Annotated in this window: 50 protein-coding genes, 1 tRNA gene, 1 other RNA gene and 2 pseudogenes; 31 read left to right on the top strand and 23 right to left on the bottom strand. The window is 68.4% G+C overall.

Annotated elements, in window-relative coordinates; translation table 11 throughout:
* Positions 1–4 precede the first annotated feature (4 nt).
* Together ACHZD8_RS00610 and ACHZD8_RS00605 are read right to left on the bottom strand one after the other, a co-directional pair.
* Positions 5–1,438: a glycosyl hydrolase gene (locus tag ACHZD8_RS00610; protein ID WP_394768144.1), complete on the bottom strand. Its 1,434-nt coding sequence runs from the start codon at positions 1,436–1,438 to the stop codon at positions 5–7.
* Entirely contained in the window at positions 1,425–2,948 is a 1,524-nt protein-coding gene (locus ACHZD8_RS00605; protein WP_394768143.1) for a glycosyltransferase family 2 protein, read from the bottom strand. Before ACHZD8_RS00605 ends, ACHZD8_RS00610 begins: the two co-directional genes overlap by 14 nt.
* A gap of 682 nt (positions 2,949–3,630) precedes the next feature.
* On the opposite strand from ACHZD8_RS00605, the gene ACHZD8_RS00600 reads away from it, so the two are divergent.
* The gene (locus ACHZD8_RS00600; RefSeq protein WP_394768142.1) at positions 3,631–4,017 is read left to right on the top strand and encodes a PLDc N-terminal domain-containing protein; all 387 of its coding nucleotides are present in this window, start codon (positions 3,631–3,633) and stop codon (positions 4,015–4,017) included.
* Between the two features lie 26 nt (positions 4,018–4,043).
* Here the strand turns inward: ACHZD8_RS00600 and ACHZD8_RS00595 are convergent, their stop codons facing one another.
* Entirely contained in the window at positions 4,044–7,001 is a 2,958-nt protein-coding gene (locus tag ACHZD8_RS00595) for a bifunctional [glutamine synthetase] adenylyltransferase/[glutamine synthetase]-adenylyl-L-tyrosine phosphorylase (protein WP_394768141.1), read from the bottom strand.
* Positions 7,002–7,020: 19 nt separating this feature from the next.
* Positions 7,021–8,376 carry a glutamine synthetase family protein gene (locus tag ACHZD8_RS00590; RefSeq protein ID WP_394768140.1) on the bottom strand — a complete coding sequence of 452 codons (1,356 nt, stop codon included), beginning with the start codon at positions 8,374–8,376 and terminating at the stop codon, positions 7,021–7,023.
* 57 nt (positions 8,377–8,433) lie between these two features.
* On the opposite strand from ACHZD8_RS00590, the gene ACHZD8_RS00585 reads away from it, so the two are divergent.
* Together ACHZD8_RS00585 and panB are read left to right on the top strand one after the other, a co-directional pair.
* A complete protein-coding gene (locus ACHZD8_RS00585) occupies positions 8,434–10,167 on the top strand; it encodes an NAD+ synthase (RefSeq protein WP_394768139.1) in 1,734 nt (577 codons plus the stop codon).
* A 39-nt stretch (positions 10,168–10,206) separates the two neighbouring features.
* Entirely contained in the window at positions 10,207–11,043 is an 837-nt protein-coding gene (gene panB / locus ACHZD8_RS00580; RefSeq protein ID WP_394768138.1) for a 3-methyl-2-oxobutanoate hydroxymethyltransferase, read from the top strand.
* A gap of 274 nt (positions 11,044–11,317) precedes the next feature.
* Here panB and ACHZD8_RS00575 read toward each other — a convergent pair whose 3' ends face one another.
* Complete coding sequence (locus ACHZD8_RS00575; RefSeq protein WP_394768137.1) at positions 11,318–11,491, bottom strand: methionine aminopeptidase; 174 nt, start codon at positions 11,489–11,491, stop codon at positions 11,318–11,320.
* A 32-nt stretch (positions 11,492–11,523) separates the two neighbouring features.
* Between ACHZD8_RS00575 and map the strand changes: the two genes are divergently transcribed.
* From map to ACHZD8_RS00520, 11 genes are all read left to right on the top strand, one after another.
* A complete protein-coding gene (map, locus tag ACHZD8_RS00570) occupies positions 11,524–12,399 on the top strand; it encodes a type I methionyl aminopeptidase (protein ID WP_394768136.1) in 876 nt (291 codons plus the stop codon).
* A 29-nt stretch (positions 12,400–12,428) separates the two neighbouring features.
* Positions 12,429–13,187, top strand: coding sequence for a polyphosphate--glucose phosphotransferase (gene ppgK / locus ACHZD8_RS00565; protein WP_394768135.1), 759 nt, complete (start codon positions 12,429–12,431; stop codon positions 13,185–13,187).
* 92 nt (positions 13,188–13,279) lie between these two features.
* A complete protein-coding gene (locus tag ACHZD8_RS00560; RefSeq protein WP_394768134.1) occupies positions 13,280–13,423 on the top strand; it encodes a hypothetical protein in 144 nt (47 codons plus the stop codon).
* Positions 13,420–13,509, top strand: a complete 90-nt coding sequence (gene kdpF, locus ACHZD8_RS00555) for a K(+)-transporting ATPase subunit F (protein WP_331901198.1) — start codon at positions 13,420–13,422, stop codon at positions 13,507–13,509. The genes ACHZD8_RS00560 and kdpF overlap by 4 nt, the downstream gene beginning before the upstream one ends.
* The gene (gene kdpA, locus ACHZD8_RS00550) at positions 13,509–15,185 is read left to right on the top strand and encodes a potassium-transporting ATPase subunit KdpA (protein ID WP_394768132.1); all 1,677 of its coding nucleotides are present in this window, start codon (positions 13,509–13,511) and stop codon (positions 15,183–15,185) included. Before kdpF ends, kdpA begins: the two co-directional genes overlap by 1 nt.
* A 4-nt stretch (positions 15,186–15,189) precedes the next feature.
* Complete coding sequence (kdpB, locus tag ACHZD8_RS00545) at positions 15,190–17,337, top strand: potassium-transporting ATPase subunit KdpB (protein ID WP_394768131.1); 2,148 nt, start codon at positions 15,190–15,192, stop codon at positions 17,335–17,337.
* 33 nt (positions 17,338–17,370) lie between these two features.
* Entirely contained in the window at positions 17,371–17,982 is a 612-nt protein-coding gene (kdpC, locus tag ACHZD8_RS00540; protein ID WP_394768130.1) for a potassium-transporting ATPase subunit KdpC, read from the top strand.
* 14 nt (positions 17,983–17,996) lie between these two features.
* Positions 17,997–20,483, top strand: a complete 2,487-nt coding sequence (locus tag ACHZD8_RS00535; RefSeq protein ID WP_394768129.1) for an ATP-binding protein — start codon at positions 17,997–17,999, stop codon at positions 20,481–20,483.
* Positions 20,483–21,169 (top strand): response regulator, encoded by a 687-nt coding sequence (locus ACHZD8_RS00530; protein WP_394768159.1) that lies wholly within the window; start codon positions 20,483–20,485, stop codon positions 21,167–21,169. Before ACHZD8_RS00535 ends, ACHZD8_RS00530 begins: the two co-directional genes overlap by 1 nt.
* A 48-nt stretch (positions 21,170–21,217) precedes the next feature.
* Positions 21,218–21,637: an SRPBCC family protein gene (locus ACHZD8_RS00525; RefSeq protein WP_394768128.1), complete on the top strand. Its 420-nt coding sequence runs from the start codon at positions 21,218–21,220 to the stop codon at positions 21,635–21,637.
* 8 nt (positions 21,638–21,645) lie between these two features.
* Positions 21,646–22,380: a VIT family protein gene (locus ACHZD8_RS00520; protein WP_394768127.1), complete on the top strand. Its 735-nt coding sequence runs from the start codon at positions 21,646–21,648 to the stop codon at positions 22,378–22,380.
* Between the two features lie 44 nt (positions 22,381–22,424).
* On the opposite strand, the gene ACHZD8_RS00515 is transcribed toward ACHZD8_RS00520, so the two are convergent.
* Positions 22,425–23,807, bottom strand: coding sequence for a DUF222 domain-containing protein (locus ACHZD8_RS00515; protein WP_394768126.1), 1,383 nt, complete (start codon positions 23,805–23,807; stop codon positions 22,425–22,427).
* 233 nt (positions 23,808–24,040) lie between these two features.
* Positions 24,041–24,436, bottom strand: an RNA gene (gene rnpB / locus ACHZD8_RS00510) — RNase P RNA component class A.
* A 50-nt stretch (positions 24,437–24,486) separates the two neighbouring features.
* Between rnpB and ACHZD8_RS00505 the strand changes: the two genes are divergently transcribed.
* From ACHZD8_RS00505 to ACHZD8_RS00485, 5 genes are all read left to right on the top strand, one after another.
* The gene (locus ACHZD8_RS00505; protein WP_394768125.1) at positions 24,487–25,173 is read left to right on the top strand and encodes a response regulator transcription factor; all 687 of its coding nucleotides are present in this window, start codon (positions 24,487–24,489) and stop codon (positions 25,171–25,173) included.
* Positions 25,170–26,528, top strand: coding sequence for an ATP-binding protein (locus ACHZD8_RS00500; protein WP_394768123.1), 1,359 nt, complete (start codon positions 25,170–25,172; stop codon positions 26,526–26,528). Before ACHZD8_RS00505 ends, ACHZD8_RS00500 begins: the two co-directional genes overlap by 4 nt.
* A 104-nt stretch (positions 26,529–26,632) precedes the next feature.
* Positions 26,633–28,060 (top strand): ferric reductase-like transmembrane domain-containing protein, encoded by a 1,428-nt coding sequence (locus ACHZD8_RS00495; protein WP_394768121.1) that lies wholly within the window; start codon positions 26,633–26,635, stop codon positions 28,058–28,060.
* Positions 28,057–28,539, top strand: a complete 483-nt coding sequence (locus ACHZD8_RS00490; protein WP_394768119.1) for an FMN-binding protein — start codon at positions 28,057–28,059, stop codon at positions 28,537–28,539. The genes ACHZD8_RS00495 and ACHZD8_RS00490 overlap by 4 nt, the downstream gene beginning before the upstream one ends.
* A 7-nt stretch (positions 28,540–28,546) precedes the next feature.
* Positions 28,547–29,317: an FAD:protein FMN transferase gene (locus ACHZD8_RS00485; RefSeq protein WP_394768117.1), complete on the top strand. Its 771-nt coding sequence runs from the start codon at positions 28,547–28,549 to the stop codon at positions 29,315–29,317.
* Here ACHZD8_RS00485 and ACHZD8_RS00480 read toward each other — a convergent pair.
* The 6 genes from ACHZD8_RS00480 to ACHZD8_RS00455 all read right to left on the bottom strand — a co-directional run bounded on the left by ACHZD8_RS00480 (position 29,314) and on the right by ACHZD8_RS00455 (position 35,778).
* Positions 29,314–30,054, bottom strand: a complete 741-nt coding sequence (locus tag ACHZD8_RS00480) for a zinc ribbon domain-containing protein (protein ID WP_394768115.1) — start codon at positions 30,052–30,054, stop codon at positions 29,314–29,316. The two genes, ACHZD8_RS00485 and ACHZD8_RS00480, sit on opposite strands and share 4 nt — an antisense overlap.
* A gap of 18 nt (positions 30,055–30,072) precedes the next feature.
* Positions 30,073–30,891, bottom strand: coding sequence for a Nif3-like dinuclear metal center hexameric protein (locus tag ACHZD8_RS00475; protein WP_394768114.1), 819 nt, complete (start codon positions 30,889–30,891; stop codon positions 30,073–30,075).
* A gap of 51 nt (positions 30,892–30,942) precedes the next feature.
* Complete coding sequence (locus ACHZD8_RS00470) at positions 30,943–33,555, bottom strand: purine-cytosine permease family protein (protein ID WP_394768113.1); 2,613 nt, start codon at positions 33,553–33,555, stop codon at positions 30,943–30,945.
* A gap of 18 nt (positions 33,556–33,573) precedes the next feature.
* A complete protein-coding gene (locus ACHZD8_RS00465; RefSeq protein ID WP_394768112.1) occupies positions 33,574–34,470 on the bottom strand; it encodes a DMT family transporter in 897 nt (298 codons plus the stop codon).
* 169 nt (positions 34,471–34,639) lie between these two features.
* A complete protein-coding gene (locus tag ACHZD8_RS00460; RefSeq protein WP_394768111.1) occupies positions 34,640–34,804 on the bottom strand; it encodes a hypothetical protein in 165 nt (54 codons plus the stop codon).
* Between the two features lie 131 nt (positions 34,805–34,935).
* Complete coding sequence (locus ACHZD8_RS00455; RefSeq protein WP_394768110.1) at positions 34,936–35,778, bottom strand: Ku protein; 843 nt, start codon at positions 35,776–35,778, stop codon at positions 34,936–34,938.
* Between the two features lie 106 nt (positions 35,779–35,884).
* Between ACHZD8_RS00455 and ACHZD8_RS00450 the strand changes: the two genes are divergently transcribed.
* The 3 genes from ACHZD8_RS00450 to ACHZD8_RS00440 all read left to right on the top strand — a co-directional run bounded on the left by ACHZD8_RS00450 (position 35,885) and on the right by ACHZD8_RS00440 (position 38,998).
* A complete protein-coding gene (locus ACHZD8_RS00450) occupies positions 35,885–38,365 on the top strand; it encodes an ATP-dependent DNA ligase (RefSeq protein ID WP_394768109.1) in 2,481 nt (826 codons plus the stop codon).
* A gap of 92 nt (positions 38,366–38,457) precedes the next feature.
* On the top strand, positions 38,458–38,781 hold the full coding sequence (locus ACHZD8_RS00445) for an ATP-dependent DNA ligase (protein WP_394768108.1): 324 nt from the start codon (positions 38,458–38,460) through the stop codon (positions 38,779–38,781).
* 34 nt (positions 38,782–38,815) lie between these two features.
* Entirely contained in the window at positions 38,816–38,998 is a 183-nt protein-coding gene (locus ACHZD8_RS00440; protein WP_394768107.1) for a hypothetical protein, read from the top strand.
* 10 nt (positions 38,999–39,008) lie between these two features.
* On the opposite strand, the gene ACHZD8_RS00435 is transcribed toward ACHZD8_RS00440, so the two are convergent.
* On the bottom strand, positions 39,009–39,968 hold the full coding sequence (locus ACHZD8_RS00435; RefSeq protein WP_394768106.1) for a sigma-70 family RNA polymerase sigma factor: 960 nt from the start codon (positions 39,966–39,968) through the stop codon (positions 39,009–39,011).
* A gap of 122 nt (positions 39,969–40,090) precedes the next feature.
* Entirely contained in the window at positions 40,091–40,333 is a 243-nt protein-coding gene (locus tag ACHZD8_RS00430; RefSeq protein WP_394768105.1) for a hypothetical protein, read from the bottom strand.
* 232 nt (positions 40,334–40,565) lie between these two features.
* Here ACHZD8_RS00430 and ACHZD8_RS00425 point away from each other — a divergent pair, with 232 nt between their 5' ends.
* Positions 40,566–41,414 carry a DUF427 domain-containing protein gene (locus tag ACHZD8_RS00425; protein WP_394768104.1) on the top strand — a complete coding sequence of 283 codons (849 nt, stop codon included), beginning with the start codon at positions 40,566–40,568 and terminating at the stop codon, positions 41,412–41,414.
* A 569-nt stretch (positions 41,415–41,983) separates the two neighbouring features.
* On the opposite strand, the gene ACHZD8_RS00420 is transcribed toward ACHZD8_RS00425, so the two are convergent.
* Together ACHZD8_RS00420 and ACHZD8_RS00415 are read right to left on the bottom strand one after the other, a co-directional pair.
* On the bottom strand, positions 41,984–43,273 hold the full coding sequence (locus ACHZD8_RS00420) for an LCP family protein (protein WP_394768103.1): 1,290 nt from the start codon (positions 43,271–43,273) through the stop codon (positions 41,984–41,986).
* Between the two features lie 34 nt (positions 43,274–43,307).
* A complete protein-coding gene (locus ACHZD8_RS00415; protein WP_394768102.1) occupies positions 43,308–43,742 on the bottom strand; it encodes a YbaK/EbsC family protein in 435 nt (144 codons plus the stop codon).
* Positions 43,743–43,843: 101 nt separating this feature from the next.
* Here ACHZD8_RS00415 and ACHZD8_RS00410 point away from each other — a divergent pair, with 101 nt between their 5' ends.
* Complete coding sequence (locus tag ACHZD8_RS00410) at positions 43,844–44,527, top strand: hypothetical protein (RefSeq protein WP_394768101.1); 684 nt, start codon at positions 43,844–43,846, stop codon at positions 44,525–44,527.
* A gap of 22 nt (positions 44,528–44,549) precedes the next feature.
* Here the strand turns inward: ACHZD8_RS00410 and ACHZD8_RS00405 are convergent, their stop codons facing one another.
* Positions 44,550–45,152: a TetR/AcrR family transcriptional regulator gene (locus tag ACHZD8_RS00405; protein ID WP_394768100.1), complete on the bottom strand. Its 603-nt coding sequence runs from the start codon at positions 45,150–45,152 to the stop codon at positions 44,550–44,552.
* Between the two features lie 206 nt (positions 45,153–45,358).
* On the opposite strand from ACHZD8_RS00405, the gene ACHZD8_RS00400 reads away from it, so the two are divergent.
* The 4 genes and pseudogenes from ACHZD8_RS00400 to ACHZD8_RS00385 all read left to right on the top strand — a co-directional run bounded on the left by ACHZD8_RS00400 (position 45,359) and on the right by ACHZD8_RS00385 (position 48,062).
* A complete protein-coding gene (locus ACHZD8_RS00400) occupies positions 45,359–45,955 on the top strand; it encodes a DUF6230 family protein (protein ID WP_394768099.1) in 597 nt (198 codons plus the stop codon).
* Complete coding sequence (locus tag ACHZD8_RS00395; protein ID WP_394768098.1) at positions 45,955–46,413, top strand: DUF6114 domain-containing protein; 459 nt, start codon at positions 45,955–45,957, stop codon at positions 46,411–46,413. Before ACHZD8_RS00400 ends, ACHZD8_RS00395 begins: the two co-directional genes overlap by 1 nt.
* Positions 46,410–47,069 (top strand): hypothetical protein, encoded by a 660-nt coding sequence (locus ACHZD8_RS00390; protein WP_394768097.1) that lies wholly within the window; start codon positions 46,410–46,412, stop codon positions 47,067–47,069. Before ACHZD8_RS00395 ends, ACHZD8_RS00390 begins: the two co-directional genes overlap by 4 nt.
* A 49-nt stretch (positions 47,070–47,118) precedes the next feature.
* Positions 47,119–48,062 (top strand): annotated as a pseudogene (locus tag ACHZD8_RS00385) (5'-3' exonuclease H3TH domain-containing protein).
* 11 nt (positions 48,063–48,073) lie between these two features.
* On the opposite strand, the gene ACHZD8_RS00380 reads toward ACHZD8_RS00385, so the two are convergent.
* On the bottom strand, positions 48,074–49,849 hold the full coding sequence (locus tag ACHZD8_RS00380; protein WP_394768096.1) for an MOSC domain-containing protein: 1,776 nt from the start codon (positions 49,847–49,849) through the stop codon (positions 48,074–48,076).
* 494 nt (positions 49,850–50,343) lie between these two features.
* Between ACHZD8_RS00380 and ACHZD8_RS00375 the strand changes: the two genes are divergently transcribed.
* Positions 50,344–52,527 (top strand): beta-glucosidase family protein, encoded by a 2,184-nt coding sequence (locus tag ACHZD8_RS00375; RefSeq protein ID WP_394768095.1) that lies wholly within the window; start codon positions 50,344–50,346, stop codon positions 52,525–52,527.
* Between the two features lie 26 nt (positions 52,528–52,553).
* On the opposite strand, the gene ACHZD8_RS00370 is transcribed toward ACHZD8_RS00375, so the two are convergent.
* Positions 52,554–54,017 (bottom strand): glycosyltransferase, encoded by a 1,464-nt coding sequence (locus tag ACHZD8_RS00370; protein WP_394768094.1) that lies wholly within the window; start codon positions 54,015–54,017, stop codon positions 52,554–52,556.
* A gap of 109 nt (positions 54,018–54,126) precedes the next feature.
* Positions 54,127–54,202: transfer RNA gene (locus tag ACHZD8_RS00365), tRNA-Val, on the bottom strand.
* 103 nt (positions 54,203–54,305) lie between these two features.
* Between ACHZD8_RS00365 and ACHZD8_RS00360 the strand changes: the two genes are divergently transcribed.
* The gene (locus tag ACHZD8_RS00360) at positions 54,306–54,800 is read left to right on the top strand and encodes a DUF1003 domain-containing protein (protein WP_394768093.1); all 495 of its coding nucleotides are present in this window, start codon (positions 54,306–54,308) and stop codon (positions 54,798–54,800) included.
* On the opposite strand, the gene ACHZD8_RS00355 is transcribed toward ACHZD8_RS00360, so the two are convergent.
* Together ACHZD8_RS00355 and ACHZD8_RS00350 are read right to left on the bottom strand one after the other, a co-directional pair.
* Entirely contained in the window at positions 54,797–55,270 is a 474-nt protein-coding gene (locus tag ACHZD8_RS00355) for a peroxiredoxin (protein WP_394768092.1), read from the bottom strand. The genes ACHZD8_RS00360 and ACHZD8_RS00355 overlap by 4 nt on opposite strands.
* A gap of 82 nt (positions 55,271–55,352) precedes the next feature.
* Positions 55,353–56,225 (bottom strand): aldose 1-epimerase family protein, encoded by an 873-nt coding sequence (locus ACHZD8_RS00350; protein WP_394768091.1) that lies wholly within the window; start codon positions 56,223–56,225, stop codon positions 55,353–55,355.
* 157 nt (positions 56,226–56,382) lie between these two features.
* Here ACHZD8_RS00350 and ACHZD8_RS00345 point away from each other — a divergent pair.
* Positions 56,383–56,853: pseudogene (locus tag ACHZD8_RS00345) on the top strand (pyruvate dehydrogenase (acetyl-transferring), homodimeric type); the annotation flags it as partial.

The raw sequence follows: 56,853 nt of genomic DNA, 5'->3' as shown, positions 1-56,853 counted from the left end.
TTAGTCACTGGGCTGGCTTGAGTATGAAGTTGTCACCGGCGCCGGCGAGTCCGGTAGAGAATGCCGCGAGGCTCTCCGGCCGTGATTCGATTCGCCAGTCGTTGGTCGCGAGCTCACCTTCCGTGTACGTCGTCACTGCGAGGTTGAACCAGGAGAAGCCGATGATGTCCTTGTTCTCCGGCTTGGCGAGGGCCGCGAATAGGCTGTTGATCCAGGCGACCTTGTGGCCGCCCGTCTCGGAGGCCCCGATCTCCGCGAGGAGGATCGGCTTGCTCGTGACCCGCCTCAGCTCCTTCAGGCTCGCGCCGAAGGTGTAGTCGAAGGTGAAGTTGTTCTCGGGCTTGTAGGCCGGCCGCAGGTAGCCGGAGAGGCCCACGACATCCACGTACTTGTCGCCAGGGTAGAGGCCGTCGAGGTACGCCGACGCCTTGTGGGCTGCCGGCAGGTTGTTCACGATGTTGGGAGCCCAGACCCAGACGACGAGGCTGTTGGCGCCCTCCTGCTCGAAGATGTCATGCACGTGTTGCCACATCTTCACGTAGTCGCCGGGGCGATTGCCGTTGATGGCGGTGCCCTTTCCGTTATCTTCCGCCCAGGGGTACCAGGAGCCATTCATCTCGTGGTCGAGGCGGATGCCGAGCGGGAGACCGGAGGCCACGATGTCCTTCGCGTACTGGTGGAGGTAGGCGTCGAAGTCACCGGGCACACCAGCGGCGGGGTCCCCGATGATCTTGGGCAGGGAGTACGCCGGTGCTTCGATCTGGTTGTTCGCCGCTCCGATCGGACGCGACTCCCACGTGAGCACCGGAAGGGTGTTGCGTTGCCAGGCCGCCTTGACGACATCCCCTCGGAAGTTCTGGTCCCAGCCGCCGAAGTAGCCGACGGCGTTGGGCTGGCTGCCGATCTTGACGCCCACCCCGTTGAACGAGGCCCAGTTGAACGGCGCCTGGTCGGTGAACAGTCCGAAGTAGCGCGAGGTCGGCGCCATGATCTGCGCCTTGGTGGGCACGCTCAGGGCGGCCGTCACCGCCGCGGGCTTCGACGTGGGCTTCGATGTGGGCTTCCTGGCCGGTGCCTTGACGGCCACCGATGCGGTCTGCGCGGCGTCGAGCGCTCCCTGCGCCGACCACAGCTGCTGCTGGATGGTGGCGAGCTGCGCCTTCGAGGCGGAGAGGCCGAGCTTGCTGTTGGTGAGCTGCTTCTGCAGGGCGATGACCTGGCTCAGCAGCGCATTTCGCTCGGCCAGCACCTTGTCTTGCTGGATCTGCTCCTTGGAGACCGCCGCGACGGCCTCGTTGATCGGGTTTGCCGGTGAAGTCCACACGATGACACTCGTCGTGAGGAGGCCGAGCACGAGCACCGACGCGCCGACGGCGGTCCAGCGTGCCCGGGTGCTGGTGACTGACCACCAGGATCCTGTGCGCCTAATTAGTGACAATGAAATACGCCTCCAAAGCGAATATGGCGATGCCGATGACGTAGGGCCAGGCGGCCTTCGGGTTGAGACGTCGACGACTCGGAATGGGCTTGCTGATCACGACGGTCTGCGCGGCACGCCGCGGAGACGCCTCGAGAACTGCAGAAGTGTGGTGGGACGAGGTGCGAGGTTCGAAGTCGAGCGCGGCGAGTTCGTCGTCGAGAGTGAGGCCCTCGCTCTCGGAGCTGGCCGACAACCCGCCAACGAGGCTGTCGTTGGACGCACCCCCGCCGTACGCTCCGGCCCGGGTACCCCAGCCGCTGGCATGCCCCATGCGGAAGAACCCGATGAGCCGAACGGGCATGAGGAACGCCGTCGAGACGATGATGAAGACGGGGAGCCGGAAGAAGTCGCTTGGCTTCTCGGAGAGGTGCCTGATCTGCCGGATGGCCATGCTGAGCACCGACGAGATCACCATGAGACCGATGACGAGGGCGATGCCGCCCTGCCAGCCGTATTCCTTGAGGATCCCCTCGTAGAAGTTGTAGCCCTGTCCGGTGAAGCTGCGGTAGACCCAGCCACCGATGACGCCGGCGAGCAGGAAGGGAAGCACGATGTCCATGACGAAGAAGAGCGCGAGCACCGGCGCGTGGCCGAGCATCCAGGGCAGCATCCGCAGGGTGTTGTACTGGCTCCCGCGCGCCCAACGCAGCTGCTGCTTGAACAGCTTCTTGATCTGGAGCGGGGCATCCGTGTAGACCAGCGACGTGTACTGGTACACCGTGCGGTAGCCCTCTTTGAGCGTGAGGTTCGTGAGGGTCCTGTCGTCGCTGACCTCGAGGAACACGCCCATGTAGCGCTCGGTCATGAAGCGCTCCATGACCTTGACCATGATCGAGCGGCGGAAGGCGATGGTGCGTCCCGGAAGGCAGCCGACCTGGCCGAGCACGCTCTGAGCCGGCATCGAGTACAGGGCTCGGGAGTTCTCCAGCCAGTCGGCCCAGCGGGTGATCCAGCTGCGCTCCGGCTCGAGGATGCGCTGGCGCGTCGTGACGCCACCGACCGACTCCTCGGCGAACGGCTTGAGCAGTTCGGGGAGGGTGTTTTCGGTCCACACGGTGTCGGAGTCGACAAGCACGGTGATGTCGCCGGTGGAGAGCTCGGTGCCGATCATCACGGCGTTGCGCTTGCCGGGGATGGGCGTGTGCACCCACCGCACCAGGGGCGCGAACTCCTCGCAGACGCCCTGAAGGGGCAGGTTCACGGCGCCGTTGATGACGACGATGATCTCGCCGGGCTTCTGCTCGACCATGCGGCCGAGCACGTCGCGGAACAGGTCGAGGGGCTCGTCGAGCACGGGCACAATGACGCTCGTCGTGCCCGTGAACGTGCCGGTGAATGGCTTGTAGCGGCTCGAGATGATGAGTTTGATGAGCCACAACGCCCAGATGAGCGCCGAGTACACGGCGAACATGTACACCTCGAGGTGGCCCTCGAGCATGTGGCGGATTTGAAGGATGAAGATAAACACGGTTCCCCAATCTGCGGCTGGTAATTGACTTCCGCAACACTGAGGAACTGATCGTTTTTCTTCGGGGTACCTGATTATTGGCATGCCCGCAGAGCAGATGCAAGCGGGGTAGACAGCTCTGACGACGCCCCCGTCTGATCCGGGCGCAACCTTCGAAAATTTGAGCAGTCACATGTCGGCAATTAGGCCCACCACGGTCGTGGCCTCCTAAATGCCGACCCGAGTTGCGATACCGCCCGACTAATAAACATCGATTCGTGACATAACTGATTTCGGGAAAACTGCTGTTCAGGGTCGAGTTGGGTGACACCAGTCCTCGGGCGGACGCCCGGGACGTGAGGGTGGGGATCGCCGCCGGTCGGCACCCGACTGTCCCCTGATGCCGAGAGGGCCTCACCCAAACGGGGTACAGATTTGACCCGAACGGGGTACTTGACAAAACTCGTCGAAATTCGTCAAACGTTTACGAGCCAGAAACATCACCACGAGTCAAAGACGCGAACGCCGGTCGCAGGCGAGGAACTCACAATCGGCATCGCGAGCACTCTCGGGGACGGGTCGGCCGTGCAGAAAAAGTGACTAAATCCCCCACAGAGGGGCTTGCCCCGCTGCTAAATTGTGGCCGTCGTGGAGGTCCCTCCGCTGGCACGCAACTGCAGTAACTACCGAAGGAAGGGTCATCATGGAATTTTGGAATAATCTGTGGAACGTCATCTGGATCTTCTTCTGGACGTTCGCCTTCATCGCGTACCTCTTCGCCATCTTCTCCGTCGTTGGCGACCTGTTTCGCGACCACACCCTCAGCGGCGGCTACAAGGCGCTGTGGCTGATCTTCCTGATCTTCGTGCCGTTCCTCACGGTGCTCGCCTACCTCATCTTCCGGGGGGGCGGGATGGCGGAACGCCAGGCCAGGAGCGCAGCGAGGGCCCAGGACGCCACGGAGTCCTACATCAAGTCGGTAGCCGGCCAGAGCCCGGCAGACGAGATCGCCAAGGCCAAGGCGCTGCTCGACGCCGGCACCATCACGCAGGCCGAGTTCGACTCCCTCAAGGCGGGCGCCCTCACGTAGGCGTCGCGTCGTCACCCGGGACCCGGCTAGCCGGTGGTGGGCTCCTGGCGCGTCTCCAGACCGTAGAAGCGCCGTTCGAAGACCGCCCGTGCCAGCCGGGTCACCCGGAGGTAGTCCTCCTCGAGCGCCGACGCCGAACCCGGTGGATACTCGAGCAGGCGTGCGACACCGTCGAGTTGCCTGCGATCGGTGGGGAGGACGTCTGCCGTGCGCGCCGTCCAAAGCGTCATCGCGGAGCGAACCCTGGACGCGAGCACCCAGGCCTCCCGAAGCTTCTCCGCCTCGGCGTCGGTGAGGAAGCCGTTGTGGCGTGCGACGTCGAGGGCGTCGAGGGTGGAGGTGGTGCGGAGCCCGGGGATGCGCGCGCCATGCTGGAGCTGGATCAGCTGCACGAACCATTCGACGTCGCTCAATGATCCCCGGCCGAGCTTGAGGTGGCGAGCGGGGTCTGCCGCCTGCGGCAGTCGCTCGGACTCGACTCTCGCCTTGATGCGCTTGACCTCGCGCACGTCCTTGTCCGCAATGCTCGTCGGAAATCGCACCTCGTCGGCGAGGGCCTCGAAGTCGTCCATCAGGGCGACATCGCCCACGGCGGCCCTCGCCCTCAACAGGGCCTGCGCCTCCCAAGTGAGGGACCACCGCTCGTAGTATGCGCGGTAGCTCGCGAGCGAACGCACGACCGCACCGTTTTTTCCCTCCGGCCGAAGATCGAGGTCGAGGTCGAGGGGAAGCCGCAGGTCTTCGGTCTGCCTCGCCAGATCCGCCACGATCGCCTCGGCGGTCGCCTGTGCCTCGGCGTCGGTCGCCGTCGTCGCTCGGTAAACGTACATCACGTCCGCATCAGAGCCGAAACCGAGCTCCTGTCCGCCATAGCGGCCCATCGCGATGATGGCGAACTCGATGCCGTCGTGCGGGGCGCGAATCGCGGAGAGGACGCCGGTGAGCAGGGCGGTGGTGACGTCAGCGAGGGCGCGCCCGAGCTGCTCGACGCGCACGTGGCCGAGGATGGCTCCGATAGCGAGGCGCAGCACCTCGCGTCGTCGTGCGGTGCGCAAGGCGAGGGCCGCGGAGGCGAGATCATCGTGACGCGCGAGGGTCGCCACGGTCTCCTCGATCAGGGCGGCCGCGGTGCGCGGCCGCAGCTCCTCCTCGTGGTCGAACCACGCGGCGGCCTCGGGGATGCGCTCGAGCAGCACCCCGACGAAGCGCGAACTCGACAGCACGTTCGTCAGGCGCTTTGCGGCGCCGGACGAATCCCGCAGCATCCGCAGGAACCAGTACGACTCCCCCAGGTCGTCGCTCAGACGGCGGAAGGCGAGAAGGCCGTAGTCGGGGTCCGCGCCGTCCGCGAACCACTGGAGCATGACCGGGAGCAGGTGTCGCTGGATCGAGGCGCGCCGCGAGACCCCCCCGGTGAGGGCGGCGATGTGGGCGAGCGCCCCCTTCGGGTCGGTGAATCCGATCGCCGCGAGTCGGTCGGTTGCCTGCTGGCTGGTGAGGGCGAAGTCGCCCTCCCGGAGCCCCGCGACGGCCGAGAGGAGCGGCCGGTAGAACAGCCGCTCGTGCAGGCTGCGAACCGCGTGCTTGACCCGCGTCCACTGCTCGGTGAGTTCGGCGGCGCTCGTCGCCCGCCCGGTGGCCCTGGCGAGGATGCGCAGCGACTCCCGGTCGCTCGGCATGAGATGGGTGCGCCTCAGCTGCGCGAGTTGAAGGCGGTGCTCGAGCAGTCGGAGGAATCGGTAGTCCCTGGCGAACTCGGCAGACTCCACCCGGCCGATGTAGCCCTGTTCGGCGAGGGCGGCCAGCGCGGGAAGGGTGGCCCGCTGGCGCACCCGATCGTCCGTCTGGCCGTGCACCAGCTGGAGGAGCTGGATGGTGAACTCCACATCGCGGAGCCCGCCCGGTCCGAGCTTGAGCTGGAAGTCGAGCTCGTCACTCGGGATGTTCTCGGTGACGCGCTCGCGCATCCGCTGCACGCCCTCCACGAAGTTCTCGCGGGACGCGCTGGTCCACACCTTCGGGGCGACCCGCTCCACGTAGCGCTCTCCGAGCTCGAGGTCGCCGGCCAGGGGCCTCGCCTTGAGCAGGGCCTGGAACTCCCAGCTCTTCGCCCACCGGTCGTAGTACGCGACGTGCGACTCGAGGCTGCGCACGAGGGCGCCGTCCTTGCCCTCCGGCCGCAGGTTGGCGTCCACCTCCCAGAGTCTCGGCTCCCTGGCGAAGTCGTGGATGCCGCGCATGGTCCCCATGGCGATCCGGGTGCCGATCTCCACGGCGCGGTCATCCGAGACTCCGTCGCCCTCGACGACGAAGATCACGTCGACGTCGCTCACGTAGTTGAGTTCGCGCGCTCCCGCCTTGCCCATGCCGATGATGGCCAGGCGAGTGGCCGCCACCTGGTCGGCGGGGAAGGTCGAGTGGCCCCTCGCGACCACGAGGGACGCGTCGAGCGCGGCAGCGGCCAGGTCCGCGAGGGCGGCCGCCACCGTGTCGAGGGCTCCGAGCGGGTCGGCCTGGGCGAGGTCGTAGGCGGTGAGCGTGCTCAGATGGCGGCGATAGCGGGCCCGGAGCGCGTTCCAGGCGGCCTCCTCGGGCTCCGCGTCCAGACCCGCCACGGCCTCGAGGAGCTCCGCGCGGTACTCGTCCACCGTCGGCGGCCGCTCGAGCGGCTCCGCGAGGGCAGTGAGCTCGTTCGGATGCCGGCGGAAGAATTCCGCGAGCCCCGATGACGCCCCGAGAACACGCACCAGGCGGTGCGCGCTGTCCTCCCTGGCGAGCAGGGCGCCGACCTCGGTCGGCGACTGCCGCATCAGCTCCATGAGCGCGCTCAGGGCCTGGTCAGGGTTCGCGGCGTCGGCGAAGAAAGCCACGAGACCGGCGGTCTGGTGAGTCTGCCCCAGCTCGGCCAACTGCGAGGCCGCCTCGTCCAGCTCGGCGAATCCGAGCCTCGCGAGATCGGTCAGGGTGGTGAGTTCGCGCGCCATCGAACTGTCCTTCGCCGGGTTACAGCATCTCCAGGTTGCTCTTCAGCTCGTACGGCGTCACCTGGGCGCGGTACTCGCGCCACTCCTGGCGCTTGTTGAGCAGCACGAAGTTGAAGACCTGCTCGCCGAGTGTCTCGGCGACGAGCTCGGAATCCTCCATCAGCGACACCGCGTGGTCGAGGCTCGCCGGCAGCTGGTTGTAGCCGAGCGCCCTGCGCTCCGCATCCGACAGTTCCCAGACGTTGTCCTCGGCCTCCGGGGGGAGCTCGTAGCCCTCCTCGATTCCCTTGAGTCCGGCCGCCAGGAGCAGCGAGAACGCGAGGTACGGGTTGGCGGCCGAGTCGATCGCCCGGTACTCGACCCGAGCGCTCTGCCCCTTGTTCGGCTTGTAGAGCGGCACCCGCACGAGGGCGGAGCGGTTGTTGTGGCCCCAGGTGACGAAACTCGGCGCCTCGCCGAGCTTGTTCTGCGATGCCCCACCCCAAAGCCGCTTGTACGAGTTGACGAACTGGTTGGTGACTGCGGTGATCTCCGGGGCGTGCTTGAGAAGACCGGCGATGAACTGGCGGCCGATCTTGGAGAGCTGGTACTGCCCGCCGGCGTCGAAGAAGGCGTTGGAGTCACCCTCGAACAGCGACATGTGGGTGTGCATCCCCGACCCGGGCTCGCCGGACAGCGGCTTCGGCATGAAGGTCGCGTAGACCCCCTGCTCGATCGCCACCTCCTTGATCACCGTGCGGAAGGTCATGATGTTGTCCGCCGTGGTGAGCGCATCCGCGTAGCGCAGGTCGATCTCGTTCTGGCCGGGGCCGGCCTCGTGGTGGCTAAACTCCACCGAGATGCCCAGGTCCTCGAGCATGCGCACGGAGCGCCGGCGGAAGTCGTGGGCGGTGCCGCCTGGCACGTTGTCGAAGTAGCCGGCCTGGTCGACCGGCTCGGGCCCGTCCGTGCCGAATTTGGAGCTCTTGAGCAGGTAGAACTCCACCTCGGGGTGCGTGTAGAAGGTGAAGCCGCGATCGGCCGCCGTCGCGAGGGTGCGCTTGAGCACGTTGCGCGGGTCGGCCACCGCCGGCTGGCCGTCGGGGGTCGTGATGTCGCAGAACATCCTGGCCGTCGGGTCGATCTCTCCGCGCCAGGGCAGGATCTGGAAGGTCGCGGGGTCTGGATGGGCCAGCACGTCTGCCTCATAGGAGCGCGTGAGGCCCTCGATGGCCGAGCCGTCGAATCCGAGGCCCTCGGCGAACGCGCCCTCCACCTCGGCGGGGGCGATCGCGACGGACTTGAGGGTGCCGACGACATCCGTGAACCAGAGGCGGATGAACTTGACTCCGCGTTCCTCGATCGTGCGAAGAACGAAGTCACGCTGCTTGTCCATTTGCTCCTCTACCCTGCCGACTCTGGGGCGTCATCCCCGGCTATTAGGCTAGTGGCTATGCCCCGACTCCGCTTGGCGCTCGGCCAAACCAACCCCATGGTCGGCGACCTGGCGGCAAACTCGCAGCAGATTTTCGAGGCGGCCCGGCGCGCCTCCCGGCAGGGCGCGGACCTGCTCGCCGTCGGTGAGATGGCGCTCAGCGGCTATCCGATCGAAGACCTCGCCTCGCGGCCCAGCTTCCTGCTGGCGGCGCACGAGGCTGTCGACCACCTGGCCAAGCGACTGCAGGATGCGGGGCTCGGCGACCTCATCGTTGTCGTCGGGCATCCGGACGGCCCGTTCGAGCCGCGCCCGATCGGCACGAGCAATGCGCCGACCGCCATCGCCCAAAACCGGGCGAGCGTGCTGCAGCACGGGCATGTCAAGGCCCGCTACGCCAAGCACCACCTGCCCAACTATTCGGTGTTCGACGAGTACCGCAACTTCATCCCGGGCGACGAGCTTCTCGTGCTGCGGATCAAGGGGGCGGATGTCGCAGTCATCATCTGCGAGGACCTCTGGCGGGACGGCGGGCCGCTCGCCAGGGTGCTCGAGGCGGACGCCGGGCTACTGCTCGTGATCAACGCGTCACCGTTCGAGCGCGACAAGGACGACGAGCGGCTGCCGCTCGTCACCCGGCGCGCGCTCGAGACCGACACCACCGTCGCGTACGTCAACATCGTCGGGGGCCAGGACGACCTCGTGTTCGACGGCGACAGCGTCGTCGTCGACGGCACGGGCGGCATCCTCGCCCGGGCGCCCCAGTTCGCCGAGCACCTGCTCGTGGTCGACGTCGAGATCGCGGAGGCGACCGCGGTCGCCCTGCCAGACAACGTGCGCCGGGTAGAGCTCGAGGCGGCGCCCGTCGCCGGCCCGGCTCCGGCCGCGGACATCGCCGTGCCGCCCGACGACCGCGCACAGCTCTGGAACGCCCTCGTGCTCGGGCTGCGCGACTATGTCCTGAAGAACCGGTTCCCCTCGGTGATCCTCGGCCTGTCCGGCGGAATCGACTCGGCGGTCTGCGCCGCCATCGCCGCCGACGCGATCGGGGCCCACCGCGTCTGGGGCGTGAGCATGCCGAGCCGCTACAGCTCGGATCACTCGCGCTCCGACGCCGACGACCTCGCAGACAACATCGGCCTGAACTATTCCGTCGAGCCGATCGCCGACCTTGTGCTGCCGATCGAAACCCAGCTGAGGCTCACCGGCACCGCGGCGGAGAACGTGCAGGCCCGCATCCGGGCAATCATCCTCATGGGCCTCTCCAACCTCGACGGCCACCTCGTGCTCACCACCGGAAACAAGACCGAACTCTCGGTGGGCTATTCCACGATCTACGGTGACTCGGCGGGCGGCTTCGCGCCGATCAAGGACGTGCCGAAGCTCCTCGTCTGGGAGCTCGCCCGCTGGCGCAACGCCGTGGCCGTCGCGAGAGGCGAGGTTCCGCCCATCCCGCAGAGTTCGATCAGCAAGCCACCGAGTGCCGAACTGCGCCCCGACCAGACCGACCAGGACTCCCTGCCGCCGTACGAGATGCTGGACGGCATCCTCGACGCGTGCATCACCCGTGCCCTCGGCCGGGAAGATGTGATCGCCCTCGGCTTCGATGAGGACACCGTCGACATCGTGACGACGCTCGTCGACCGCTCGGAGTGGAAGAGGCGACAGGGCGCGATCGGCCCGAAGATCAGCGGCATGGCCTTCGGCCGCGACCGCCGACTGCCCATCACCTACCGGCCGAGCACACCCTGATGCCCCGACCGCACGATCCCCACGACTAAGGTGGCTCCCATGACCGACCCCAGCGCAGCAGCGACGCAAGCGAACCTCAAGCGCGTGCGCACCAGGCACTTCCAGAACGCCAAGGAGACCGGGGTGAAGATCACCGGCCTCACGAGTTACGACCAGCTGACCGCGGCGATCTTCGATGCGGCAGGCATCGACTTCCTGCTCGTGGGCGACTCGGCCGGCAACAACGTCTTCGGCCACGACACGACACTTCCGGTGACCGTCGACGAGCTCATCCCGCTCACCCGGGCCGTCGCGGGCGCGGTCTCCCGCGCCTTCGTCGTCGCGGACATGCCGTTCGGATCGTACGAGACCAGCCCGGACGAGGCACTGCACACGGCCTTCCGGTTCATGAAGGAGACGCACGCCCACGCGGTGAAGCTCGAGGGCGGCCAGCGCAGCGCCGAACAGATCCGCCGCATCGTCTCGGCGGGCATCCCCGTGATGGCGCACATCGGTTTCACGCCGCAGAGCGAGCACGGACTGGGCGGCCACCTCATCCAGGGCCGCGGCGAGGGGGCGGAACAGCTTCTCGCCGACGCGCACGCCGTGGAGGATGCCGGCGCATTCGCGGTCGTTCTCGAAATGGTGCCGTCAGGGGTCGCCGCGCAGGTCACCAAGGAGCTGCGCATCCCCACCATCGGGGTCGGCGCCGGCCCCCACGTCGACGGACAACTCCTCGTCTGGACCGACTGGGCCGGGCTCACCACGGGTCGCATCCCCAAGTTCGTGCGGCAGTACGCCAACCTCAAGGGCGTGCTGACGGATGCCGTGAAGGAGTACCGCGGCGACGTCGAGTCCGGCGCCTACCCGGCCCCGGAGCACGAATACGAGGACTGAGCACCGGCCCGCCGGGCAGGCGACCCTGCCTCCCCGCGCCGCCGCCGCATCCGCTCCCGCTTCCCCCGCTTCCGCTCCTGCCCGCTTCCGAAATCCATGCAATCGGCGGCGACACGCCGCTCACCCTCTCTCCGACGCGGCGTGTCGGCAAGAAATGCATGGATTTCGGAAGCCAAAGCCAAAGCCAAAGCCAAAGCCAAAGCGGAACGGGAGCGGGAGCGGAAGGGAGCAGGAAGGGAGCAGCACTGGCGCCGGTAGTCCCTGGGCAGTACAGCTAGCGGTCGTTGGCGGCGTCTTCCTCTGCCCACTTGCGCGCGCGCTCGGCGATGATCTCCGGCGCTCGAGCGGCATCCTCACGCGTCTTGAACGGCCCATCGAGCTCCGACGCGAGCGACTGCCTGCCCTCTTCAACCTCGCCGGTTTTGATGTTGTAGTACCACTCGGTCATGAGCGCTCCTTATCCCAACTAAAATCGATCCTATGCCCAAGGATTCGAGCGGTCACCTCGTGCCGGGGCGCATCTCCCCCGCGCGTTCGGTACCCACGACCATCGCCCGCCCGGAGTATGTGGGCAAGGCGGCCCCCGCCCCCTTCACTGGCTCGGACGTGTATCCGCCGGAGGCCTTGGCCCGCATCCGCGAATCCGGCCGGATCGCCGCCGACGCTATCGCCCTCGTCGGGGCGAGCGTGCGGCCGGGCATCACGACCGACGAACTCGACGCGATCGGCCACGACTTCATGGTGGCGAACGGTGCGTATCCCTCGACGCTCGGCTACCGCGGCTTTCCCAAGTCGATCTGCAGTTCCGTGAACGAGGTGATCTGCCACGGGATACCGGATGACACGGTGCTCGAGGATGGAGACATCGTGAACATCGACATCACGGCCTTCAAGAACGGCATGCACGGCATGCACGGCGACAGCAACCAGACGTTCATCGTGGGGAGCGCCTCCCCGGCGGTCACCGACCTCGTCGACCGCACCCGCGAGGCCCTGGCGCGCGGGATCAAGGCCGTCGCCCCCGGCCGCGAGGTCAACGTGATCGGCCGCGCGATCGAGTCATACGCCAAGCGCTTCGGCTACGGCGTCGTGCGCGACTTCACGGGTCACGGCGTCGGCGAGGCGTTCCACTCCGGCCTGATCATCCCGCACTACGACTCGGCTCCCGCCTACTCCACGGTGATGGAGGCCGGCATGGTCTTCACCATCGAGCCGATGCTCACCCTCGGCGGCATCGAGTGGGAACAGTGGGACGATGGCTGGACCGTCGTCACGAAAGACCGCAGCATCACCGCACAGTTCGAGCACACCCTCGTGGTCACCGAGCGTGGCGCGGAAGTGCTCACTCTCCCCTGATCCGACCAGATCCGATCCCCACAGGAAGATTGTCAAACATGGCCAACAAAGCGGTAGGCATCGACATCGGCGGCACCGGCATCAAGGGGGCGATCGTCGACGTCTCGACCGGCAAGCTGCTCACCGATCGCATCAAGCTCCCAACCCCGCAGGGCGGCGAGCCGGAGGACATCCTGGCCACGGTGCTGGAGATCGTCAAGAGGCTGGATGTCGCAAACAAGAAGGATCCGATCGGCGTCTGCTTCCCCGCGGTGGTCGTGAAGGGCAAGACCCTCTCGGCCGCCAACGTGTCGAAGAGCTGGATCGGCCTCGAGGCGGAGAAGCTGTTCGAGAAGGGGCTCGGACGCAACATCCACTTCGTCAATGACGCGGATGCCGCCGGCTACGCCGAGACGCTCTATGGTGCCGCGGCGAAGTCGGACGGCCTCATCATCATGACCACCCTCGGCACCGGAATCGGCACCGCCCTCATTTACAAGGGAGTGCTCATCCCGAACGCCGAACTCGGCCACATCCAGCTCGACGGCGTCGACTATGAGACGCGGGCGTCGTACTCGGCGAAGGAACGGGAGAACCTCAGCTGGGTCGACTGGGCGGCGCGGCTGCAGCAGTACTACACGGCGCTGGAGGCCTACTTCCACCCCGACCTGTTCATCCTCGGCGGCGGGGTGTCCAAGGAGTACAAGAACTTCCTCTCCCTGCTGCACCTGAACACGCCGATCGTGCCGGCGACCCTGCGCAACAACGCGGGCATTCTCGGCGCGGCCGCCCTGGCCGCCGGCAAGTAGTCCCCGCGGACTCGTTAGGGTCCGGTGTTTCCGTGTTAGGGAGTCGTTAGGCCCCGCAGACCGCGTTCCACCATGGTGTGGACTCGTCCCTCGTGACAGAAATGTCGCTGCGCGCCGTTCGGCCGCAGCTCGTCTCTCCCGCGGAGGATCCGATGCTCGATCTCGTGTACGTCGTTGGCGCAGTGGGGCTCTTCGCCCTCGTCGCCCTTGTCGCCTGGGGGGTCGAGAAGCTATGATCTTCTTCACGATCCTCAGCGTGGTGCTTGCCGTCGCCGCCCTGGTCTACCTCGTGTTCGCTCTCGTGAAACCGGAGCGCTTCTGATGAACACGACCCTGCTCTTCGTGCTGCAACTCGGCACGCTCATCCTGCTGCTCGGGCTCGTCTATCGTCCGCTCGGCGACTACATGGCCGTCGTCTACACGACCCAGAAGAACCTGCGGGTCGAGCGCGGCTTCTACCGCCTGATCGGGGTGAATCCCGGATCTGCCCAGACCTGGCCGGTGTACCTCCGCAGTGTGCTGGCGTTCTCCGCGATCGGAGTGCTCGCCCTCTACCTCGTGCAGCGGATCCAGCAGATCCTGCCGTACTCCCTCGGCCTCCCCCCGGTCGAACAGTCCACCGCCTGGAACACCGCCATCTCCTTCGTCACCAACACGAACTGGCAGTCGTACTCCCCGGAGCTGACGATGGGATACACCGTGCAGCTCGTCGGGCTCGCCGTGCAGAACTTCGTCTCGGCCGCCGTGGGAATCGCCGTGGCCATCGCCCTGATCAGGGGCCTCGCCGCCCGCCGCTCGAGCACGATCGGCAACTTCTGGGTGGACCTCACGCGCGGCGTCGTGCGGATCCTGCTTCCGCTCGCCGTCGTCGCGGCCGTCGTGCTGCTGCTCTCCGGCGTGATCCAGAACGTCAACGGCTTCCAACACGTCACCGGCCTCACCGGGGCGACCCAGACGATCCCGGGCGGACCGGTCGCCTCGCAGGAGGCGATCAAGGAGCTCGGCACGAACGGCGGCGGGTTCTTCAATGCCAACTCCGCCCACCCGTTCGAGAACCCGAACGGCTGGACCAACCTGTTCGAGATCTTCCTGCTGCTGGCGATCCCGTTCTCGCTCGCGAGAACATTTGGGCGCATGGTCGACGATCACCGCCAGGGCTACGCGATCCTCTCCGCCATGGGCCTCATCTGGATCGTCTCGGCCGGGCTGCTCACGCTGCTCGAGAGCGTGGGGAACGGAACCGCGAGCCAGCTCGCGGGCGGGGCGATGGAGGGCAAGGAGACCCGCTTCGGCATCGTCGGTTCGGCGATCTTCGGCGCCTCGACGACGCTCACCTCCACTGGAGCGGTCAACTCGATGCACGACAGCTTCACCTCCCTCGGCGGCGGTCTGGTCATGGTCAACATGATGCTGGGCGAGGTAGCCCCCGGCGGTGTCGGATCGGGCCTCTACGGCATCCTGATCATGGCGATCGTCGCGGTCTTCGTCGCCGGACTGATGGTGGGCCGCACCCCGGAGTACCTCGGCAAGAAGATCGGCGCGCGGGAGGTGAAGCTCGCGAGCATCTACATCCTGATCACGCCCACGCTCGTGCTGGCCGGCACCGCGCTCAGCCTCGCCATCCCGGCAGTGCGCGACTCCGTCGTGAAGACTTCGATGGCCAACACGGGCCTGCACGGCTACTCGGAGGTGCTCTACGCGTTCACCTCGGCCGCCAACAACAACGGGTCTGCCTTCGCCGGGCTCACCGCGAGCACGCCCTGGCTGAACACCGCGCTCGGCGTGGCGATGCTGCTCGGCCGGTTCCTGCCGATCGTCTTCGTGCTCGCCCTCGCCGGCTCGTTCGCCGCCCAGGAGAAGGTGCCGACCACCGCCGGCACCCTGCCCACCCACCGGCCGCAGTTCATCGGCCTGCTGATCGGCACGATCGTGATCGTGTCCGCCCTCACCTACCTCCCCGTTCTGGCGCTAGGCCCCATCGCAGAAGGACTCAAGTAACACCATGTCGACCACTCTGATCACCCCACCGGCGAGCGCACCCCGCACCCGCAAGCCGTCGTCGGCGTTCGGCGTCCGGCAGCTCATCGCGAGCCTGCCCGATGCGTTCCGCAAGCTGGACCCGCGAGTCATGTGGCGCAACCCCGTGATGTTCGTCGTGGAGGTGGGAGCCGCGCTTACCACCGCCCTCGCCATCGCCCAGCCGTTCCTCGGCTCGGCGGCCCGGACGGCGGCCTCGCCCACCTCTCTCGCGTTCATCTGGTCCATCGCCGTCTGGCTGTGGCTCACCGTGCTCTTCGCCAACATGGCCGAGGCCGTGGCCGAGGGTCGCGGCAAGGCGCAGGCGAAGAGCCTGCGCGAGAGCCGCACGAGCACCCTCGCCAACCGGGTCGCGTCGTACGATGCGGCGGCGGATGCGGGCGCCGAGCACTCGGAGCTGCAGCAGATCGCCTCGGCGGACCTCACCCTCGGCGACACCGTCGTCGTGACGGCGGGCGAGCTGATCCCGGGCGACGGCGACATCATCTGGGGCATCGCGTCGGTCGACGAGTCGGCGATCACCGGGGAATCCGCCCCGGTGGTTCGCGAGTCGGGTGGCGACCGCAGCGCCGTCACCGGCGGCACGCGAGTGCTCTCCGACCGCATCGTCGTGCGGATCACCAGCAAGCCCGGCGAGACCTTCGTCGACCGCATGATCAAGCTCGTCGAGGGGGCGTCCCGCCAGAAGACGCCCAACGAGATCGCGCTCAACATCCTGCTCGCCAGCCTCACGATCATCTTCGTGGTGGTCGTGCTGATCATCAACCCGATCGCCGCCTACTCGAACGCCGAGCAGAGCGTTCCCGTGCTCGTCGCCCTGCTCGTGTGCCTCATCCCGACCACGATCGGCGCTCTGCTGTCCGCCATCGGCATCGCCGGCATGGACCGCCTCGTGCAGCACAACGTGCTCGCGATGTCCGGTCGCGCCGTGGAGGCCGCCGGGGACGTCACGACCCTCCTGCTCGACAAGACCGGCACGATCACCTATGGCAACCGCCAGGCCGCCGAGTTCGCGGCGCTCAGCGGGGTGGATGCCGAGACACTCGCGACCGTCGCCGCCGCATCCTCGCTGAGCGACCCGACCCCGGAGGGCAAGTCGATCCTCACCCTCGCCACCGAGCAGGGCTTCGGTTTCCCGACCACCGTCGATGGCACCGTCGTGCCCTTCACCGCCCAGACCCGCATGAGCGGCGTCGACTACGTCGACGGCAGCTCGGTGCGCAAGGGCGCCGGCTCCATGGTGAGCGCCTGGGTCGCGGAAACCTCGACCCTCACCGACGCCCAGCGCGCCGAGCTGGACGGCATCGTCACCCGCATCTCGCAGGTCGGCGGCACCCCGTTGGTCGTCGCCCGCCGCGACGCGAGTGGGGTCGCGTCGGTGCTCGGCGTGGTCTACCTCAAGGACGTCGTGAAGACCGGCCTCGCCGAACGCTTCGCCGATCTGCGCCGGATGGGCATCCGCACCGTGATGATCACCGGCGACAACCCGCTCACCGCGAAGGCGATCGCCGAGGAGGCCGGTGTCGACGACTACCTCGCCGAGGCGACCCCGGAAGACAAGATGGACCTCATCCGCAAGGAACAGCAGGGCGGCAACCTGGTGGCCATGACCGGGGACGGCACGAACGACGCCCCCGCGCTCGCCCAGGCGGATGTCGGCGTGGCGATGAACACGGGGACCTCGGCGGCGAAGGAGGCCGGCAACATGGTCGACCTCGACTCGGACCCCACCAAGCTCATCGACATCGTCGGCATCGGCAAGCAACTGCTCATCACCCGCGGTTCGCTCACGACCTTCTCGATCGCGAACGATGTGGCGAAGTACTTCGCCATCATCCCGGCCATGTTCGTGGCCAGCTACCCGGGACTCGCCGCGCTCAACTTCATGGGCCTGCACTCGCCGGCCTCGGCGATCCTGTCGGCGGTGGTGTTCAACGCGCTCATCATCATCGCCCTCATCCCGTTGTCGCTCCGCGGTGTCACCTACCGCCCGGGCAGCGTGTCGAGCATCCTCGGCCGCAACCTCTGGATCTACGGCGTCGGCGGCCTCATCGCGCCGTTCATCGGCATCAAGGCGATCGACCTCGTCATCGCCCTCATCCCCGGCTTCTAAGACCCCTCGACCCAAGAAACGGATCTCCCCCTCATGAGTTCAGCACGCGGCACCACCCGGCAATACTGGGTCGCCCTCAAGGCCATGGTCGTCTTCACGATCGTGCTCGGCATCGGCTATCCGGCGCTGATCGGCGCCGTCGGCCTTCTCGCCCCGGCGCAGGCCAACGGATCCCAGATCACCGTCGGCGGCAAGACCGTCGGCTCGAGCCTGATCGGCCAGAGCTTCACCGACAAGAAGGGGAAGGCGCTCCCCCAGTGGTTCCAGTCCCGGGCGTCGGCCGCGGGCACCGGCTACGACGCCGGCGCGTCCGGCGGCAGCAATCAGGGCACCGAGAGTGAGACACTGATCTCGGCGATCAAGGATCGGAAGGCGGCCATTGCGAAGAGCGACGGAGTTGACCCGGCTTCCATCCCGGCAGACGCCCTCACCGCCTCGGCCTCGGGCCTCGACCCGCAGATCAGCCCGGACTACGCCCGCGAGCAGGTGGCACGCGTCGCCGCGGCCCGAAGCCTGCCGACCGCGACGGTCGCCCAGCTGGTCGAACGATTCGTCACCGCTCGCTCGCTCGGCTTCATCGGCGAACCGACCGTCAACGTGCTCGAACTCAACATCGCGCTCGCGGCCCTCGACACGACCCACTGACTGATGGCGCCGCGATGACACGAGGAATCCTGCAGGTCTACCTCGGTGCCGCCCCGGGTGTCGGCAAGACCTTCAGCATGCTCGAGGAGGGGCGCCGCCTGCGGGAGAAGGGCCTGGACGTGGTCGTGGGACTGGTCGAGACCCACGGCCGGGCGGAGACCGCCCGCATGGCGGAGGGGCTCGAGCTGATTCCCCGGCTTCGCGTCGCGCATCGCGGGGTCGAACTCGGCGAACTCGACCTCGCAACCCTCATCGCCCGCCAGCCGGACTGGGCCCTCGTCGACGAACTCGCCCACACGAACGCACCGGGGTCGAAGAACGACAAGCGCTGGCAAGACGTGCAGGAGCTTCTCGAGGCCGGCATCAATGTGATCTCGACCGTCAACATCCAGCACATCGAGAGCCTCAACGACGTCGTGCAGTCGATCACCGGCGTGACCCAGCGGGAGACGATTCCGGACTCCGTGCTGCGCTCCGCCGATCAGATCGAGGTGGTGGACCTCGCGCCGGAGGCCCTGCGCACGCGGCTCTCCGGCGGCCAGATCTACCCGGCGGGCACCATCGACGCCGCGCTGTCCAACTACTTCCGGCTCGGCAACCTCACCGCCCTGCGCGAGCTCGCGCTGCTCTGGCTCGCCGACGAGGTGGATGTCGCGCTTCAGGAATACCGCAACGAGCACGGGATCCGCGGCAAGTGGGAGGCCCGTGAGCGGGTCGTCGTGGCGCTGCCCGGCGGCGCGGAGGGCGAGACCCTGATCCGCCGCGGGGCGCGGATCGCTGCACGGTCGAGCGGCGGGCAGCTGCTGGCCGTTCACGTGGCCAGCTCTGACGGCCTTGCCGAGTCGAACCCGGCCGCGCTGCTCTCCCAGCGCACCCTCGTGGAGAGCCTCGGCGGCAGCTACCACCAGGTTGTCGGAGACAGCACGCCGACCGCTCTCGTGGAGTTCGCCCGCGGCGTGAATGCGACCCAGCTGGTGATCGGGGTGAGCCGCCGGTCCCGGCTCACGGCGTTCCTCACCGGCCAGGGCATCGGGGCCACGGTGATCCGGGCCTCCGGCGATATCGACGTGCACATCGTCTCGCACGCGTCGGCCGGCACCCTGCAGCTGCCGCGGTCCCGCGGGGCGCTCACCGTGCGGAGGCGACTCGGCGGGTTCGTGCTCGCGGTGCTCGGCCTGCCCTTGCTCACCCTGCTGCTCAGCTCCTTCCGCAGCAACGAGTCGCTTGTGAGCGAGGTGCTCGCCTTCCAGCTGCTCATCGTGGTCGTCGCCCTCGTCGGCGGAATCTGGCCGGCGGTGACCGCCGCCGTGTTCGCCGGCCTCGCCCTGGACTACTTCTTCGTCGAACCGCTCTATCGGGTCACCATCGCCAACCCGCTCCACCTGCTCGCGCTGCTGATCTTCCTCATCATCGCCGTGCTCGTCAGCCTCGTCGTGGACCAGGCGGCGAGCCGCAGCCGTGCCGCCAAGCGATCGGCCGCCGAGGCCGAGACCCTGGCGACCGTGGCCGGCAGCATCATCCGGGGCGAGAATGCGGTGGAGGCCCTGGCCAACCGGCTTCGCGAGGTGTTCGGCATGAACAGCGTCACGGTGTATTACAACGACGCCGAGATCTACGAGGCCGGGGCGGTGGCGGGTGGCGACGACGACACGCAGACAGTGGTGCCCCTCAGCGACCAGGGCAGCGTCGTGCTGCGCGGGCGGGACCTTCAGGCCTCCGACCGGCGCATCCTCGACGCCTTCGTGTCCCAGATCGAGGCGGCGCTGGTGCAGAACGAGCTGCGGACCGCCGCTCGGGGCATCCGTCCCCTGGAGGAGGCCGATCGGCTGCGCACGGCCCTCCTCGCGGCCGTCGGCCACGACCTGCGCACGCCGCTCTCGTCCGCGACGGCCGCCGTGTCGAGCCTGCGCAGCACGGATGTGGACTGGAGCGACCGGGACCGCGACGAACTGCTCGCGACCGCCGAGGAGTCGCTGCACCGCCTCGCCGACCTCGTGAACGACCTGCTGGATGCGAGCCGGTTGCAGGCGGGGGTGCTGCCGATCTCACTCGCCACGGTCGGGCTCGACGAGATCGTGCCTCTGGCCCTCGACGAGCTCAGGGTGCCGCTCGGCCGCGTGCGGGTGGATGTGGCTCCCGATCTGCCCGAGGCCACCTGCGACCCGGTGCTCGTGCAGCGCGTGCTCGTGAACCTCATCGCGAATGCCCTGCGCTACTCCCCCGAGGACGCGCCCCTCATCATCACGGCGAGCAGTTTCGGCGAGCGGGTCGAACTGCGGGTGATCGACAGGGGACCCGGCATTCCGAAGGAGCGGCTCGCGGAGGCGTTCCAGCCGTTCCAGCGGCTCGGGGACACCGACAACACCACCGGGGTCGGCCTCGGGCTCGCGCTCTCCAACGGCTTCATGGAGGCGATGGGCGGAAGTCTCGAGGCCGAGGACACGCCGGGCGGTGGCCTTACGATGGTGATCTCGCTGCCCACGGGAAAGGGACACTCATGATGCGCGTTCTCGTGGTGGATGACGATGCCCAGATCCTGAAGGCCCTGCGAATCAACCTCGCCGCGCGCGGCTACGACGTGTCGCTGGCCCGGTCGGGGCCGGAGGCGCTGGATGTCGCGGCGAGAGTGAAGCCCGACATCGTCGTGCTCGATCTCGGCCTGCCCGGTTTCAGCGGCATCCGGGTGATCGAGGGTCTGCGGGGCTGGACCGACGCCCCGATTCTCGTGGTGAGCGGGCGTTCGGACTCCGCCGACAAGGTCGACGCCCTCGACGCGGGGGCCGACGACTACGTCACCAAGCCGTTCGCCATCGACGAGCTGCTCGCGCGCATCCGGGCCCTCGGCCGTCGTGCCCTCGCCGAACCCGAGGAGCCGGTGACCCGCTTCGGCAACATCACCGTGGACCTCGCCGCCCACACCGTCGACCGCGACGAGTCCGGGGTATCGACTCCCGTGAAGCTGACCCCCACCGAGTGGCACATCCTCGAGGTGCTCGTGCGCAACCCGCGCCGGCTGATCACCAAGAACTTCCTGCTCACGACGGTCTGGGGACCGGCCTACGAGAACGAGGACGGCTACCTTCGCCTCTACCTGGCCCAGTTGCGCAAGAAGCTCGAGCCGGAACCGTCGCGCCCCCGCTACCTGCTCACCGAGCCGGGCATGGGGTACCGCTTCTCCCCCGACTGATCCTCGGATCCCTTCACTTCGCGCGGCGACCCTGCCTACAGTGGCCGTATGGAGTCTCGAAACGTCAGCGTCGCCATCGACCGGCCGGACGACGAGGTGTATGCCTTCGCCGCCGACCCGGCCAACCTGCCGCTGTGGGCCGCCGGCCTCGGGAGTTCCATCGAGCTTGTCGACGGCCGCTGGACCGCCAAGACCTCCGCTGGAAGCGTGGTCGTGGAGTTTCTGCCGAGCAACGACTTCGGCATCCTCGATCATGTCGTCACCCTGCCGACCGGCGAGAGGGTGTTGAACCCCCTGCGCGTCATCGGCTACCGGAACCACAGCGAGGTCGTCTTCACCGTCAACCGCCGACCCGGGATGACCGACGAGGAGTTCGAATCGGATGCCGCGGCCGTCGCCGCCGACCTCGCGACCCTCAAACGCCTGCTCGAGCAACGACCGGAATCTCCGGACCCCGTGCGCGGTTAGATAGTCCTATGTCGACGAACAAGGAAGACGCTCCCGCCCAGCACTCGAATGAGCCCCACGGCGCCGGCGTCGCGAGCAAGCTCAACTGGCTGCGGGCCGGAGTGCTCGGTGCCAACGACGGAATCGTGTCAGTGGCGGCCATCGTCGTGGGTGTGGCCGGCGCCACGCCCACGGTGGCCCCCATCCTCACCGCCGGCGCCGCCGGTCTCGTGGGTGGCGCCATCTCGATGGCCCTCGGCGAGTACGTCTCCGTGAGCAGCCAACGGGACAGCCAGCGGGCGCTCATCGCGAAGGAGCGGCGCGAACTCGCCGAGCAGCCCGAGGAGGAGTTGGCGGAACTCACCGGCCTGTACCAGTCCAAGGGCCTCTCGGCCGAGACCGCGCGCGCAGTCGCGCTCGAGCTCACCGAGCACGACGCGCTCGCGGCGCACCTCGACGCCGAACTCAACATCGACGAGGCGGATGTCGTGAGCCCGTGGCAGGCCGCCGGCGCCTCGGCGCTGGCCTTCACGATCGGAGCCGTCCTGCCGATGCTCTCCATCCTGCTTCCGCCCGCCAACCTGCGGGTGCCGGTGACATTCATCGCCGTGCTGGTGGCCCTGGCCGCAACCGGCACCACGAGCGCCCTGATCGGCGGAAGCCCCGTGCTGCGGGCGACCCTGCGAGTGGTGATCGGCGGGGCCATCGCCCTCGCCGCGACCTACCTCATCGGTTCACTGCTCGGCACCTCCGGCATCGTGTAGCCGGCGGCGGTAACGCCGTCGCGTCCCTAGGCGACATTGTCGACTCATTGCCGCATGGTGGGTGTCTCCTGTCGTGTCGGGAGGGTGGGGAGGGGTGGTTTTCCGCCGCGTCGTGGTCGCCGGTGGGGGTCGATGGTGGCGGGTGGGGTGAACCAGGGGACGTTGTCGGTGACGTGGATGTCCCAGCCGTCGCGGTGGATGGTGTGGTGGTGGGCGGTGCAGAGCAGGATGCCGTTGGCGAGGTTTGTTTCTGGGTGCTTTGACCACCAGCGGATGTGGTGGGCTTCGGTGTGGCTGGGCGGTTTCAGGCAGCCGGTGATGGCGCAGCCGCCGTCGCGTTCGGCGAGGGCGAGTCGTTGGGGGCGGCTGAACAGGCGTCGGGTGGCGCCGAGGTCGAGGACCTCGCTGGCGCCGCCGAGGACTTCGGGGATGATTCCGGCGTCGGCGGCCAGGCGTCGGGCGGTGCCGGCGGAGATCGGTTGCTCGGCGCCGTCGAGCTGCGCCGCACCGAGCCCGGTCAGCAGGGACTCCAGCGTCATCCCCACCACGATCGTGGTCGCCGGCACCGGGACGGTGGTGTTGGTGCAGCCGATCGCGTGCCGGGCGATGTCGACCACGGCGTCGGCGGCCATCTGGGCCAGGGTGCGGGTGTCCGGCACCGGGTCCTCAGCGGACGGAGAGGCACCGGCGGAGGCGGAGGTGTCGGTGGTGAAGCGGGGGGCGTGCAGCGCGGCGCCGACCTGGACGTCGATCGCGGCGTCGAGGTAGGCGCTGGACAGCGGGTCGAGGTCCAGCCGGTACCGTTTCAACCCGTTCGCGAGAATGCTGCGTCGCAGCGACCGGCCGGCGACCAGTTGCGCCTCGCGCGGTTCGATCCCGTCGACATCGAGGGCATCCCGCCACCGGGCAGCGAGCCGCCGCACCAGATCCGCGGGATACTCGCCCGCGAACGCCACCAACGCGGCCTCGGCCGCCGCGATATTCTCCGCCTCGGCCCGCGGTGACGCCTGGCTGAGGGCCATCACGATGAGGCTCGCGGAATCCACCGGGATTCCCGCCGCCCGCACCGCGTCCGCCACGAGCGGGAACACCGGCGGCATACGCTCCCCGCCGAGGGCGACCCGGTCGGCGGTTGCCTCCGCAACCTGGCAGAGCCGATGGCTTTCGGCCAGGGTGATCCGCCCGATCTCGGCCAGCAGGGCGGCGGCACTGGTGGCACCGAACCGGGACGCCAGCCCCTCCGGCCCGAGACTCGACCTCGACCGCCGCATCACCTCCCCAGCCAGTCCCACCAGCCCGGCATCCGCCGCGCGCCGCAGCTCGAACCCGCGCTCCAGGGCGGCAAGCAGCGACGGGTCGTCGAGCAACGAAGCATCGTGACTGCCGTCGTCGGTGCCGTCCGACCGGGCCGCTGTACCGTTTTCCATGCCCCAAGCCTGCCAGCCACCACCGACATTCGGACCGACAATAAAGCCTCTGACCAGCACTTCCTGTGGAAGGCTCCGGCAAAGGGCAGGCTGTGGAGGAGGGGACATCCCACCGCGCGGCGCGTACCCCGCCGCACGAGCGGGGACCGAGGTGAGCACTGGCCAGGATGGACCGAAAGCCGCCGATGGACCCAACGCCAGAAGAAGGCGCGCGCCGCCGCAGCCGAGATTGGTGAATGGGCCGGCTAGTACGCCGGGTTCTGTCCCGGTGCGCCCCCTTGCGGGAACGACACCATCGACGGCCATCTATCTACGATGTACGTTGCCGCACACCTCTAGCGGTCTACCCGGAAGCTAGGCGAGCAGCCCGTAACGCTTCCTGTCTGACCTTGCTCCTGGCGAGGTTTACCTAGCCGACCCGATCACGCGGGCCGCTGGTGGTCTCTTACACCACCGTTTCACCCTTACCCCGAACCGAAGTCCGTGGCGGTCTGCTTTCTGTTGCACTTTCTCGCGGGTTACCCCGGGTGGGTGTTACCCACCGCCCTGCTCTGCGGAGCCCGGACGTTCCTCGGCGCTTCCCGCACCCTCTCGGGCCCGGAATGCGACGCGACCGTCTTGCCGACCCATTCGATAGGACAGCCTACGGCACCTCCAGACTCGCGCCGGTAGGGTGTGGATGGTGACGAGAATCCTGGTCGTGGAAGACGACGCGGCCATGGGCGCGCTCGTGGAGCGTGGACTGCGCGACGAAGGCTACGACGTGACGCTCGTGGGCAACGGCATCGACGCCCTCATCGCCGCGGCGAACGAGGAGTTCGGCGCGGCGGCCATCGACGTGATGCTGCCCGAGATGACCGGATTCGAGATCTGCCGTCACCTGCGCAACCACGGCAATACCCTGCCGATCCTGCTGCTCACCGCTCGCGATGCCGTGGAGGACCGCGTGTTCGGGCTCGATTCCGGGGCCGACGACTACCTCACCAAGCCGTTCGCCTTCGTCGAGTTCAGCGCCAGGATCCGCGCGCTGGTGCGCCGCGAGGCCTCCGCCTCGAAGCCCGTCGTGCGGGTCGGCAGGGTGTCGCTCGACGCCGAGACCGTGCGCGCGACGATCGGCGGCGCCGCCTTTCCGCTCAGCACCAAGGAGTTCACCCTGCTGAGACTCCTCGCCACCCGCAAGGACGCGACGCTGTCCCGCACCGAGATCCTCAGCGAGGTGTGGGGCACGACCAAGCACATCGATCCGACGATCGTCGACCAGTACGTTCGCTACCTGCGCCGCAAGCTCGAGCCGGTGGACGCCGGCTTCAGCATCACCACCGTGCGCGGGGTCGGCTACACCCTGCACGTCGACGACGAGGGGTGAGCGTGCTCTCTCGGCTGTCGATCCGGGCACGGATCACCCTCGGCAGCATCCTGGTCGCGGCCGTGATCTTCTCCATCGCCCTCGTCGCCGTGCGTGTGCAGGTCGCGACGATTCTCACCACCGCCGACTCCACTCTCGCTCGCGGTGATCTCAACTCGTTCGCCGACGAGATCGTCGCGAACCCGGCGAATACCCTCGATGATCCGGGAACCGGGGTGCTGCTGTTCGTTCGCGCGCCGGACGGCACGGTGCAGGTAGACACGATGCCCCACATCGTCCGCGAGCACCTCGAGCATCGCGAGGGTGCCGATGAGCAGCTGACCCAGGATGTGGAGGGAACGGACTTCGTGGTCGTGGGCCGCGCCCTCCACACCAGCGCGGGCACCTGGTCGCTCTGGGCCGCGCGCAGCACCGCCTCGAGCGCGCTCGCCCTGCAGGGACTCGACTCCACCCTCATCATCGGCGCGCTGGTGCTTCTCGCGGGATTCGGTGTCGCATCGTGGGTGCTCGCCTCCGCCGCGCTCCGACCGGTCGAACGGATGCGCCGGAAGGCCGAGCTCCTGGGCGCCGACCCGAGCGAGGGCGGCCTGCCGGTGGGTCCGGCCCGCGACGAGATCGCTGAGCTGGCCTCGACGCTCAACGCGCTTCTCGACCGCATCCGCCAGTCCACAGAACGCGAAAAGCAGATGGTCTCGGATGCCGCCCACGAGCTGCGCACCCCGCTGTCCGTTCTCAAGACCCAGCTCGAACTCGCCCACGACGACTTCGGCGACGCCGAGGCCCTGGCCCGCCAACTCGTCGCCGCCGAGGTCTCGGTGGAGCGACTCTCCGCCCTGGCGACCAACATGCTGGAGCTGTCGAAGCTCGAGGCCGCCGGCACCCCCACGACGCCGAGCAGCACCGAAGAACTGGTCACCGAACTGATGGGGAGCGTCGACCGCGCCCGCATGCTCGCGATCGCCAAGGACGTCGAGGTGGCGTTCGCGGTGAACGTGACCGGGGAGGATGCCGCGTTCGCCCTCGGCCAGCACAGCTTCGGCCGCGTCGTCGACAACCTGCTCTCCAACGCGATCGCGGCGGTGCATGAGGAGGGCGTGGTCACGGCGTCGCTCACCACGGAGGCGGGCGCCCTCGTGCTGGAGATTCGGGACGACGGGCCCGGAATGCGGGAGAGTTTCCTCCCGCACGCCTTCGACCGCTTCTCCCGACCCGATGACTCCCGCACCTCCAGCACCGGGGGAAGCGGGCTGGGGCTCGCGCTTGTCGGAGCCATCGTCGACTCGTCCGGCGGCAGCGTTTCCCTGCACAACGGCGGCCCGGGGCTCGTCGTGACGGTGCGGTTACCCCAGATGTGAGAACTCTCACGGCACCCATGCCCGCTTCACGGTGCCTGCATAGCTTCTGAGCCAATGCTGAACTTGTCGCCGAAATCCGGCGGCCGCGATTCAGTCAGGATGCCATGCCCTCCCAGACGCAGACCCGGCAGTCGGCCCAGCCGATGCCTCGCCGCGCCGGAGCACCGCGCCCGGACCGCCGCCGCCAATACCGCCGCCGTGCGCGCGCAGCCGACCTCCTCGTCGCCGCCCTCTGGTCGTCCGGCGCGGTCGCGATCGCCCTCTTCCTCGCCACCGGCGGCATGTCCAGGTTCGCCACCATCGCCGGCGCGGTCACCTCCCTGGGCATCGTCGCCGGCCTCGTCGGCACCGACTTCGTCCTGGTGATGCTCGTGCTGGCGGCCCGGGTGCCGATCATCGACAGCACCATCGGGCACGACCGGGCCATGGCCGTGCACCGATCGCTCGGCAAGCCCGCGCTGTACCTGCTGCTCGCCCACGCCGCCCTGCTCCTGATCGGCTACGGGATGACCGAGGGGATCAACCCCGTCGCCGAGGTGTTCAGCCTGCTCGCCATCCCGGACATGCCGCTCGCCTTCGTGGGCCTCGGCCTGCTGATCGTGGTGGTCGTGACCTCCTTCGTGGCGGTGCGCAAGCGGTTCAGCTACGAGGGCTGGCACCTCGTGCATCTGCTCAGCTATGCCGCGGTGATCGCGGCGGTCCCGCACCAGTTGAGCGTGGGCGGAATCCTCGCCCAGGGCAGCCTGGAGCGTGCCTACTGGATCTCGCTCTACGTTCTCGCCCTCGGCGCGATCATCACCTATCGGTTCGTCGAGCCCGTGGTGTCGAGCCTCCGGCATCGCATCCGGGTGCAGAAGGTGGAGACCGTCGCTCCCGGCGTCGTCTCCATCCACATGACCGGTCACGACCTGCGGGAGCTCGGTTCTTCGGGCGGGCAATTCTTCATCTGGCGATTCTGGACGGGCCGGACCTGGTGGCACTCGCACCCGATCTCCCTCTCGGCGATGCCGACCGACAGGGCCGCTCGCATCACGGTGCGGGATCTCGGCGAGGGGTCCGGCAGCATCAGCCAGATCCCGCCAGGGACCCGCGTGTCTCTCGAGGGTCCGTACGGCCTGTTCACCGATCGGGCCCGCTCCGCACCTCGCCTGGCGATCGTCGTCGCCGGCATCGGCATCACGCCGGTGCGGGCACTGCTCGAACAGTCCCCCCTGGCACCGGGAGAGGCCACCATCCTGCTTCGGGCATCCGACGAGCAGGAGACCTACCTCTGGAACGAGATCATCTCCCTCGCCAAGAAGAAGGGCGCCACCGTCTACACGATGATCGGACGCCGCGCGCGCACCGGACGCACCTGGATGCCCGCGGCTGACGCGCAACGCGGCGTGAGCCTGCGCAGCGTGTTCCCCGATCTCGCGAAATCCGACCTCTACATCTGCGGCCCCACGGCCTGGCTCGACCTCGTCGAGGCCGAGGCCCGAGCGAGCGGACTGCCGCAACACCAACTTCACACGGAAAGGTTCGACTGGTGAGAACACGAGCTACATTGACCGGAATCTTCGCCTCGGTAAGCGTCCTGGTGATCGGCTGGCAGTTTGGAGCCGCGGCCATCAACACGGCGACCTCCGCCGGGCATGGCACGAGCACGACGGGCACCTCGACCGGCGCGGCCCCGGCCGCCACACCGACTGCCGGAGCCTCGACGGGAACCACGACCGCGGCCGCCGGACCGAAGGACGGCTCATACACCGGCACGAGCGAGAACACGCCATTCGGCAACGTTCAGGTCAAGGTCGTCGTCGCGGGCGGCAAGATCACCGACGTGGTGGCCCTCCAGCTCACCGACTCCGGTGGTCGTTCCGTCCAGATCAGCAACTACGCCGCCCCCATCCTGAGGTCGGAAGTGATCAAGGGGCAGTCCGCCAAGGTGTCCAACGTGAGCGGAGCGACCTACACTACCGATGGCTACCTGAGCTCGGTTCAGTCGGCCCTCGACCAGGCCGGATTCTGAGGTTTCGATGCGTCACGTCTTCTTCACCATGGGCACGGCGGTCTCCGTCGACCTGCCGGGCGTCGACTCGGCTGGTGCTGCCCTGGAGAGGGTCGAGGGAATCTTCGCGGAGGCGGACCATCGATTCAGCCTCTATCGCGCAGACTCCGAACTGAGCAGGATCGCGTCCGAATCGCTGGCCCTCATGGCGTCGAGCGCCGAACTGAGGAGAACCTACGCCGAGGCGCTGCTCTGGCGCAATGAGACCGGAGGGGCCTTCACCCCGCACCGCCCGGACGGCATCATCGATCTGAACGGCATCGTCAAGGCGCAGACGATCGAGCGGGCGGGATCCGAACTGGACGACGCCGGGTTGACTGACTGGAGCATCAACGCCGGCGGCGACATCCTCTGCCGCGGGTCGCAATCGCCCGGCGTGCCGTGGACACTCGGCATTGCCGACCCGGCCGATCGGCTCGCCCTGCTGTGCTCGGTGACCCTGGCCGGGGACCGACGGGCGATCGCCACCTCGGGCAGCGCCGAACGCGGCGACCACATCTGGCGCAAGGGGAGCCTCGAACCTACCGAATTCGTACAGGCCACCGTCGTCGCGAGCAGCATAATCACGGCCGACGTGCTCGCCACGGCGATCGTCTCCGGGGGCGGCACGAGCCTCGACGAGTTCACCGCACGCTGGTCCATCGATGCTCTCACGGTGGACCGCGCCGGCAACCTGCGGGCAACCCCCGGCTTCCGCGGCGCGCTCGCCACGCCGCGGGAGAGCCCGCTTCTCGCCTAGAGCCCCGACTCGGCGGTGCGCACCAGGATCGCGCTGCTGTCCGGGCAGAGCAGAACCTCGTCGGGATCGGCGGACCGGATCGCGGCCATGTCGTTCTCGTTGAGCTTCACGCCGCTCGCGCTCGACACTCCGCCCCGCAGCAACGACGCCCCGAACCCATAGCGGGCCCGCTGGCGCTCATAGAGGGCGAGAAGGTCCTCCGGCAGGGTGCCGGCGATGGTCGCTCGGTTGGCGGCCGCGTGGGCGCGCTCGCTCGTGAGAGCCTCCAGCACGGCATCCTTCTCGCCGGCCGCCGCCGCGATCCTCGCCGCGAGTTCGTCGTGTCGTGCGGTGAGTTCCGCCGCCGCCGCCTCGAGGCCCTCCACGCGCTCCATGACGCCGAGCTCGATCTCCTCGAGGTCGAGCTGCCGGCGTCGGAGACCGGCCAATTCGCTCTCGAAGCCCGCGACATCCTTCACCGACGACGAGCCCTGAAGCCGCTCCGTGTCCCGCTTGATCCGCGCCTCGACGACGGCGACATCCGACTCGATGCGGCCGAGTTCCCGGCGCGCGTCCTCGAGGGCGCCGTTCGAGCTCGCGAGTTCACGACGAAGCGCGTCGGCGTCGCTCGACAGCCCGGCGAGGGCGGCGATCTCGGGCAGTGTCTTGGCCCGGTGGTCGAGCTGCTGCAGGCGCGTGTCGATCGCCTGCAGGCCCAGGAGGTGCGCCTGGTCGTTCGGGCTGGCTTTCAGTGGCATGTGGCCCTCGCTTGCTGGTTATTGGACAATCGTAAAATCCCACGGGTCGGTGCGGATGTCGCTCACGCTCACGTCGACTCCCGGCAGTGCGTCACGCAGCTCCGCGGCCGCGGTGTCGAGCCACAGCCACTCGCTCGCCCAGTGCGACACGTCGATGAGGGCCGGCCCGCCGCTTACGCGGGAGTTCTCCCGCGATTCGGATGCCGGATGATGCCGCAGGTCGGAGGTGATGTAGACGTCGGCCGCGCGCACCGCCGGCTCGGAGAGCAGCGAGTCGCCCGCTCCCCCGCAGAGCGCCACCGTGCTCACCGGGCGGTCGTACTCCCCGGAGACCCGGATGCCCGAGGCCGTGGCGGGGAGGATCTCGGCCAGCAGGCGCGCGAGCCGCCCGACCGTCGTCGGCTCCGCCAGATTTCCCACCCGGCCGATTCCGCGGGTGGGCGTCTCGCCGCTCGTGATCGGTCGCGCGTCGACGAGTCCGAGCGCGGCGGCGAGCACGGCCGAGGTTCCGGTCTCGACCACGTCGGCGTTGGTGTGGGCGGCGATCAGGGCGCAGTTCGCTCGGATGAGCCGCGCGAGCACGGCCCCCTTGTAGCGATCCTCGGCGATGGAGGTCACCCCGCGCAGCAGCAGCGGGTGGTGCACGAGCAAAAGGTCGGCGCCGGCGGCGACCGCCTCATCCGCCACATCGAGCACGGCGTCGACGGCGAGATGAATGGTCGAGACCGAGGCGGCCGGATCGCCCGAGAGCACACCGGGGGCGTCCCACGCCTCGGCACCGCTCATGGGCCACAGTCGCTCGACGACCGCGTTGACGTCGACGACGGTGTGAGGCATGAGGCCATTCTACTTTCAGAGCGACCGCGGCCGATTGCCGCGGCGGTGCGATCAGGCTCGCGCGCGCTCCTGGCGCCGCACCCTGGGAACGCCCGCGACGAGCGGGGTGAGCACGCCGAGAGCGAGGGCAACCAGCACACCGATGTCCGTGCCGCCCAGGTCACTCGTCAACGGAACGCCGGTGGCCGCGAACAGGTAGCCCTCCCAGCCGAGCCAGCCGACCGTCGCGCTGGTGAAACCCAGCCCGATGGCTGTCGCGACAACGAGCATCGACAGGTTCACCCAGTTGACCGCGGGGTACACCCCGCCGCGGGCGACAAGCGATCCGGTGTCGAACCGCCGGCGGCGAATCAACATCTCCGCCGCGAAAATGCCCGCCCAGGCCGCGACGGGCACGGCGAGCGTCGTGGCGAGGTCGCGGAAGAGTGGAGTGACGTCGGCGACGGTGTAGCGGAGCAGCATCGCGACGGCGAACAGGAGGGCACCCATGATCACGGTCGCCCACGGCCGAAGCACCCTCAGCCCCGTCGCCTGCAGCGCGAAACCGCCGGAATAGACGCTCAGGATCACGCCGGAGAGCAGGCTCAGCGTCGTGGCGGCGAGGAGCGGTATCGGATACCAGGCCGGCAGGAGGGCCACGATCGTGTCGATCGGTGCCCGGGAGAGTCGGGATGCCGTGGTCGGTTTGGACGCGGCCAGGACCGCACCGTAGGCGATGAGCAGGAACGGCGCGAGGGTCGTGCCGAACGGCGCCAGAAGCATGGACGCGGCCCCGGAGGTTCCCGGTCGCTGGTAGCGCGCGAGGTCGGCGCTGCTGTTCGCCCAGATGAGACCGACGAAGCTGAAGACGAGAACGACGCCCGTTACGACCAGGATCCACGGGCCGTCGCCGATGGTGAGGGCCTTGGTGATGTCCACCGAGGTCCAGGTGAGGGCCACCAGCCCGCCGATGAGCAGGGCCGAGACGATGCTGAGCCCCAGCTGGATACGAGCGAAGAGTCCGTAGCCGAAGTAGGCGACCACCAGCGCGATGAGGAATCCCACGGCCATCGCGAGCAGCGAGACCTGACGCTCGCTGAACGGCCCGGCAAGACCCGCGCCCACCAGGATGCGGCCCGTCGATGCGACGAGTAGCCAGAGCAGCACCGCCCCCCAGAACAGACGCGTGATCACCGCGAGAACGGCCGGCACGATGTTGCCCACGTGCCCGAATGTCGCCCGGGAGGCGATCATGGTGGGCTGACCGCTCCATTTGCCGGCGAGAGTGCCGAGACCGAGCGGCAGAAAGGAGATGGCAACTCCGACGAACGCCGCGACGATCGCCTGGCGCAGGCTCACCCCGAGCGAGATGAGGATGCCGCCGAAGGCGAGGCTGAGCACCGAGGAGTTCGCCGAGAACCACAGCCAGAACAGTCGGGCCGCCCGTCCGACGCGCTGGTCGACGGCGGTGGGCTCGACCCCGAACGGCTCGACGGCGAAGGCCCGTGGCGCGTGCCGCTCCTCGTGGGGGATGACGGTCTCGGCCGGGGATGTCCGCGGGGTCTCGAGGGGCGTGATCGGCGCCGCGGTGGCGTCGGGCAGTGCGGTCGCGACGCCGGCCACCGTCACCGCGAACGGGCCGGTGGCATCCGTGGGAACCCGGTCGGTCTCGTCGACGTCGTCCTCGGGTTCCACGTCGTACCGGGGGCCGGAGACCGGCTGGGAGTCCGTGTTGAGCGGCCCGAGTTGAGGATCGAGCACCGGAACGTCGGCGGACTGTAGGTCGGCGGGATGCGGGTAGTCCGCGGCTGACGGCACGATCGACGACCAGGTGGGCACGGCGGCCACAGCGGCCACAGCGGACGTCTCGGCCGGCGTCGACCCGGCCGACGACGGTTCGACCAGGTCGTACGGTGCGGGGGTGGGCGGCGCGGCGACCGCCTCCTCTTCCGAGCTTCGTGCCGCCTGGAGAAACTCGAGGAAGCCCTCGTCAGGGGTGAGGACACCGGTGAATCCCGGACGCGCCTCCTCGACGGAGCGGATCGCCTCCGGGGTGCCGATGGCCAACATCCGCGACTCCCAGTCGCGATAGGCGCTCGCCTCATCGGCTCGGAGCCTCAACTGGTCCTCGAGCGTCCTCATCGCGTTCGCCGTGCTGCCCTCGGCCACGGCCTGGCCGTCGAACCCGCGCACGAGGTCGGCGTCGGGCAGGGACTCGCGGTGCGGGGGCGGCGGGAGCACGGACGGCGGCGCGGCGGGAGTTTCGGCCGGCGGCGGGATGGGTGGCAGCGCCACGGGAGGACCGGTGGGCGCCGGAAGATCGGCGAGCGGGATCTGCCTGGTCGGCGCCTCGTCCGGCGGCAGCACCGGCGCGGGCGGTTGCGGCGCCGCGAAGGCCGCCGGAGCCGCCGGAGTGGACGGGGCCGCCGGGGCCGACGGCGCCGGGGCGGCGGTCAGCGAGTCGGAGGGTCCAGCCGTCCGCTGAGGCTCCGGCTGAGGGCTCGGCCGGACGATGGAGATGGGACCGGAGTACCCCAGGCGCACCGATTCCTCCGACATCGCCGCGGCCAGGGCGTCGTCGTCGTAGACCTCCGCATCCTGCATGGACGTCGGCTTCTCGGGGGTGTGCGGCGGTTGTGACGGTCCGGCAACACCGCTCGTTTGCGCGTCGTCGTCAAATCCCATGCCCAAGATAATACGGGTTCAGCCGATCTTCCCCGGGAGCCGGGCCGCAACGAGAACGTAGACCGCCCCCAGGATCACGGCCAGACCGACCCACCCGGTCGCGCTGAGCCGCTCCCCCACGACCAGCACGGCCAACACCGTGGCCACCACCGGCTCGATCAGGGTGATGGTGGTCGCCGTGCTGCTGCGGATGGTGCGCAGGCCGATGCCGAAGAGCAGGTACGCGAGGAACATCGGCCCCAGCGCGAGGTAGGCGGTGATCCCGATCGTCGTCGGCGACTGCAGGAGCGGGCCTCCCGTCGCGAGCAGCACGGGAAGCAGCGCCACCGCTCCGACTCCGAACATGGCCCCCACCACCGCTCGGCTGTTCGTGCGGCCGTGCATCGCCCTGGACGAGGCGTAGGTGTAGAACGCGTAGGACAGGCCGGCGAGGAGGCCGAGCAGCACCCCGGCCGTCACGGAACCGTGGCCGGGAAGGCCAGTGGCCACCGGGCGGCCGGCGAACGCGAGCAGGGCGACGCCGAGCACCGCGGCCGCCGCGCAGGCCAGCCAGAGGCCTGTCGGTCGGCGACGCTCGACCAGCCACTCCAGCAGCGCCGCGAAGACCGGACCGGATCCCAACGACACGACGTTGCCGATGGCGACGCCGGCCAGGTTCATCGACGAGTAGAAGGCGAGCGGATAGACGAACACTCCCACGGCTCCCGCAAGCACCCACCCGCGCGAACCCGGCTCCCGCAGCACCGCGATCACCCCGCGCAACGACGTCGCGGCGAGGAGGATGCCGCCGATGGTCATCGTGGCCGCCCCGACCGCGACGGGACCCACCGAGGGAGGCATCCCCGTGGCGGCGGTGCCGGTGGTTCCCCACAACACCGAGGCGAGAACGAGGGCGACGACCCCGGTCTTCCTCACTGCGCTCGACGCCGGCCGGCGAACTCGATACCCACGAGCACCGACTCTATCGGGCGGTCCCAATCGGACGGACCCCGTCGAGCCCGCTTAATTGAAGAGGGCGGCGCGGCCGACAATCGACCGCACCGCCCCATTCCCCCGGGCACCTTCAGCGAGGTGCCCTGTGTCCTCAGATGCGTCGACGCCCCGTGATCATTCGTGCGAGGAAGATGATGACCGCGATGATGGCGAGGACGATGCCCACCCAGATCAGGAAGTTCAGCGACTGGACGAATCCGCCAGTCACGAGCAGGACGACGGCGATGACCGCCACGATGATGAGAAGGAGGTTCACGGCAATGGTGCCTTTCTGTGGTTTCGCACGAACGGTGTGCCGCCCGCGCCTCCGCAGGCCTAGAAAGGTCGATCCGCCCTGAACAGGGGGTTGATTGTGCGTCCACCAGTGGTACGTGACGCAGATACCGCTCAGCCCGCCGACTTCCGGCCCTTCGGCTTCGCCTTGGCCTTCACGCCCGCCGCACCGCGGTTCTTCTCGATGCTCTTGCGCAGCGCATCCATCAGGTCCAGCACCTCGCCGCCTCCGCGCTCCGGCTCCTCCTGCTCACCGAACGTCTCGGCTGTGCTGATCGCGTCGCCGTGCGCGAGCTTCGCCTCGATCAGCGTGCGCAACTCCTCCTGGTATTCGTCACTGAACTTGCCCGGGTCGAAGTCCGACGCGAAGCTGTCGACGAGCGACGACGACATCTCCAGTTCCTTCTCGGTGACCCGGGTCTGTTCGGTGAGTGACGGGAACTCGGCATGGCGCACCTCGTCGTCCCAGAGCAGGGACTGCAGCATCAGCACGTCGCCGTGCACCCGCAGCGCGCCGAGCCTGGTCTTCTGGCGCAGGGCGAAGTGCACGATGGCGGTTCGATCGGTCTGCTCGAGCGTCTGCCGCAGAAGGACGTAGGCCTTGGGCGACTTGGAGTCCGGCTCGAGAAAGTAGCTGCGGTCGAACATGATCGGGTCGAGCTGGTCGCTCGGCACGAATTCGACAACCTCGATCTCCCGGCTGCGCTCCGCCGGAAGTGCGGCGAGGTCCTCACTGGTGAGCACCACCGTCTTCTCGCCGTCGTCGTAGGCCTTGTCGATGTGGTCGAAGCTCACGATCTTGCCGCAGATCTCGCACCGTCTCTGATAGCGGATGCGGCCGCCGTCCTCGTCGTGCACCTGGTGCAGCGAGATGTCGTGATCCTCGGTGGCGCTGTAAACCTTCACGGGCACGTTGACGAGCCCGAAGGTGATCGCGCCGGTCCAGATCGCTCGCATTCCTCAATTCGACCACATGCGGCGTCACCGGGCGAGTGTTGACCTGAAGACATTTGCGAGTACATTCGGTCTCGAACGACCTCTGACCCTGGGCGAACGAGGACCGATGGCACCCGACGATTCCGAGAGAGTGACCGTCGACGGCCATCGCCTGACCCTGACCAACCTCGACAAGGTGCTCTACCCGTCCACCGGAACCACCAAGCGCGATGTGCTGGCCTACTACGCGGAGATCGCGGACGTGCTCGTTCCCCACGCGGCAAACCGGCCCGCCACGCGCAAGCGCTGGGTGCATGGAGTGGGCACTGCCGAGCATCCCGGCCAGTCCTTCTTCCAGAAGAACCTCGAGGACTCCGCGCCGAGCTGGGTCAAGAGGAGGACCATCCAGCACAGCGACCACTCCAACGTCTACCCGCTCGTGAACGACCGCGCGACTCTGGTCTGGCTCGGTCAGCTCGCCGCGCTCGAGATCCACGTTCCGCAGTGGCAGTTCGGCCGCACCGGGACCGTGCGCAACCCCGACAGGCTCGTGCTCGACCTGGACCCCGGCGAGGGCGTGGGTCTCGTCGAGTGCGCAGAGGTGGCCCGGTATATCAAGGCGATCCTCGGCGGGATGGGGCTCGACCCGATGCCGGTGACGAGCGGCAGCAAGGGCATCCACCTCTACGCGGCGATCGACGGCGCCCAGACCTCCGATCAGGTGTCCGCGGTCGCGCACGAGCTGGCGCGATCCCTCGAGGCCGATCATCCGGACCTCGTGGTGAGCGACATGAAGAAGGCTCTCCGGGGCGGCAAGGTGCTCGTCGACTGGAGCCAGAACAGCGCCGCGAAGACCACCATCACGCCTTACTCGCTGCGGGGCCGCGCCCACCCCATGGTCGCGGCTCCCCGCACCTGGCGGGAACTCGCCTCGCCGGACCTCGCGCAGCTCGACTACCGGGAGGCGCTGCGGCGGGTGAAGAAGCGTGGCGACCCGCTCACCGGGGTCGTCTCCGGCCACCTCGAGTCGCTCGAGCCGACGGCGGCGCGGATGCGGGGATTCGAGGCGGCGCCCGACCGGCTCGACACCTACCGCGGCATGAGGAACGCCGGAAAGACTCCGGAGCCGGTGCCCGCCGACGCTCCGGCGCCCTCGGACGGCCGGTCGTTCGTGATCCAGGAGCACCATGCTCGCCGCCTGCACTTCGACTTCCGGCTCGAGCACGATGGCGTGCTGGTGAGCTGGGCGCTGCCGAAGGGCGTGCCCACCGACCCGCAGCACAACCACCTCGCCGTGCAGACCGAGGACCACCCCCTGGAGTACGGCGAGTTCGAGGGCACCATCCCCCGCGGGGAATACGGGGCCGGCGCGGTCACGATCTGGGATGCCGGCCGCTACGACCTCGAGAAGTGGCGGGACGGCGAGGAGGTCATCGTCACCCTGCACGGGCGCGAAGACGGCGGACTCGGCGCCCCCCGACGGGTCGCGCTCATCCACACCGGCCGCGACGAGAAGTCGGCGCAGAACTGGCTCATCCACCTGATGAAGGATGCCGGGGCCGCGTCGGCCGCGCCCCCCTCGACGGTTCCCCCGCCCCACCCCGCACCGGCCGCCCCCACCACCATCGAGCCCACCACCTTCGCCCCCACCACCGTCGCCCCGATGCTCGCGACCCTCGGCAGCGTGCGCGATGTGCGGGACGACGACGACTGGGTCTTCGAGATGAAGTGGGACGGAATCCGCGCCATCGCCACCGTGGAGAACGGCACGGTGCGGCTGACCAGCCGCAACGGCAAGGACCTCACCGCGACCTACCCGGAACTCGGCGAACTCGGCTCTGTGCTCTCGGCGGGCACGGCGACCATCGACGGCGAAATCGTCGCCCTGGACTCTCGCGGTCGCCCGGACTTCGGCCTGCTGCAGACACGGATGAACCTCACGAAGGCGAGCGACGTCGAGCGCTCCGCCCGCTCGGCGCCCGTGCACTACATGGCGTTCGACCTGCTCGCGGTCGACGGCGGGAGCCTGCTGGCGACCCCGTACGACGAACGCCGGGCGCGCCTCGAGGCCGTGCTCGCCCCGGAGCCGTCCAGCAGCATTCAGGTTCCGCCCTCGCTCGGCGCGAGCGTGGACTCGGCCGTGGCGGTGAGCCGCGAACTGGCGCTCGAGGGCGTCGTCGCGAAGCGACGGACCGCACCACACCAACCGGGGGCACGGTCGCGATCGTGGATCAAGATCAAGCACCACAAGACCCAGCAGGTCGTGATCGGCGGGTGGCGGCCCGGCAACGGTCGACGGGCGTCGAGCATCGGATCGTTGCTCGTGGGTGTGCCGGAGGGGGACGCCCTCCGGTACGTCGGTCGCGTGGGCACGGGGTTCACCGACCGTCAACTCGATGACATTGCGCGCACTCTTCGGCCCCTCGCCCGCGATGCTCCCTCTCTCGACGACGTTCCGACGGCGGACGGGTCCGACGCGCACTGGGTCTCCCCCACCCTCGTGGGCGAGGTGGAGTTCGCCGAATGGACGTCGATCGGGAGGCTGCGCCAGCCCTCCTGGCGAGGCTGGAGACCCGACAAGTCTCCGGCCGAGGTGCGGGTGGAATGACCGGGTTCGCCCGTGGCCGCCCGGATAGTAGGGTTCTGTTTCAGAAAAGGAGGAAAACCCTCTTTGGTTTCGATTTATAGAGGAGAACGATCGTGGGAAAGCTTCTGTATGGCCCGACGATCGAGGTGATCTTCGATGATCGGGTGCTCGCTCACCTCCAGTTGGTCATCGGGCTCAAACTTCGTCGCGGTGAGAGCTTCTTCTTCTCGTGGCGTGACGAGCAGGGCGTCGGAGACGGCCGAAGCACCATCTGGCTCGACCCCTCAATTCCGCTCGTCTTCCGCTACAACGGTGGGCGAATGCCCAAGATCAACCGCGAGTGGCTCGAGGCCCTCACGCTGTCGTCGAACAGCGCCCAGGGCCTGCAACTCACCGACGAGGTCGGCGCACTGGGCAGGACCTCGGAGGAGCTCTAACCCATGGACACGACGAGGAGAGGGGTGCGCGGCCATGGTTGACGCAGACAAGACCAACGATCACGCCGACGACCCGGGCGTGAAGAGGTACCACGAGCCCACCTACATCGGCGACGGCCCTGGCGACACCGAATCGGCGGAGCCGCCGAAGAGGGCCGACGACATCCCATTCGACGAGGCCGTGGAGAAGGTAGAACACCCCACCCAGCCGCTCTAGCGGCCGGCGGCTAGCCGAGGTAGGAGTGCAGGTCAGCGCTGCGCAGGCGCTTGAGGCTGCGAGTCTCGAGCTGGCGCACCCGCTCGCGAGTTATGCCGTAGATCTCGCCGACCTCGTCCAGGGTGAGGGCCGGTCGGCCCTCGAGACCGAACCTGAGCCGGAGCACCGTCGCGTCCCGCGCCGGAAGGGAGTCCAGGCGGCGGCGGATGTCGTTGGACCGCAGGTCCCGTTCGACCGCGTCGAAGGGCGTCGGGGTGTCCGTGTCCTCGATCAGGTCGCCGAGCTCAGTGGCCCCGTCGTCGCCGATAGGCAGCCCGAGCGAGACGATGTCGTGTTCGGTGGCCTCGAGCTTCACCACTTCCGCACTGGTGAGTTGGGCCGAATCGGCGAGCTCCTCCACCGTGGGGGTGCGGCCGAGCACAGCGCCGAGGTCGCGGCGCAGCCGGTCGAGCTTCTCGATCTTCTCCACGGTGTGCACCGGAATGCGGATGATGCGGCTCGAGTCGGCGATTCCGCGCAGTATCGACTGCCGGATCCACCAGGTGGCGTAGGTGGAGAACTTGTTGCCGATCGTGTAGTCGAACTTCTCCACGGCACGCACCAGGCCGAGATTGCCCTCCTGGATCACATCCATCATCGGCAGGCCGCGTCCGGCGTAGCGCTTGGCGATGCTCACGACAAGCCGCAGGTTGGCGCACACGAAGGAGTCGAAGGCGCGCTCGCCGTCCCGGCGAAGCCAGTCGAGCTCCCGCTTCAGCCTCGGCGAGAGTCCCGGCTGCCGCTCGAGTCGCTCCCCCGCCAGTACGCCCGCTTCGATCCGTCTGGCAAGGTCCACCTCCTGATCCGCGGTCAGCAGCGAGGCCCGACCGATCCCCTGGAGGTAGTCCCGCACGGGATCACTCGACACCTGTGCAAAGGTGCGGGGCGCGGCAACCGCCGGGTTTGCCGTGTCGTACGCCTGAAGAGTCATCTGTCCCCCAAATTGGTCACATTAACCGTATTGGATGACAAACAATCACCGCGAGGGATTGACACCGGCAGCCACTTATGCCAGCCGGGCTGTAATTCGTCCCGGTTGTTATGCGTCGCCGGTCAGACCCAACGGGCCCGCGCGGACGGACGAGGGACGTCGGACGAACCGACGAAGTAGTTGACCGCAGCCTCCCAGCTGTTGAAGCTCACGTCACGGCGTGGCGCGTCCATGGCCATCACCTCGAACACCGAACCCCGTCTCTGAATGAGACCGAGGATCTTCTCCGGGGACTGCTCCTGCACTCGGCCGTCGCCGACCCGCCACTCGTTTTCGGAAATGCGGCGGACCTCTATGTCCGCCACCGGACAACTCCTTCGAGTCGCTTTCACACCAAACCCCCTGCTCGGAGCATCGCTGCGCGTGCTCCCCGTTGCCGGGACTGAACCGTCTCGTCTGTCGTGCGAAATCAAGGCTAGGTCAGTTCTCTGCACAAACAAGGGATTGACATTTCCGGGTCGCAATGGGTATTCCGGGAGTGACGGATTCGGTCCCCGGCTCTGGGCCGTGGGCCACGCCGCCGAGAAGGAGGTTTCCATGAGCGCTCGGATGCTCGAGGTGCTTGGACGCACCCTGGTCGAACTTCGCCACGAGCCGACGGCGAAGCGCGTGCGGGGCCTCGTCGGCGACACCGTCGTCGTCGACACCGATCACGCTGTTCTGGTGTGGGAACCCCGACGGGTCGTACCCACCTACGCCGTGCCGCTGGCGGATCTGGGCGGCGAGGTGAGGGATGCGGCGCAGGGCACCGAGGGGGAGGACGACATCGGATTCCCCATGCCCGACCTCAGCTCACGACCGGTACTCGACCCGCGCATCCCCTTTGCAGTCCACAGCACGGAGGGACGCCCGGTGACTATCACACCCCCGGGAGGTTCCCGCTCCGTGGCCGGCTTCCTGCCGGCCGATCCTGACCTGGCGGGCCTCGTCATCCTCGACTTCGCGGGCATCGACCGGTGGCTCGAAGACGACGACCCGGTCGTGAGCCACCCGCACGACCCGTACAGCCGGATCGACATCCGCGGGTCGTCCCGGCGGGTCCAGGTCGCCCTCGACGGTCGGATTCTCGCGGACTCGACTCGGGCCATGCTGCTCTACGAGACGCTGCTGCCGGTGCGGTTCTACTTTCCTCCCGACGACGTGCTCGTCGAACTCGAGCCAAGCGACACGCGCTCCTGGTGCGCGTACAAGGGCGAGGCGTCCTACTGGTCCGTGCGGATGCCCGATCGCCTCGAGCGCGACATCGCCTGGCGCTACGACACCCCGCTCGACGATGCGCTGCGGGTGCGCGGCCATGTCGCGTTCTTCGACGAACGGGTCGACATGGTGGTGGACGGCGCCACCAGGGCGCGCCCCATCACACCGTGGTCGCGGGCCCGCGACTGAAGGCCGGCTGTGCTGACCAGGGACGCTGGCTAACCAGCTGATGGGTGGGCGGGCTGCGATCGCGGCATGGCCCTTGCCTTGGCACGGGTTGTGCAGGACGTCCTGGTGATCTGCGGGTGTCCGCCCCGCAGACTCCCGTTGTGCAGGACGGGTTGTGCAGGACGGGTTGTGCAGGACGGCAGGACCGGTTGTGCAGGACGGGTTGTGCGTTCACGGGTGCGCGCCCCGGCGACTCCCGTTGTGCAGGACCGGTTGTGCAGGACGGCTCGAACGGATAGCGAGGACGAGAGGTGCAGAAACGACGCGAGCGTCCTGCAGACCGGGACCCTTTGGGTCACCACATCCCTGCCGCGTCCTGCACAAGCTGTCCTGCACAACTGGAGTCTGCGGGGTAGGCACCCACACCACCGGGGGTCCGCCCTGCAGAACACGGCCCGACAGACGCGGACGGCACCGCCAGAGGCCCGCCGACGGCCACACGCGATCTTCCGTAACGGTGTTTACGTCAACGCAGCATCAGGGGGGAACAGAACGCACCCCCCATCAGCCAACCCGCCTGGGCAGTAACGCTAGCGGTTGCCCTTGGTGCAGGTCTGCTGCGACGCCGACTGTCCGGAGACGTCTGACGGCAGGGCGACTGCGGACGATGTCGGATCCGGCGTGGCGGAGCCGGTTGCCGAGGGCGTGGCAGGAGCGCTGGCGCCGGGCGCCGGAGTGACCGGCGCGGCCGGGTCGACCTCTGCGGCGCGCCCCGTCTTGCCGGTGAGCGTCACCGGCTGGTCTGCCCGTAGGGCGGCATTGAGAATGTTCGCCGAGGACTGCTGGGGGATCACCCTGGCGGGGTTTGCCGGGTCGCCGATTGTCGGGTACTGAAGGAACACCATGTTCTCCAGGCCGATTCCCTTCAGGGCGAGCGCGATCGAGACGAGGTTGGTCGGTCTGGTGAGTCCGTCGGAGAGCTGCATGTTCGCCACGGCCGCCTTGGCCAGCCCATACAGTGTGAGCGGGTTGCTGAGCACCCCGGCGCTCGTCACCTTGCGCATGAGCGCCGAGAGGAACACCTGCTGGTTGCTGATGCGACCCAGGTCGCTTCCGTCGCCCACGCCATGGCGGCTGCGCACGAAGGCCAGGGCCGTCGCCCCCTCGAGGGTCTGCTGCCCAGCCGGAAGGTCGAGTTGCACGAACTTGTCCTTCACCGGGGTCGCGAGACACACGGTGACCCCGCCGACGGCGTTGGACATCGCGATGACGCCACCGAAACTGATCTCCGCCGCGTACGGGATGCTCAGCCCGGTCATCTTCTCCACGGTGAGCACGGTGCAGGAGAGCCCGCCTCGGGCGAGAGTCGAATTGAACATGACCCCGCTGGCCGCCGGGCGATCGCCGCAGGCGGGAGCCGAGACGATCATGTCGCGGGGGAAGCTCACCACCGACGCGTTCGTGTGGTCGGCTGAGATGTGCAGAAGCATCGTGACGTCGTTGTTGCCAGCGCCCGAGCTTCCGGCCAGATCGCTCTTGGTCTCGAAACCGGCCTGGCCGGTGCGGGTGTCCGTGCCCACGAGCAGCAGGTTCGCCCCACCCTCGATCGCGCCGATGTCGGGCACCGGCTTCGCCTTGGTGCCGGGAAGCGTGGCCAGGTGGATGCCCGGCTTGGTGTTCGAGACCGTGTCGTAGATCGCGAAGGCGGCCACCGAGGCGGTGCTCACTGCCAGCACTCCCACGACGGCGGCAAGCCACTTGGCCGCCGTGGCTAAAGGATGCCGCGAGCGCAACTGCCCGTGCCTGGTGGGAGCTCCCTCGCTGCGGTTTCGGTTTCGCGGGCGCAACGGAGCGGACGCCGATGGCAGATTGTCCGTCATGTCGTCACCCTTTTCCGTATTGTCCAGCAAGACATCAGTGAAATCTAGCCCATCCGCCCTCCACAACCTCTGTGAATGGCGCCAACCTGAAGCGCATCAGTCCAGAGCGACCACACTTGCGGTTCCGCCGGTCAGGCGCAATAACTCCTCGAAGGTGGTGGGGAAGACCGCGTGCGGATGCCCGGCCGACACCCACACCCGCCGAGGCGCGCGCGAGGGAACCACCGAGCCGGTCGCCCAGCAAGTGGGTGTCAACGCGATGTGCGCCGGAGGCGATGATCATGATCACCTCTCCGTCGAGCCTGAACACGAGCGAGTTGGCTATTGCTCCGACGTCGACCCCGAGGGCGGCCGCCGCCTCGAGAGCGGTGGCCGTTGAGGCTTCGAACCAGTGGGTTCTCGGCTCGATGCCGTGGGCGAGGAGCACCCCCTCTACCAGCCGGACCTCCTGGGGTGTGTCTTCGATCACTCTGGGAGTCTAGAAGACGCTCTGGTACCCTTGGGGGCCTAGTCGCCCGACGTGCGAACAGCCCGCGCTGAACCGATCCGTCCGCGCAGGACCGCAAGCCTATGAATTTTACTCGCCGCCTTCTCGATTCCCGCCGCACTCCGGTGCCGGGCCTACGCGCCCCCCGGCGCACGAAGAAGGCCCTGTCGGTGTGCGCGGCGAGCGCGGCTTTCGCCCTCATCGCCATCTTCCTCGTGCCTCCCGCCCCGCCCAGCGCGGCGGCGCAGCTGGACGCGTACATCGCGGCGCACTCCCAGGCGATCGCCGTGAAGGAGACCGTGCAGCTGGGCGGCATCGACCGCGATTCGTACTCCGCCACGGCCGGTCAGCAGTCGTTGGCCGCGGCCGGCACGAACTACGACTGGGCGAAGCTCGTGCTGGTTTCGGGCGGATGGCCGACCTCGGAGTCCAACGTCACCGTGCTGGTTCGCTGGATGCGGCAGGAAAACGGTCCGCCGAGCTGGTTCAATCGCAACAACCCGCTCAACAACGGCCTCGGCTCCGGCGGAGGCGGTGGCACCGGCAGCTACCCGAATCTCGTCATCGCCGCCCAGAAGGTCGCCGAGAACCTGCACCGCAACTCGGCCTTCGGCACGATCGCCGCCGCCTTCGCCGCCTCGGCGCCGACGAACATCACGGAGCAGGCCATCTGGGCGTCGCCCTGGGCGAGCAGTCACTACGCCAACGGCTCCCACTGGCACTACACGCCGGTGCCCGTGGTCAAGGCTCCGGCCAGCGCCTGGTGACCGCGACGGCCGCAGCGGCGACCTAGCCGGTAACGCCGTTCTCCACCGACGCCGCGATGGCCGTCACCGTTCGCTCGAGGAACAGCACGATCTCGTCCGACGGCATCTCGGTGTTGAGCGCGCTCTCGACCAAGGCCTCCTCGGCGAAGGCCACCCACGATCGCAGGGCGATCCGCAGCAGCTCGGAGTCGGCGACACCGAGCTCCAGGAACACGGCGATCACCCGCTCGGCCTGCGATGCTCGAGCCTGCTCCACCACCTCGCGCACCTCCGCGTTGCCGCTGGCGGCGCCGCGCACGAGGGAGAAGAAGGTCTCCCGATGGTCGCGCACGAACTGCACGATCCTGGTCAACGTGTCGCGCAGCCGATCCAGCGGCGGGAGGTCCTGCGACGGCTCGGTGGCGTGCAGCATGCTGTCGCGGGCCGTGCGTACCACCTCGCGGTGGAGACCGTGCTTCGAGCCGAAGTAGTAGAAGAGGAGCCCGCGCGAAACCCCCGCCTGCCCAGAAAGATATTCGATGGTGAGCGCCTCGAGCGGCCGGTCCACCAGCGCCGCGACTCCGAGTGACACCAGCTGGGCACGACGCTGCTCGGGGGTCAGTCGGGTGCGCCGATCCGCTTCCATGCTGCGAGCCTATCGGCAGCACCCCCTATTGACATCTCGTCAATAGGCTGTAGCGTCGCTGCTGCACGACATCGGCGCCGGAGGGCAACCTTCGCTACGGATGGAACGATTCGACTCGTGATGGGTCGCTCTAGCAACGAAGCTCGGCCAGAACGACGAGACGCTACGCCCCCGCGCGGCGCTCGGCCCGGATCAAGGAGGATCTCATGAAGTTCCGAACTCTCACGAAAACCCATGCCGGCAGGATCATCCTCGCCGCGGTTCCGGTGGCCGTCGTGTCCACCGTGCTGATGGCCGGGGTGGCCAACGGAGCCGTTCCCGTGTCGTTCGCCGTGTCCGGCAGCCAGTTCCAGATCAGCGCCACCCAGCTCGACGGCACCGGGTTCTCCCAGTACGCCGGTGTCACCAACGACACTGCCGGCAAGCCGCACCAGGTCGCCATCGCCAATATCGCCTCGGCGAACCTTGCCGACCTCTGCCAGTCGGTGGTCACGGACACCCCCCTCGGCAAGGTCGGTCTCGTCATCACCGCGGGAGGGGGCGGCAAGCCTGCCACCGCCACGGACCTCCAGATCGGCATGACCGACCTCAAGGGCGACTCCACCTTCAACAACATCCGAATCGGGGTCGACGCGTCGACGGTCAAGACCAGTCACAAGGGCACGGCCGGCGACTTCGCCCAGGACGCCGACACGGTCAAGATCGCGCACCTCGAGCAGACCGCGTGGTCGACCCAGGCCTCGGTGTTCACCCTCACCGGAATGCACCTGAAGCTCACCGACGGAAGCAAGGGGTGCTTCTAGTGAGCGCCTCGGCCCACGCCGAAGTCGGCGCCCCGACCAGACGCGCGGCCTTCCGTGCCTGGTCCCGGCGCAGGCCGTTCCTCGGCGGAGTCCTCATCGCCCTCGCCGGCGTGGAGATGTTCTTCTCGGGGCAGCTCGACATCGGCAAGATCCACGTGCAGGTGGGCATCGAGGGGCTTCAGGCCACGATCATCCCCGTACTGCTCGTGCTGCTCGGCGTGCTGGCGGTCACGATGCCGGTTCACCGGATCTTCTACGGCGTGCTCGCCCTGGCCGTGTCGGTGTACTCCCTGATCGGCGTCAACCTCGGCGGATTCTTCATCGGGATGCTGCTGGGCGCCGTCGGGGGCGTGCTGGTGGTCTCGTGGCTGCCGAAGCCGGCAGGCGCAGACGCCGAGAAGCGGGACTCCGCGCTCTCCGACGAGTCCTCGCCCCCGCTGGCATCGAGTCGATCGTGACCGGTGCCGCCGCGAGGACCGCGGTCGCCGCCTGCCTGGTGGTAGCCCTCACCGGGGTCGGCGCCGCACGGGCCCCGGCCGCCGAGGCGGCAGTGTGCATCCCACTCGTGACACAGTGCGGCCCGGCGACGCCCTCCCCGACCCCTGCGCCCGGTCCGGTGGCGGCCCCGATCGTTCCGCTGCCTGGCGTCGGTGCGACCCCGGGAGCAGCGCCCCCGGTGGCGGCACTGGCCGACCCGGACGCCCCGACCTTCACCCTGCCCGCCGCCCAACTCGGCGGCTCGTCGATCTCGATCAAGGGGCTGCACTCGGTCACCGCGGTGACCGTGCCGCTCGCGAACGGCACCCGCACGCCCGTGCTCAAGATCGTCGCGGACGATGTCGTCGTCGACGACTTCATGCTCGACGTGCGCAAGGCCACTGGTCCCTCGCTCGTGACCAACGCCACGCGCATGCACCTGCACGGAGACGTGCGCATCTACCTCGATTCGATCACCGGATCCCTGCTCGATGGCACGGCGCTCACTCTCGGGGCTTCGACTCCCCCACCGGGCAACGAGCTGCCGCCGACACTGCTTCGGGTGAACCTCGGCCTCGTCGGTGTGACAGCCGCGTCGATCGTCTTCACCTCGCCGCACCAGTCGCTGAAGGGATAGCCGCCCTGGGCTTTCCCGAATCGCCGAGGCAGGCCACACTGGACGGGTGATGGATGGCCGACTGATGCTGCTGGACACGGCGGCGCTGTACTTCCGCGCGTTCTACGGCATCCCCGACACGGTGAGGGCTCCGGATGGGAGCCCGGTGAACGCTGTGCGCGGCCTGTTGGACATGATCGCCCGACTGGTCACCGACTTCCGGCCGACGGACATCGTCGCCTGCTGGGACGACGACTGGCGGCCGCAGTGGCGCGTCGACCTCATCCCCGGCTACAAGGCGCACGGGTGGCGGAGCTGGTGCCGGGCGGGCCCGATGTCGAGGTCGTGCCCGACCTGCTCGTGCCGCAGGTGCCGATCATCGCCGAGGTTCTCTCCGCCCTCGGAATCGCCACCGTCGGCAGGCCGGAGTACGAGGCCGACGACATCATCGGCACGCTCGCCGCGACGGCGGCCGGCCCCGTCGATGTCGTCACCGGAGACCGCGACCTCTTCCAGGTCGTCGACGACTCCCGTGGCGTGCGCGTGGTCTATACCGCCCGGGGAATGAGCAATCTCGAGATCGTCACGGATGACGTGCTGCGCTCGAAGTACGGAGTCACGGCCGTTCAATACGCCGACTTCGCCGCCCTTCGGGGCGACGCCTCCGACGGCCTGCCCGGTGTCGCAGGTATCGGCGAGAAGACGGCGGCCTCTCTGCTCGCCGAGTTCGGAAGCCTCGACGGCATCATCCGGGCGGCGGCGGATTCGCACACCGCCCTGTCCGCGCGGGTGAGGGAGAAGATCCGCGCGGCCGACGACTACCTTGCCCGCGCCCGGGCCGTGGTCGCCGTCGCGCGCGACCTCGAGCTGCCGGCCTTCCACTCGGGCATCGGAATCCCGCACGCGGGACGCGACGAGCTGGAGCGCCTCAGGGCTCGCTGGGGACTCGGGGACTCGCTCGGCCGGGCGGTTTCCGCGCTCGATCTGGCCACGCAGGCGCCGTCCGCGAAGTGATCCTCGACGCGTCAGGCGTCCAGCACTGTCTCGCTTTCCGGCCGGGAGCAGCAGGTGAGGATCTCGGACGATTCCGGGCGCTCCAGGGGCTCGGGGGCGTAGGCCACCTCGCCGCTCAGCAGCCCGGTGACACAGGTGTGGCACACGCCGGTTCGGCAGGAGAATCGCACCGAGACGTCGCAGGCTTCGGCCAACTCGAGAAGCGAGCCGAACCGATCCGTCCAGTTCACGGTGAGCGCGCTTCGGGCGAAGGTGACGGCCGGACCCGTCCCCGGCTCGCCGGCCGGCTGGTGCGGTGCGAGGCGCTCGCTGGGCGCGACCCCGGGCATCACCGGCGCCAGGGCGCCGAAGACTTCGAAGTGGATTCGTTCCGGGGCGAATCCGAGGGCGACCAACGACTCCGTCATCCCCGTGATGAATCCCGTCGGTCCGCAGACGTAGACGTTCGCGCTCACGGGAAGGTCGAGATGACGCAACCCCTCGGCGTCGAGGCGACCCGACCTGATGCCCAGCCCGGCGGCACCCGACGGCGCGGACGAGCGCGTGAACCAGACGAAGGATCGGGCGGCCGGGAGCCTCGCGAGAAGATCGTCCACCTCAGTGGCGAGTCCGTAGTCCGCCTCGGTCTTCGCCACGTGCAGCCACCACACCTGCCTCCGGGGGGATCCCGATGCCACGGAAGCCAGCATGGAGAGCACCGGCGTGATGCCGATTCCGCCGGACAGCAGCACGAGTGGTTCGTCGCCGTCGTCGAGCACGAACTCTCCCCGGGGAGCGGCGACCTCCACAACCGTGCCGACTGAGACCCTGTCGTGAAGGAAGGCGCTCACCGAGCCGTGCTCCTCGCGCTTGACGGTGACTCGATACGTGGCGTCGTCTGGTCGGCCCGAGATCGAATAGCTGCGCACGCCGGAGTCCCCCGCCAGTCGAAGCGTCAGGTACTGGCCCGGTCTCGCGGCGGGGACCGCGGCGCCCGTGCCGTCGGTCAGGTGAAACGAGCGGATGCCGGGCGCCACCTGCACGACCTTCGTCACCGTGAATGGGCGAAACCCGTTCCAGGCCGGCTCCCGCCCGATCTCGGGCGGTGCCCCCGTCTCGCCCGCGTCCGCCGCGGCGAGCAGTTCCCGAAAGGACTGCTGCCAGCCGGGGCTCAGGGCCGGCACATCCACCGCCAGTTTCAGCCGGTCGTGTGCCCGGTCGGGCAGGTAGAGCAGCGCGTCGATGTCGGCGACGGACAGCCCGTGCCGGCCGCGACGCACCCTGACGATCTGATCGCCCGCCCGCACCTCTCCTTCCCTGATCACCCGCAGGTAGAAACCCGGGCGACGATGGGAGACGAGCAGCGACGGCATCTCCGGCACCCCCAGGCGCAGCCCGACCCGAAAGCACGTCACGCGCGGTTGGGTGACCTCGAATTCGGCCTCCCCGATCCGATACCGGTCGCCGATGCAGACCTCGTCGTCCGCCAGGCCCGCCACGGTGAAGTTCTCACCGAAGTTGCCCGGCACCAGGTCATCGCGGTGAAGCTCCCGCGACCAGTGCTCGTACGATTCCTGCTGGTACACCATCACGGCGCGCTGCTCTCCGCCGTGCCCGGCGAGGTCCCCCTGGCCGTCACCGTCGACGTTGAGCCGTCGGACGAGCCGAGGGCCGTCCACCGGGTGCTTGTAGATCCCGGTGTGGACGGTGCTGTCGTTCCAGGGAACGTCTCTCGGCAGCCCGACGTTCACTGCCAGCAGGGTTCCGGCAACGACGTCGTCGCGAACGCCATCGGTCGCGCTATTCATCTGAGAGGCATCCCTCCGTCGAAGTGATCTGCTGCGATTATGCCGCCCCCGGCTCGGCGCCGACAGCGCTCGACCCGGCTGAACGGTGTTGCTCAGGAGGGTCGCGGCTGGTGGATGCCCGGCGACGGAGCTGAGTGTTCACCAACACCACACCAACACGCTCCCAGCACCGGTCGTCTTCACGGCCGCACCGACTCCCGTGCCCCGATTGCTTGCCAACACCGACGTGCCTTCAGTCTGCGCGCGGTCATCCCAGCGACCGATCGAGACTCGAATCGAGGTCCGAAGTCACTCGATGGGCGAACGATTGCCCGGGCCTCCCCGCTCGGTCCCTCGCCACGCCGTGCACCGCGCATCAGGCTGCGTTGTCGAGGTTTCGGAGTCGTGCGCAGTCAGGGTACAGAATTCAGTGCATGGAGATGGCTGCAGGGCGTCGGTCTGCGCGAGGGCGAAGGCAGTGGGGCGCCAGCGCACGACCGGCGTCCAGCGTCACGATGACGGCGAACGACGAGGCAGTCCGGGCAGTTCGGGCGGGCGAGCTCGATGCGGACGCGGCCGCGGACCTCCTGATCGAACGGATGACCGATGCGGAGCTCCTCGGCCTGCTCGACGGCGACTCCCCCCGACGGCTCCTGCCGTTCATCCCCCTGCTTCTCGGCCGGCGGCCGTTCGTTGCGGGCGCGGTCCCGCGCCTGGGCATCCCCGGCATTCGGTTCAGCGATGGCGCCCGCGGCGTCGTGATCGGGGCCTCCACCGCTTTCCCCGTCACGATGGCGCGGGCGGCGACCTGGGATCCGTCGCTGGAGGAGCAGGTCGGCCTCGCCATCGGCGAGGAGACCAGGGCACGGGATGCGAACTACTCCGCGTCGGTGTGTGTCAATCTGCTCCGCCATCCCGCCTGGGGCCGAGCGCAGGAGTGCTACGGGGAGGATCCGGTGCTCACTGGCCGGATGGGATCGGCCATGACCCGCGGCATCCGCGTGAACGTGATGGCGTGCGTGAAACACTTCGCACTCAACTCGATGGAGAACGAGCGCTTCGAGGTCGATGTGTCGGTGGACGAGCACGCGCTGCATGAGGTGTACCTTCCGCACTTCAAGGCGGTGGTGGATGCCGGCGCCGACTCGGTGATGACCGCCTACAACCGGGTGCGCGGCGAGCACATGGACGTGAACAGCGCCCTGCTCACCGATGTGCTGCGGCACGAATGGGGTTTCGCGGGATTCGTGACGAGCGATTGGGTGTTCGGCACTCACCACGCGGTCGCCAGTCTGCAGGCGGGAATGGATGTGGAGATGCCCCTCCGGCTGCTGCGCGCCCGCGCCTTACCGGCGGCGCTGCGGTCTGGTGCATTGTCTCGGGCGACGGTGTTCCGGTCGGCGCACCGTGTTCTTCGAACGATCGTGTTGCATGAGGCGACCCGTGAGCCGGCGAGTCCGAGCGCCGACGTCATCGCCTCCCCGGCGCACCGGGGGCTCGCCCGCCGGGTCGCCTCGGAATCGATCGTGCTGCTGAAGAACGAGCCCGTGGGTGCGGCCCCGCTGCTGCCGCTGGACCCCGGCATCCGGCACCTCGCGGTCGTCGGCCGGCTGGCGGCACTGCCGAACCTCGGCGACCACGGCTCGTCACGCGTTCGGCCTCCCTCGACGGTCTCGCCGTTGCAGGGGCTGCGCGAGGCGCTTCCGGGTGTGCGGATCACGACCGCATCCGGCCCGAGCGCACGGGCCGCCGCCGCTGCCGCCGCCGCCGCGAACACGGCGATCGTGGTCGTCGGCCTTGACCAACACGACGAGGGCGAGTCGGTCGTCACCGGCAGCGTCGAGGTGGGCGTGCTCGGCCGGGCGTTCAGCGCGGGGCCTCTTCGGGCGCCGCTCATCGGACTCGCTCAGCTGGCGTCGCACTTCGTGCGGGGCGGCGACCGCAGCTCGCTCGATCTGCGTCCGTCCGACGTGGAACTCATCACGGCTGTCGTCGCGGCCAACCCCCGGACCGTGGTGGTGCTGATCGGGGGAAGCGCGATCCTGACCGAGGCCTGGCGAGAACGCGTGCCGGCACTGCTCCTCGCGTGGTACGGCGGGATGGAGGGCGGCCGCGCGCTCGCGAGCGTGCTCACCGGCGAGGTGGAACCGGGTGGCCGCCTGCCGTTCGTCGTGCCGACCGATGTCTCGCACCTTCCCCCGTTCGACAGTGCCGCGAAGTCCGTCGTCTACGACGCCCGCTGGGGTCAGCGACTGCTCGACGCGGAGGGACACGTGGCCGCGTTCCCGTTCGGATTCGGCCTCGGCTACACAACGATCGAGCACCGGCTGATCGACCACCGCTTCGACGACACGGGCGGCAGCGCTGAGGTGCACGTGACCAATACCGGCGACCGCGAGGGCTCGACCGTCGTGCAGCTCTACGCCGCGGACGTGTCGGTCCGCAGGCCAGTGGCCCAGCTGCTGGGCTTCCGGAAGGTGACGCTGCGGCCCGGTGCGGAGGCGACCATAAGAGTCACACTGGATGCGGGGCCCACGCTTCAGCGCGATCCGACGACACGCCACTGGTCTCCCCGCGCGGGCGAGTGGGCCGTGCTCGCCGCCCAACACAGCCCGATCGGCTGGGCGGACGCGAGCCCGTTACGACGCACCGAACTATCGATCGACGAAGACGGTGCTCGGGGCGGCGGGCCGGCCTGAGTCCGGTACGGGTCGTGTCCCGCCGGTCAGCCGGGCGGGAGGGAAACCGGTGCCGTGAGCCCCTCGACCCGCACGGGCAGCGCGTCGTCGCCCCACAGTATGGCGCGAAGCAACCGCGGGGCCTCCCACCGGAGCGACACCGTCGCTTGGCCGCGCTGCAGCACCAGCCCCCCATCCGGAGTCGCGTACCGCTTCTGCAGATCGCCCAGCTCCTCGGCTCGCAGAAGCGCGACCGTGCTGCCTGCAGCCGTGTCGATCAAGCGGACCAGCGCGGAGGGTCCCGTCAAATCTGTCGCGACGACGCGCCCCTGACTCGCGGCGAGGATTGTCTTCTGCGCCGCGCGGCTCACGACCAGCGGACGGGACGGCCCGTCCAGAAGGCCGGCCAGCACGTCCGCCGCAGCGTCAGGGCGGCCGGTTCTCTGTGCAGCCGCCTGCATCCGCTGCAGACGGCCCGGCTCACGCAGCACCTCGTCGATCTTCCAGCCGATGGTGGCGGCAATGTTGCAGCGGACCGCCGCCCCCTGCTCCATCAGGTAGTCCCCGTTGCGAACCTCCTGCCCCGGGATGGGATTCACCAGCACCATGGGCAGCCCCGCGGCCATGCACTCCGACGCCGACAAGCCGCCCGGCTTGCCCACGAACAGGTCGGCGCGACGCAGCAGCTGCGGCATCTCCGTAGTGAAGCCGAGCACGCGGTAGCGGTCCCCCGCGGGCGCCACCAGCTGCTCGATGCGCTGCCGCAGCGCGTCATTGCGTCCGCACACGACTGTCGCCGTGAACGGGGAGCGCATGTGCAGCGTCTGCCGCACGACCGCGACCGCGTAATCGCCGCCGCTCGCGCCCGCGGATATCAGCAGCATCGGGGCGTCGTTCGCATCTCGCGCTGGCGCGACGTCCACCTGGGCGGCAATCGGGATTTCCGTGGCCGCGACCCGGTCGGGAGGCAGACCGAGCGCCGTCAGCTCCATCCTCGCCTCCTCCCTGGCCACGAAGAGCGCGTGAAACGCGCCCGTGAGCCACAGACCCTGGAAGTCATAGTCCGTCGTGACCACAGCGGTCCTGGCGTCGATCACGCCGCGAAGGAGAAGTGATGCCACGAGCTGGGCGGGCAGGAAGTGGGTGCACACTATCGCGGTCGGTCGGAATCGCTTGATCGCGCTGATGACCGGAAGGGAATTCGCTTGCGTCCAGGGGTCGATCGGCCCGCGGCGACGAAAAGGAGGGTCGCTGATGTTGTAGCCCCACTCGACCAGCCACGGCAATTCCTCGACAAGGACGAAGTAGCCCTTCCCCAGCACGTCGCGGTAGAGCGCGCTGCTCGTCTGCAGCACGTCCAACACCTGCACCTCGGCGACGTCGGCGCGCGCGGCGCTCGCTTGCTCCACCGCCGCCGCGGCACTGTTATGCCCCGCTCCCACCCCTGCGGACAGGATCAGCACGCGCTCCCCTCCAGCTGTGTTGGGGCCTCTTAACGACGTGCTGCGCATGAGGAGATGGTAGCGGGCGGTACCACCCACCCGCCGATCGTTATGTAAGCCGGGTCAAACCGCTGGCCGTCCGTCTGGTTCGTCGGATGCCCGCAGCCGAACCTTGGTGTGGTGGGCCCTACCGGGCTCGAACCGATGACATCCACGGTGTAAACGTGGCGCTCTACCAACTGAGCTAAAGGCCCGCAATCGGAGCGCCTCGCGGCGCCCGGTCACGACGAAGTTTTATCGTACAGTCTTCGCGGACTGTCCGCGCAAGGTGCACGACCCGAGACGTACACTCGCACCATGCCCAGCAGATCCAGCACTAAGAAGACGCCTACCGACCCCGGACGGGCCGCCGCGGAGGGACTCACGACCTCACCGAGTCCGATTCGAGATTGGCACGCCGATCACAAGGCACACCTGACCCGCGGCGAACGCGCGGCGGACCTCATGCGCAACGGCATGGGCAGCTGGGCCTTCGTGGGCGGATTCGTCGCCTTCATGATCGTGTGGGCGATCATCAATACGGTGACGAAGGGCTGGGACCCGTACCCGTTCATTCTCCTGAATCTGTTCCTGAGCATGCTCGCGGGGCTCCAGGGCGCGATCCTGCTGATCGCAGCGAAGAGGCAGGACGCCATCGCGGCCGCGCTCTCCAAGCACGACTACAACACAAACGTCGCGGCCAAGAAGGACATCGAGGCGGTGCTCGAAATCAACAAGGGCCAGCTTGTGATGATCGCCGACCTGCAGGAGATCCTGGGCAGACTCGACCCGGCGGGAACGAAGAAGAGCTAGGCGGTGACCGGGGCGAGTTCGGCGAGAGCCGCGCGGTAGTCGGCGATCGAACGGGGCTGGCCGGGTGCGGTGATGAAGCTCGCGCGGATGATGCCGCTCCGGTCGATGAGGAAGCTGGCCCGGTTGGCGAAGCCCTTGTCCTGCAGGAACACCCCGTACTCCTTGGCGACCGAGCCGTGCGGCCAGAAGTCGGCAAGAAGGTTGAACTCGTAGCCCTCCTTCTCGGCGAACGCCCTCAGGGTGGCCTTGGAATCCACGGAGATGCCGATCAGCTCGATGCTCTTGTCGGCGAAGAGGGCGAGGTTGTCGCGAAGCTCGCACAGTTCGCTCGTGCAGGTGCTCGAGAAGGCGAGCGGGAAGAAGACGAGGGCCGCCGGCTTCTTGTGGCGGAAGTCGCTGAGCCTGATGTGCTCCCCGAACTGGTTGGGGAGTTCGAAGTCGGGTGCCTGGGTGTCGTTTTCCAGAGCCATGGTCTTTGTCCTTATCCCCGGCCGAGGTGAACGGCCGGTAAACACGGTTCGCAATCCTACGCCCGTGCGCCGTTGGCACCAACTACTGCGGGTCCTGCACCGTGACGCTATAAGTGAACGACCGGGATTCGCCCGGCAGAAGGGTGAACTGGCCCGGCTTCTGCGCGTACTCCCCGGCGAAGTCCCGAGGCGCCGTCATGCCGTACCAGGGCTCGATGCAGAGGAACGCACCCGGAGCCTTCGACCACAGTCCGAGCAGCGGAAAGTCGTCGAAGCGCATGGTGAGTGATGGCGCGGCGGGGGCCGAATAGCGCACGGAGCGACTGGTCAGGGCGTCGAAGATGATCGCATCCGCCTCGAAGAGCGACTCGTCGAGGGCCAGGGTGGACCCGCGCACGGGGCTCTCCACGGCATCCGGAAGCAGAAGACCCCCGGCAAGCCGTCGGATCGGGGCCGGCTCATCCTCGGCGAACTCGAGGGTGTGGCTCTCGGGCGCGATCCCTTCGGCGAGCGGCCAGGCGAACGCCGGATGTCCGCCGATCGACGCCGAGAACGCCTCACCGCCCGGGTTCTCCACCGTGTGCCGAATCGACAGGGTCTCCCCCTCGACCGTGAATCGCACCGCGAGACAGAAGGCGAACGGAAACTGGCGCCGGGTCTCCTCGGTGTCCACGAGGATGAACTCCGCCGAGGTGGCGGTGTTCTGCCCCACCTCGAACGGCAGGTCCCGCGCGAAGCCGTGCTGGCCGATGGGGTGCGCGACGCCGTTGTGAACGAGCAGATCCCCGGGCATCCGCCCCACGAGCGGAAACAGCACGGGCGCGCGCCGGTGCCACGGGTCACCGCCCTGCCAGAGAAGCTCGCCGCCGCCCCGGTGCCGGAGGCTCGAGAGCTCGGCACCGAGGGGGTTGATCGCCACGCGAAGGATGCCGTTGTCCAGTTGCAGGAAGCCCATGACGTCGACGCTACTCCGCCCACTCGGCCCCCGGCGCGCGACCATGCCCGGCACGCGAACTAGAATCGTTGAGGCCCTGCACGTCGGGCCGGTGGTCGCAACCCGATCGCCGGTCGTGCTTGGCGCACTTTGTCCGCGAACAAGAGCGAGGTCAACGTTGACGGTGAACGACCAGGACCCATATTCGGTGCACCACATCGACAAGGACCCTGAGGAGACTGCCGAATGGCAGGAATCCCTCGATGGTCTGGTGGCCACACAGGGCCACGAACGAGCACGCGAGATCATGCTCAGCCTGCTGAAGCGCTCCAAGGAGCTGCACCTCGGCGTGCCCATGGTGCCCACGACGGACTACCTCAACACGATCGCCCCCGAGAACGAGCCGGAGTTCCCCGGCGACGAGGACCTTGAGCGTCGCTACCGCGCCTGGCTGCGCTGGAACGCCGCGATCACGGTGCACCGCGCCCAGCGCCCCGGCATCTCGGTCGGGGGGCACATCTCCACCTATGCGGGATCCGCCACCCTCTATGAGGTCGGCAGCAACCACTTCTTCCGCGGCCAGGACCACCCGGGCGGTGGCGACCAGGTGTTCTACCAGGGCCACGCCTCCCCCGGCATGTACGCCCGC

This window comes from Lacisediminihabitans sp. (assembly GCF_043726815.1).
In the GTDB taxonomy this organism is placed as follows: Bacteria; Actinomycetota; Actinomycetes; order Actinomycetales; family Microbacteriaceae; genus Lacisediminihabitans.
The sequence above is the reverse complement of the archived record's forward strand: the minus strand, read 5'-3'. Positions and strand labels throughout refer to the sequence as shown.

Coding starts and splice junctions, on each gene's coding strand:
- ACHZD8_RS00495 (WP_394768121.1), top strand. CDS start 26,633: ATGCCCTCCCAGACGCAGACCCGGCAGTCGGCCCAGCCGATGCCTCGC.
- ACHZD8_RS00425 (WP_394768104.1), top strand. CDS start 40,566: ATGAGCGCTCGGATGCTCGAGGTGCTTGGACGCACCCTGGTCGAACTT.
- ACHZD8_RS00530 (WP_394768159.1), top strand. CDS start 20,483: ATGCGCGTTCTCGTGGTGGATGACGATGCCCAGATCCTGAAGGCCCTG.
- ACHZD8_RS00375 (WP_394768095.1), top strand. CDS start 50,344: ATGACGGCGAACGACGAGGCAGTCCGGGCAGTTCGGGCGGGCGAGCTC.
- ACHZD8_RS00480 (WP_394768115.1), bottom strand. CDS start 30,054: ATGCCACTGAAAGCCAGCCCGAACGACCAGGCGCACCTCCTGGGCCTG.
- ACHZD8_RS00405 (WP_394768100.1), bottom strand. CDS start 45,152: ATGGAAGCGGATCGGCGCACCCGACTGACCCCCGAGCAGCGTCGTGCC.
- ACHZD8_RS00400 (WP_394768099.1), top strand. CDS start 45,359: ATGAAGTTCCGAACTCTCACGAAAACCCATGCCGGCAGGATCATCCTC.
- ACHZD8_RS00360 (WP_394768093.1), top strand. CDS start 54,306: ATGCCCAGCAGATCCAGCACTAAGAAGACGCCTACCGACCCCGGACGG.
- ACHZD8_RS00525 (WP_394768128.1), top strand. CDS start 21,218: ATGGAGTCTCGAAACGTCAGCGTCGCCATCGACCGGCCGGACGACGAG.
- ACHZD8_RS00350 (WP_394768091.1), bottom strand. CDS start 56,225: ATGGGCTTCCTGCAACTGGACAACGGCATCCTTCGCGTGGCGATCAAC.
- ACHZD8_RS00575 (WP_394768137.1), bottom strand. CDS start 11,491: ATGACCGAGTGGTACTACAACATCAAAACCGGCGAGGTTGAAGAGGGC.
- ACHZD8_RS00485 (WP_394768117.1), top strand. CDS start 28,547: ATGCGTCACGTCTTCTTCACCATGGGCACGGCGGTCTCCGTCGACCTG.
- map (WP_394768136.1), top strand. CDS start 11,524: ATGCCCAAGGATTCGAGCGGTCACCTCGTGCCGGGGCGCATCTCCCCC.
- ACHZD8_RS00420 (WP_394768103.1), bottom strand. CDS start 43,273: ATGACGGACAATCTGCCATCGGCGTCCGCTCCGTTGCGCCCGCGAAAC.
- ACHZD8_RS00370 (WP_394768094.1), bottom strand. CDS start 54,017: ATGCGCAGCACGTCGTTAAGAGGCCCCAACACAGCTGGAGGGGAGCGC.
- ACHZD8_RS00520 (WP_394768127.1), top strand. CDS start 21,646: ATGTCGACGAACAAGGAAGACGCTCCCGCCCAGCACTCGAATGAGCCC.
- ACHZD8_RS00440 (WP_394768107.1), top strand. CDS start 38,816: ATGGTTGACGCAGACAAGACCAACGATCACGCCGACGACCCGGGCGTG.
- ACHZD8_RS00435 (WP_394768106.1), bottom strand. CDS start 39,968: ATGACTCTTCAGGCGTACGACACGGCAAACCCGGCGGTTGCCGCGCCC.
- kdpC (WP_394768130.1), top strand. CDS start 17,371: ATGAGTTCAGCACGCGGCACCACCCGGCAATACTGGGTCGCCCTCAAG.
- ACHZD8_RS00355 (WP_394768092.1), bottom strand. CDS start 55,270: ATGGCTCTGGAAAACGACACCCAGGCACCCGACTTCGAACTCCCCAAC.
- kdpB (WP_394768131.1), top strand. CDS start 15,190: ATGTCGACCACTCTGATCACCCCACCGGCGAGCGCACCCCGCACCCGC.
- panB (WP_394768138.1), top strand. CDS start 10,207: ATGACCGACCCCAGCGCAGCAGCGACGCAAGCGAACCTCAAGCGCGTG.
- ACHZD8_RS00535 (WP_394768129.1), top strand. CDS start 17,997: ATGACACGAGGAATCCTGCAGGTCTACCTCGGTGCCGCCCCGGGTGTC.
- ACHZD8_RS00455 (WP_394768110.1), bottom strand. CDS start 35,778: ATGCGAGCGATCTGGACCGGCGCGATCACCTTCGGGCTCGTCAACGTG.
- ACHZD8_RS00410 (WP_394768101.1), top strand. CDS start 43,844: ATGAATTTTACTCGCCGCCTTCTCGATTCCCGCCGCACTCCGGTGCCG.
- ACHZD8_RS00505 (WP_394768125.1), top strand. CDS start 24,487: ATGGTGACGAGAATCCTGGTCGTGGAAGACGACGCGGCCATGGGCGCG.
- ACHZD8_RS00450 (WP_394768109.1), top strand. CDS start 35,885: ATGGCACCCGACGATTCCGAGAGAGTGACCGTCGACGGCCATCGCCTG.
- kdpF (WP_331901198.1), top strand. CDS start 13,420: ATGATCTTCTTCACGATCCTCAGCGTGGTGCTTGCCGTCGCCGCCCTG.
- kdpA (WP_394768132.1), top strand. CDS start 13,509: ATGAACACGACCCTGCTCTTCGTGCTGCAACTCGGCACGCTCATCCTG.
- ACHZD8_RS00475 (WP_394768114.1), bottom strand. CDS start 30,891: ATGCCTCACACCGTCGTCGACGTCAACGCGGTCGTCGAGCGACTGTGG.
- ACHZD8_RS00380 (WP_394768096.1), bottom strand. CDS start 49,849: ATGAATAGCGCGACCGATGGCGTTCGCGACGACGTCGTTGCCGGAACC.
- ACHZD8_RS00470 (WP_394768113.1), bottom strand. CDS start 33,555: ATGGGATTTGACGACGACGCGCAAACGAGCGGTGTTGCCGGACCGTCA.
- ACHZD8_RS00515 (WP_394768126.1), bottom strand. CDS start 23,807: ATGGAAAACGGTACAGCGGCCCGGTCGGACGGCACCGACGACGGCAGT.
- ACHZD8_RS00600 (WP_394768142.1), top strand. CDS start 3,631: ATGGAATTTTGGAATAATCTGTGGAACGTCATCTGGATCTTCTTCTGG.
- ACHZD8_RS00585 (WP_394768139.1), top strand. CDS start 8,434: ATGCCCCGACTCCGCTTGGCGCTCGGCCAAACCAACCCCATGGTCGGC.
- ACHZD8_RS00595 (WP_394768141.1), bottom strand. CDS start 7,001: ATGGCGCGCGAACTCACCACCCTGACCGATCTCGCGAGGCTCGGATTC.
- ACHZD8_RS00590 (WP_394768140.1), bottom strand. CDS start 8,376: ATGGACAAGCAGCGTGACTTCGTTCTTCGCACGATCGAGGAACGCGGA.